Source organism: Rhizobium sp. 05L429, from assembly GCF_056397645.1.
The window spans coordinates 2,501-60,171 of sequence record NZ_JBFTNV010000040.1 but is presented as its reverse complement, the minus strand read 5'-3'; the positions used below and the strand labels follow the sequence as shown (position 1 = coordinate 60,171).

Below are 57,671 nucleotides of genomic sequence, written 5' to 3'. Positions count from 1 at the left end.
AGGTCAGTGACGAGCGTGACGACCGGAATGCCCGCTGCCTCCAGCCGTGCGACGGCAGCGACAACTTCAGGCACATCAGGCGCCTTCAGAACGATACCATGCGTGCCGCGCAGCCGGATACGGTCGAGAAGCTGCACAAGCTCGGCTGCCCGCATCACCTCGGCGAAATGGAAGCGGCAGCGGAAGACGGTCGGCAGGAAAGTCGCAACCTCTGCTTCGAACGCAGCCCGAACCGCATCGCTGAACCGCTCCGGCGTCTCCATGACGATATCGATCGCAAGCTTCCGGCCGGCGACATCGGCGCCTGCCTGCTTTTCGAGTTCGGCCATCGCTGCCCTCACCCGCGTCTCCGTCTGCCGCCGCACACCGGGCCTATCGTTCAGCACCCTATCGACGGTCGCCGTGCTGAGACCTGCCTGGAAAGCGATATCCTTGACGAGAAAGGGATGGGCCATATCAGCTGTTCTGATGGATTTTTGATGGTTTCCTGATCTATATCAGGCTCCCAGCCGGCGTATAGTCCCTTCATCGGAAATGGAGGAGCACCCGATGAAATCAGACAACCAGCAGAAGCTGCGCGCCGATCGCGTCTGGCTGACAGAGGACGCCTGCGATCTCACCGATTTCCGCGCCCTTGCCGAGAAGACCACCTTGCTTGCCGACTATCCGACGGCCTCCGCCGTCGAGAAGAACGTATTGATCTACGACAGCCGCAAGGTCGTCGAGGCGGCTTCGACGCCGGAAGGCCGCCGCGCTGTTCTCGCCGAAATCAGCGAAGCTTTCGGCATCGGCCCCGGCGTCGTGGTCTTCAAGCGCGCCTATGAAGATACCGGCATCATCGACCGGGCGAGCGTGATCTTCGACGAAATCATCGAGGAGCAGCACCGCACCTCGACCGGCGGCGGCGACCATTTTGCCAAGCCTGGCGCCAACGACCGCATCTGGAACTCGCTCGAAAAGCACTGCCTTGCCGATCCCGAGAACTTCGCCTGCTACTACGGCAATGCCATCGTGGCGCTGGCAAGCGAGGCGTGGCTCGGCCCGCATTATCAGATGACGGCGCAGGTCAATCGCGTGAACCCTGGCGGCGCCGCGCAATCAGCCCACCGTGATTATCACCTCGGTTTCCAGTCTTCCAAGGTGATCGAGCAGTTCCCCGCGCATGTCCATCGCCTCTCGCCGGTGCTGACCCTGCAGGGCGCGGTCGCCCATTGCGACATGCCGCTCGAAAGCGGCCCGACGCTTTTCCTGCCGCACAGCCAGACCTATGAGCCGGGCTACCTCGCCCTCAAGCGCCAGGAATTCAAGGACTATTTCGACCAGCACCATATCCAGCTGCCGCTGGAAAAGGGTGACGTCGTCTTCTTCAATCCCGCCCTCTTCCACGCCGCCGGCACAAACCGCTCGAAAGACATCAAGCGCGTGGCGAACCTGCTGCAGGTTTCCTCGGCATTCGGTCGGGCAATGGAGACCGTCAACCGCGAACGCATGAGCGCCGGACTTTTTCCGGCCCTCAAGGCACTGAAGGGCAAGCTCTCTGCCGGCGAGATCGCCAATGCCGTCGCCTCCTGCGCGGAAGGTTATTCCTTTCCAACCAATCTCGACCGCGATCCACCGGTCGGCGGCCTCGCGCCGAAGACCCAGGCGCAACTGATGCATGAGGCGTTGGCCGAGAACTGGAGTGACGAGGCATTCACATCGGCACTTGCCGAACAGGCGGCGAAGAAGCTGAGCTGACGCTTGGCCTTCCACTATAATCATCTCAAAGCCCCTCGCCGCCGGCGAGGGGCCATTCGCATGTCATCAGGAGGAAAAGACATATGAGCACTGATCACACCCGCCTCGACGGCAAGATTGCCATCGTCACCGGCGGCACACAGGGCCTTGGCGCCACTATCGCCCGCCTCTTTGCCGAACGTGGCGCAAGAGGCATCGTCATCTGCGGCCGCAACGAAACCAAGGGCAAGGCGAAGGCCGAAGAGATTTCGTCAAAGACCGGCACCAAGGTCGTCTACGTCAGGGCCGATCTCGGCAAGGTCGAGGATGCGCAGAATGTCGTCCAAGTCTGCGACCAGACGTTCGGCCACGTCGATGCACTGGTCAATGCAGCCGCCATCACCGACCGCGGCACGATCCTCGATACCAGCCCTGAACTCTTCGATGCGATGTTTGCCGTCAATGTCCGCGCACCCTTCTTCCTGATGCAGGAGGCGGTGAAGGTCATGCGCCGCGAAAAGATCGAGGGCACCATCGTCAATATCGGCTCCATGTCCGCCAAGGCCGGTCAGCCCTTCATCGCCGCCTATTGCGCCTCGAAGGGTGCGCTGGAAACGCTGACCAAGAACACCGCCTATGCGCTGTTGCGCAACCGCATCCGTGTCAACGGATTGAACATCGGCTGGATGGCCTCAGAGGGCGAGGACCGCATCCAGAAGGAATTTCACAAGGCCTCGGATGACTGGCTCGCCGAGGCCGCCGCCAGCCAGCCCTTCGGCCGCCTGGTCGATCCGGAAGAGGTGGCCCGCGCCTGCGCCTATCTCTCCTCTGCGGAATCCGGCCTCATGACCGGCTCCGTCATCTGCTTCGATCAGTCGATCTGGGGCGCCTATGACGGTTCGCCGCATCCCGTTGCTGCGCTTTAAACCTCATGAGCAATTCCAGCAAAACTGTGCAGCGGTTTTGCGTTCGGAATTGCGTAGAAACTAAGAAACGGGAATGTCCGCAGCCCGGCGCTTTCTGCAGCCGGGCTCTGGAACGTTCAGCCGTTTGCCGCTACGAAGGTGGAATATCGATCTGGGAGGAATCGGGCATGGCCGGAAACGAGCTTTATGATAACAGAGATGAGCGTTTCGGCGCGTTGATCGCCGGCAGCGCGGTACTGGAAGAGCTTTACACAGGCTGCCGCTGGGCCGAGGGTCCCGTCTGGTTTTCCGATCTGAATTGCCTGATCTGGAGTGATATTCCGAACGAACGCCTGATGCGCTGGGTACCGGATGGAACGGTATCCGTCTTCCGCTCGCCTTCGAACTACGTCAACGGCAACAACCGCGACCGGCAGGGCCGCCTGGTTTCCTGCGAGCACGGCGGCCGTCGTGTCACCCGCACCGAGCCGGACGGCCGCATCACGGTTCTCGCCGACAGCTATGAGGGCAAGCGGCTGAACTCCCCGAACGACGTCGTCGTGAAGTCCGACGGTTCGATCTGGTTCACCGATCCGAGCTACGGCATCATGTCTGACTATGAGGGCCACAAGTCTCCGGAAGAACAGGAGACGCGGAATGTCTACCGCATCGACGCCGCGACCGGCGAGATCGAAGCCGTCGTTACCGACTTCATCCAGCCGAACGGCCTTGCCTTCTCCCCGGATGAGCGCCAACTTTTCATCGCCGATTCCGGCTCCTCCAATCACGAAGTCCCGCGCCATATCCGCGTCTTCGATGTCGTGGACAGCCGCAAGCTGACGAATAGCCGCTATTTCTGCTCGATCGACAGCGGCGTGCCGGATGGCCTTCGTTTCGATGTCTCGGGAAATCTCTGGACGAGCGCGGCTGATGGCGTGCACTGCTTTGCCCCTGATGGGACGCTGATCGGCAAGATCAAGGTGCCGCAGACCGTCTCCAACATCACCTTCGGCGGTCCGAAGAAGAACCGGCTCTTCATCACTGCCACGCGCTCGGTCTATTCGATCTATACGACGACGAACGGCGCGCAGTATCCGTAAAATCCGGCGGACTATTCCTTCCGGACTGCAGCCCGCAAGCCTTGCTGGAAAACCTGCTTCATCTCGGCAAAACCTTCAAAGCCGAGATGATGCGCGAAGCGGATAACGCTGGTCTGCGAGACGTTGCAACGCTCGGCTATCTTCTGACTGCTTTCGAAGGCGAAAACATCAGGTCGCTCGGCGGCCAGCCTCGCCAGCGTATCCAGCCGCCGCGGCAGATCGCGATGGATGGACACCCAGAATGCCTTGCTGAGAAAGGCATCACTGTCAGCCTTCATCGAAACAGTCTGCATTTGTCCCTCCATGCGTTACCGCCCGCGGAGGCCAAAGGCGTCATGACCTCAGCCCCGCGGGCGGAACTGCTTAAGCTTTCACTTTGTCCGGCCGGCCGTGCAACGGCTCCTTGCGATGCCAATTTTCGAGAATGCGGCCATCCGTGTGCTTCTGCTGCGCCCAGCGGATGCCGTTCGAGATGACCTTGTGTACGATCTTGTCATGATAGATCGGATAGGTCTCATGGCCGGGGCTGAAGAAGAAGATACGCCCGCGGCCGCGCTGGAAGGTGCAGCCGCTGCGGAACACTTCGCCGCCGGAATACCAGGAGATGAAGACCAGCTCGTCCGGCTGCGGGATATCGAAGGGCTCGCCATACATTTCCGAGGCGTTGACCTCGAAATAGGGCGGCAGGCCCTCGGCGATCGGATGCGAGGGATTGACCACCCAGACACGCTCCAGATCACCCTCAGGCGTCTCGCGCCAGGAGAGGTTTGCATTGGTGCCCATCAGCCGGCGGAAGAGCTTGGAGTGATGGCCGGAATGCAGGACCAGCAGGCCCATGCCCTTCAGCACCCGCTGCTGCACACGGTCGATCAGCCCGTCGCTGACTTCCTCATGCGCCATGTGCCCCCACCAGAGCAATACGTCGGTATCGTCGAGCACGGAGTCCGGTAGCCCCTCGTCCGGATCGTCGAGCGTACCACGGCGGATCTCGAAATCGGGATGGGCGATACCGGCAGCGATCGCACCGTCTATACGGTCAGGGTAAATGTCCTGAACCTCTTTGTGGACCTGCTCGTGGCGTCCTTCGTTCCAGATAGTGACCTTGATTGTCATGCGAGTCCTCGATGTTTCAAGCTTGGGCCGACCGGACGACCCGGCCGGCAGAATCGAACAGATGGCAGGCGGCGCGCTCCGCCGTCAGCGAAACGCGGTCACCGGGGCGGATGGTCATATCGCCCTCGGTGCGCACGACGATCGGCTGCTGCTGCGAACCGACCGTCAGATAGGTCTCGACGCCGAGCCGCTCGACGATGACGACCTCGGCCGAAAAATCGCCCTGCCCCTGTGGCGCGAGCTTCAGATGTTCCGGTCGGATGCCGAGCTTCGCTTCGCCCTGCGGCACGACGCCATTGGCGTCTGAAAGATCGATGGCAAGGCCGAGCGGGCTTTCCAGATGCACCTTGCCGGCATCCCGGCGCGTCGCCGTCATCGGCAGCACGTTCATCTTCGGCGAACCGATGAAGGTCGCGACGAACTCGTTTTCGGGCTGATGATAGAGCTCCATTGGCCCGCCCTGCTGGGCGACGACACCCTTGTTGAGAACGACGATGCGGTCAGCCATCGTCATCGCCTCGACCTGGTCGTGCGTGACATAGACGACGGTCGCCTTCAGCTCGCGATGCAAGCGCTGCAGCTCGGCGCGCATCTGTACGCGCAGTGCCGAGTCGAGGTTCGACAGCGGCTCATCGAACAGGATCAGTGACGGCTTCTTGATGATGGCGCGGCCGATCGCCACGCGCTGGCGCTGGCCGCCGGAAAGCGCTCCCGGCTTGCGACCGAGGTAGTCCGTCAGCTGCAGGATCTCGGCGACGCCTTCCACCTGCTTCTTGATTTCGGCTTCCGGCACCTTCTTCAGGCTCAGCGAGAAACCGATATTTTCCCCGACCGTCATATGCGGATAGAGCGCATAGGACTGGAACACCATGGCGATACCGCGCTTATCCGGCGGCACGTCGTTGATGCGCTGGCCGTTTAGCACCAGATCGCCCTCGTCGATACCTTCGAGGCCGGCGATCATGCGCAGCAGCGTGGACTTGCCGCAGCCGGACGGGCCGACGAACACGGCGAATTCGCCGTCTTCCACCGTGATATCAACGCCCTTGATGACTTCGAGCGCGCCGTAGAATTTGCGAACGTTTCTGAGATTGATCATTCGTTTCTCTTTCTTGATCTCAGCCCTTCACACCGCCCGAGAAAGTCTGGACGAGGAAGCGCCGCGCAAAGCCGAAGGCGACGACGGCCGGCAGCAGGTAAATGAAGGCGAGAGCCGTCAGCAGGCCGTAGTCGATCTCGTTGATGCGCAGAAAGGCGCGGAAGAGACCGAGCGGCAGCGTCTGCAACTCCGGCGACGAGAGGAAGATCAGCGGCAGCAGGAAATCGCCCCAGGCCGACATGAAGGCGAAGAGCCCGGCAGCGGCCAACCCCGGCATGGCAAGCGGGATCAGCACACGGCGAATGCGCTGCATCATCGTCGCGCCGTCCATGACCGCCGCCTCTTCATAGTCGCGCGGCAAGCCGTCGAAGAAGGTCTTCATGATCCAGAGCCCCAGCGGCAGCTGCATGGTGGCAAGCACCAGCATGATGCCGAGATAGCCATCGATGAACCCGGTCCAGCGCATGATGTCGCGCGCATAGCTGCCGAAGACCGGCCGCAGGATCGCAGCTTCCGCATTGTTCAGCGTCAGCAGGAACTTGTAGAGTGGCACGACGAGTGCGGTCGGCGGCAGCACGCGGATGAGCAGGATCGCATAGAGGAACGGCAGCTTCCACCAGGCTCGCGTGCGTGACAGGGCATAGCCGCCGAGTCCTGCCAGAACCATGACGATAAGCGTCGCGCCGCCGACCACAAAGAGCGAGTTGAACAGCCACTTCGCCCCGTCTTCTTTGGTGAAGACGCGCACGTAATTTGCGAAGGTCCATTGTTCCGGCCAGCGCAGGAAAAGCTGCGCGTTGCCATCGAAGGAGGCGAGCAACACCCAGAAGAAGGGCACGGCGCAGAAGATCGAGATGATCGTCAGTGTTGCGTAGGCAAGCAGGTCGGAGCGGGTCTTGTTGGCCCCTTCACTCGGGGAAATAACGGCCATGTCAGACCTCCACCTTCATGGCTCGAACATAGCCGATACCGAGGATCAGCGAGATGAGGAGCGCGACGACCGCGACCGCAGCGCCGTAACCGAGCTGGAAGGCCGTAAACGACTGGTTATAGATATAGATGCTGACGACCTCCGTTGCCCCGCCCGGCCCACCGCGCGTCAGCGCATAGACAAGGCCGAAGACGGCAATGGTGGAGACGGCCGAGATCAGCATGTAGAGCAGGATCGTCGGCATCATCAGCGGCAGGGTGATGCGGCGGAACATCTGCGAGGGCGTTGCGCCATCCATGCGTGCCGCCTCGTAAATCTCCGAGGGAATGGTGCTGAGGCCCGCCGTCAGCAGGATCATCGCCGTGGCGATGCCGCGCCAGGTATTGACGATGATGATCATCGACAGCGGGAAAGCATTCAGCCAGTCGGCGGGATCGATGCCGAAGAAGGCGACGATGCGCGACAGCGTGGCATGTTCGCCGCCGGCCAGCATCGAGATCCACATAAAGCCGGCAACGACCTCAGGTGCTGCGTTCGGCAACAGAATGATCGCGGAAAAGATCTGCCGGAAGCGGATTGACCGACGCAGCGCCATGGCCGAGATCAGCCCGAGCACGAACTGCCCGATGACGGCCGAACCCATCACGAACACGAAGGTGACGAACAGCGAATTCCAGAACTTCGCATCGTTGAAAAGGCGCACGTAGTTGCGGATGCCGACGAAACGCGGCCGCAGCGCCGCAGCACCCGTCAGCGCCTCATTGGTGAAGCTCAGATAGACGGAATAGAGCGCGGGATAGATCACAAAGGCCAGAAGCAGGATCAGCGATGGCAGCAGAACCAGCAGGAGTTGGCGCTCGGTTCGCTTTTCATGAGAGTTTCGGGCCATTGAAGCTCACAACCTTATCGAATGAAATCGGGAAGACGCGGCAATCGTGCCGCGTCCCCGTCTTGGCGGGAGGAAGATATCAGTGACTTACTTGACCATGTCGTCGCCGAGCGTTTCCTTGACGTAATCGACAAGGATCTTCTGGGCGCCGGCAGCATCGGTTTCCTTGCGCAGCAGGGCTTCGGTGGCGCGCGCCACACCTTCGGCAACCGTGCCGAAACCGGAAGCCTGCTTCAGGAAGACACCGTTTCCAGCAGCAGCATGGATCGGAACGAGTTCCGTCAGTTTCTGGAATTCCGGATCCTTGGCGGCATCCTTGCTGGCCGGAATGTTGCCGATGCGGGCAGCATAGGAGACCTGCGTTTCGACCGAGCCGATTTCCATCAGCGCTTTCTTGGCAAGTTCCACATTGGCGGACTTGGAGCTGACGGCCCACGGAGCAGCAAGGTTGGCAAGCACATACTGGCCGCCGCTCTGGCCCGGAACGGTCCAGGTGCCGACAATCTTGGTCACGTCAGGGATCGGGTTCTTGCTCTCACGGCCCCAGTCGAAGATGTAGCACCAGGAGCCGCAGGTGGTGGCGGCGAGCTTTCCGGCCGGGAACATTTCATACTTCGGCACGACCCAGGGCTCCGGCCCGAGCAGCGGCTGTACCGGCATCAGATCCTTGTCGATGAGCGTCTTGTAGACGTCGAACACATCCTTCACGCCTTCGCCGTTCAAGTCGAGCTTACCGTCGGCACCTACGAGCTGCGGCGTCTTGGAACCGACGATCAGGTGCTGGAAGCCTTCGTCGAACGCGCCGCTGCCCCAGGAAACGCCTGCCGGGAAGAGCAGGCCGTAAGAGCCGGTCTTCTGCTTGACCTCGGCTGCGCGATCGAGCAGCTCCTGCCAGGTCTTCGGCTGTTCCGTGGAAATGCCGGCCTTTTCGAGAACGTCCTTGCGGTAATAGATTTCCTGAATGCCGAGCATGAACGGCATCACATAGGTTTCTCCGTCAGGGCTGACGGCGAGCTGCTTGGCAACATCATAGAGGTTGGCGTAGCCGTCCCAGGCCTTGAATTCGGTGGTGACAGGCGCGAGATAGCCGGCTTCCACCATGTCGGCGACGGCAGCCGTCGTCGGAATGGAGAAGAGATCGGGTGCATTGCCGGCACCCAGTTCGGTCAGAAGCTTTGTAAGATAATCTTTGTCGGGTGCCGGATATTCAATGACCTCGACAGTCACGCCATATTTTTTCTCGATCCGCTCGACAGTCGACTTCATGGCGTCGATGCCGGCCTGACCGTGATTGGCGATACGGATTGTTTCAGCATGGGCCAGCGTCGAAACAGCGCTGAGCAGGATGGCGCACAAACCACCAATAACCGTCTTCTTCAACGGAAGTCCTCCCTTTTTAGAGTTACGGCGCCCTCCAGCACCGGCGACGAAAATGTACACGCATTCTGAATACTGACAAGACGATTTTTAAATCGTTTTCTGGCATCAAATTATCATATTGATTTTACTGTATTATTTATGCCTTGCCTTCGATCTATCGTTTGTGTAATCGTTTGCACAACGATATCAGGGAGGATTTCGATGTCTCAGAAATTACGCCTCGGCGTCATTGGCGCCGGCTTGAAAGCGGCTGAATATGCAGAGAGCTGGGCAAAGATGCCGGAAATTGAATTCGCAGCGCTTGCCGACACCAGCGAAACCTCCCGCAAACGCCTGACTGACGTCTGCACCGCGGCCGGTGCGCCGGAGCCGAAGGGCTTCGCCAATTACCGGGATCTGCTCACAAAATGCCGCAACGAACTCGACATCATCTATGTCTCGACCCCGCACGCTTCCCATGCCGAACAGGCGACCGCCGTCGCCGAAGCCGGCCTCGATCTCTTCCTGGAAAAGCCGATGGTGACCACGGTCGCCGAGGCCGAGACGCTGATCGCGGCACAGAAGAAGAGCGGCGTAACCATTGTCACCGCCTTCCAGGGCGGCCTGTCTCCGTTGGTACTCGACACCCGCAAACGCGCGCTGTCAGGCGAATTCGGCGAACTGATCGCCATTTCCGGCATGATCTGGGAAAGCTGGTCTTCGAACTATGACGGGCACTGGAAGCAGCAGCCGGAAATCTCCGGCGGCGGTTTCATGTTCGATACCGGCGCGCACATGATGAACACCGTCTGCCTGCTCGCCAATTCCGATTTCGACAGCGTCTCCGCCTATATGAACAACCACGGCAAGAAGGTGGATATCGCCACCGCCGTCTCCGCCCGTCTGAAGAACGGCGCGCTGGCGACCCTGACGGCCGCCGGTGAAGGCCCTCCCGGCTGCGCCTCCTACATCACCTTCTTCTATTCGAAGGCGATCGTGCGGATCGACGCCTGGGGCGGCTGGCGCGAAATCAGCGTCGGACGTACCAGCGAACCGCGCGAAGAGGCCGAGATTCTCGGCAATCCAATGAAGAATTTCCTCGCCATCCGCGCCGGAACGATGGAAAACTCTGGCTCCGTTGAAATGGGTCTCAGATTCGCTAGGCTCTGGGATGCAATCAAGCAATCGGCAGCGGCCGACGGCACCCCCGTCAGGATCACCGCATAGGCGCAAGACGATGAGCGGAACGAACAGACGGCGGATCACCTCGAAGGAACTGGCGAAATTGGCCGGGGTATCCTCGGCCACCATTTCCCGGGCCTTTTCGCCGGATTCCAGGATCGGCAGCGCCACGCGTGATCGCATCCTCGCCGTCGCCCGGGAATATGGCTACCAGCCGAATGCGATCGCTCGTTCGCTGAACAACCAGCGTTCGCGCCTCGTCGCGCTCGTCGTCAATGCCATCGGCAACCCCTGCGAGGCCGAGGAGCAGCAGCTTCTCGTCCACCGCCTGCAGGCCCGCCAGCTCCTGCCCATCATTCTCTGCTGCGCCGATCATTCGGACCGGCTGCAGCTCATGCGGCTCGCCTCGACCTATCAGGTCGATCACGTCGTCATCTTCTCCGACATGGTGTCGATGCAGGACGCCGTCGATATCTTCCACACCACGAAGCCGATCATCGTTTCCTTTGAACCGCTGGAAAACGAAGATGTCTCCAACATCCGCATCGACGGAGCCGCCGGCGCCGGCGAAATCATCGACAAGATCGTCGCCGACGGCAAACGGCGCTTTGCCTATCTCTCCGGCACCAAATCGAGCTGGATCGACAAGCTGCGCCGCAAATGGTTTGCCGACGCTCTGGCGCGCCACGGCCTTGCCTTCGAGGCTGAAGCCTTCGGTGACTATTCCTATGATTCCGGCTTCAAGGAAGCGGTCCTCTTGCTGCACCGTTCCAAGGTCGATGCCGTCATCTGCGGCAATGACGTCATGGCGATCGGCGCGCGCGATGCCGCCCGCCGCGTGCTCGGCAAGAATACGCCCAACGACATTGCCATCGTCGGCCAGGATGGCATTGCCATGGCTGGCTGGGATTGCAACGACCTGACGACGCTGAGCCTCGACCACGCCGCCTTCATGGACGCCGTCGTCGAAGTGATCGAACGCCATGAGGCCGGCGATGAAGGCCCGCACAGCATCACGCTTGCCTGCACGCCCCGCTGGGGCTCGACCGCCTGAGGGGGCGGTTCCAGTCATTCGCATCGAGGAGGATTACCGATGACCACCCTTTTCCGCGCCGCCATCCGGCGCCACCTCTCCCTTGCCGCCTGCCAGGGAGAATGAGATGCGCTCTGTCGTTTCCTTGAACGAATCCTGGAGCTTCCACGAAGGCTTCAGCCCGAGCCTGACTGAAGCTTTTGACGGCGTCAGCATGGTCCACCTGCCACACACCGCCGTCGAGCTGCCCTTCAACTATTTCGACGAAAAGCGCTATCAGCGCGCCTTCACCTATCAGAAGGTGCTGCGCTGGCTGCCCGAATTCGAGGGACGCGAAGTCTCCATCCTCTTTGACGGCGCCATGGCCGACAGCGTCGTCTATCTGAACGGCGAAGAGATCATCGCCCATAAGGACGGCTACACGCCTTTCGAGGCTCGCCTCACCGGCAAGCTGATCAAGGGCGACAACCTGATCACCGTCAAGATCGACGGAAGCGAGAACCCGGCCATCCCGCCCTTCGGCGGCCGCATCGATTATCTCACCTATGCCGGCATCTATCGGGACGTCTGGCTGAAGGTCACCGAAAAGGTTTTGATCCGCAATCTCAAGATCGAAACGCAAGACGTTCTCTCAGACACGAAGTCGGCGACAGTGCGTGTCGACATCGCCAACCCGCAATTTCTGACTTATGCGGCAACCGTCACCGGATCGCTGAGAGATGCGCACGGCAACATACTTGCGAGTGCGGCCGGCGAAACGATCGGCACCACCACTACGCTGTCCTTCGGTGGCCTGACCGATATAACGCTCTGGGATCTGTCGAACCCGGCGCTCTATGAAGTCTCGGTCGAACTGAGGACGGAGCATGGCGCGGACAGAACCACCGCTCATTTCGGCTTCCGCACCGCAAAGTTCACGCCCGAAGGTTTCCTTCTGAACGGGCATCCCGTGAAGCTTCAGGGCCTCAACCGCCATCAGGCCTATCCCTATGTCGGCTATGCCGCCGGCCGCTCCGCGCAGGAGCGCGACGCCGACATCATGAAGTCGGTGCTGAAGTGCAATATCGTGCGCACCTCGCACTATCCGCAGTCCAAATGGTTCCTGGACCAGTGCGACCGCATCGGCCTGCTCGTCTTCGAAGAAATCCCCGGCTGGCAGCATATCGGCGATCTCGACTGGCAGAAGGAATCCATCGAGAACGTGCGCCGCATGATCGAGCGCGACTGGAACCATCCCTCGATTATCATTTGGGGCGTGCGCATCAACGAGTCGCTCGACAGCCACGACTTCTATACCGCGACCAACCGGCTGGCCCACGAACTGGATTCCACCCGCCAGACCGGCGGCGTTCGCTATCTGACCGAAAGCGAGTTGCTGGAAGACGTCTATACGATGAACGACTTCATCCTCGGCAACGAGGAACTGCCGGGCGCCAACCGTCCACGCACGGCGCTGCGCAGCCAGCAGGAAAATACGGGCCTCTCCTACAAGGTCCCTTACATCATCACCGAGTTCAACGGCCACATGCATCCGACCAAGATGTATGATGCCGAACAGCGCCAGGCCGAACATGTGCGCCGCCATCTGGAAGTACTGAACGCTGCTTACGGCGACCCGGATATTTCAGGCGCGATCGGCTGGTGCATGTTCGACTACAACACCCACAAGGATTTCGGCTCGGGCGATCGCATCTGCTATCACGGCGTCATGGACATGTTCCGCGAACCGAAATTCGCCGCCTATGTCTATGCCAGCCAGTGCGATCCCTCCGATGAAGTGATCATGAAGCCGGTCACCTTCTGGGCGCGTGGCGAACGCAGCATCGGCGGCGTGCTGCCACTGATCATCCTCACCAATTGCGACGAGGTGGAACTGAAATATGGTTCCCTAACGAAGCGTATCGGCCCGGATCGCGAGAACTATCCGCACCTGCCGCATCCGCCCGTCGTGCTCGACCACCGCCATTTCACCCAGGATGAACTCGGGCGCTGGGGCTTGGAATGGATCGATGGTGAGTTCACCGGCTTCATCAATGGCGAGCCCGCGGCAAGGCTGACGCTGGCAGCCGATCCATTGCCAACCAAGCTGGAAGTCTCTCCCGACAGTACCACGCTGAAAGCCCGCGAACGCGACACGACCCGTGTCATCATCCGCGCGCTCGACCAGCGCGGCCAGCGCCTGCCCTTCCTGAACGACGTCGTCACCCTGACGGTCCGTGGCCCGGCCAAGGTCGTCGGCCCTACAACGGTACCGTTGCAGGGCGGTACGACCGGTTTCTGGCTGGAGGCAACGGGTCTGACGGGCGAAATCACAGTCGAAGCGACGTCGAGCCACTTCGCACCGGTAACGCTCTCGGTGGCGGCCGTCTGACGGCCGCCACAGCACCTGCGCAGCGAAGAGGCTCTAAGCGATCCTGAGCTGACTGGCGGGATCGAAAAACACCGCCTTGTCGAGATTGAAGGCAAGGCGGGTGTTCTGGCCGGGCAGGATGCCGGTATCGGCGCCGAGTCGCGCCACCACCGACTTGCCGCCGAGCTTGGTGACGGCAAACGTATCCGAGCCTGCCGGTTCCACGACTTCGATGGCGCAGTCGCCGTGGACGACCGACTTCGCCTTGCGGTCGGCCCCGTCAGGATCCGTCAATGCTTCGGGACGAATGCCGAAGATCACCTGCTTGCCCGCATAGCCGGTCAGGCTGTTATTGCCCGCATTGACCGGTAGCTTCAGCGGCGCGGCATTGGGCCGCTCCAGCGATACTTGCAGTCCGCCGTCGCCGTTTTCGACGGTGGCGTTAAGCAGGTTCATCGCCGGCGACCCCATGAAATCAGCCACGAACACATTGGCCGGGCTATTGTAGATTTCCGCTGGCGTACCGAACTGCTGCAGCACGCCGTCCTTAAGCACGGCGATCTTCGTCGCCAGCGTCATGGCCTCGATCTGGTCGTGGGTGACGTAAACGATCGTCGTTCCCATGCGTTGGTGCAGGCGCTTGATTTCCGTGCGCATGTCAACGCGCAGCTTCGCATCAAGGTTGGAGAGCGGCTCGTCGAAGAGGAAGACCTGCGGATTGCGCACCAGCGCACGACCCATCGCGACGCGCTGCCGCTGGCCGCCGGAAAGCTGCGAAGGCTTGCGATCGAGCAGATGGCCGATCTGCAGCATGTCGGAGACCTGCTTGATCGCCTTCTCGCGCTCGTCCTTCGGCACGCCGCGAATTTCCATGCCGAAGGCGATATTGCCGGCAACCGTCATGTTCGGATAGAGCGCGTAGCTCTGGAACACCATGGCGATATCACGCTTGGACGGGTGCAAGCCGTTGATGGAGCGGCCATCGATGCGGATCTCGCCCGAGGTGATCGCTTCGAGCCCGGCGATCGTGTTGAGCAGCGTGGACTTGCCGCAGCCGGACGGGCCGACCAGCACCAGGAAGCCGCCTTTTTCGAGTTCCAGGTCGATCCCCTTGAGAATATCGACGGCGCCGAAACGCTTTTTGAGACCGGAAATTTCAAGGAAAGCCATGGATCACCCTTTGACGGCGCCCGCCATCAGACCGCGAACGAAATAGCGGCCGGCGAGGATATAGACGATGAGCGTAGGAACGGCAGCGATCATCGCCGCAGCCATGTTGACATTATATTCGACCACGCCGGTCGAGGTATTGACGACATTGTTCAGCGCCACCGTCATCGGCATGGAGTCGCCTGTACCGGCATAGGCCGAGGCAAAGAGGAAGTCGTTCCAGATATTGGTGAACTGATAGATGACCGTAACGACGATGATCGGCAGCGAGTTCGGCAGCATGATGCGCCGGAAAATCTGGAAGAAGCTCGCGCCATCGACCTGCGCGGCCTTCACCAACTCTGTCGGGAAGGCCTCATAGAAATTGCGGAAGAACAGCGTCGTGAAGCCGAGACCGTAGACGACATGCACGAAGACAAGGTTCACGGTCGGATTGCCGAAGCCGAAGGTGAAGCCCGTGGCATTCTGCAGCGTCGTGCCGAAACGGCCGAGAAAACCGAGAATGGTCGCCATCGGCAGCAGCACGGACTGGAACGGGATGAAGCAGGCAAAGAGCATCAGCCCGAAGACCAGCGTATCGCCGGGAAACCGCCACTTGGTCAGCACATAACCGTTGAGCGCGCCGAGAATGGTGGAGATCGCGACAGCCGGCACGACCATCTTGATCGAATTCCAGAAATAGCCCTTGATGCCGGCGCAGGTAAGACCAACGCAGGTTTCGCCCCAGGCCTTGAACCAGGGATCGAGCGTCGGCGCCTGCGGCAGCGCCAGCATGTTGCCGTTTTGGATCTCATCCATCGTCTTGAACGAGGTCGTCAGCATGACGAAAAGCGGCATCAGATAGAGAACGGCGAAGATCAACAGCAGGCCGTAGATGATGACGCGGCCAATCCAGCGGCCGCCATTGCCACCATGTGTGCGCGCGATATCGGAAGAGGTCACGCTGCTCATCGCGCCTTCTCCTTCAGTTCGGAATAAAGATAGGGAACGATGATCGCCGAGATGGTCATCAGCATGATGATGGCGCTTGCAGAACCGACAGCCATTTCATTCCGCTTGAACGTATATTCGTACATGAAGTTGGACGGCAGCCAGGCCGAGCCACCCGGACCGCCTGACGTCAGTGCCACGACGAGGTCATAGGATTTGATCGCCATATGGGCGAGCACGATGAAGGCGGAGAGGAAGATCGGCCGCAGCAACGGAATGACGATGCGCCGGTAAAGCTGGAACGGTGTAGCGCCATCGATCTGCGCCGCCTTCATGATCTCACCGTCGATGCCCCGCAAACCCGCCAGGAACATCGCCATGACGAAGCCGGAGGCCTGCCAGACACCGGCGATGACGACGGTGTAGATGACGAAGTCCTTGTTCTTGATCCAATCGAAGTGAAAGCTCGTCCAGCCGAGATGATGCAGCGTCTGCTCCAGGCCGAGGCCCGGATCGAGGAACCACTTCCAGGCAACACCTGTTACGATGAAGGACAGCGCCATCGGATAGAGAAAGATCGGCCGCAGCACGCCTTCGCCGCGAATCTTCTGGTCGAGAAGGATCGCCAGCATCAGGCCGAGCCCGAGGCAGATGAAGATGTAGAGGAAACCGAAGATCCCCATATTGGTGATCGACGTGTACCACGAGGACGGCGGATCGCTCTCGAAAGTCCAGCGCCAGAGCCGCTGATAGGCGCGAGGCCCTGTCAGCACATAGGACGGGAATGTCTTGGAATTGGTGAAGGAGAGATAGGCCGTCCAGACGATGAAGCCATAGACGAAAATCACGGTGATCAGGAAACTCGGCGCCAGCACGATCTTCGGCAGCGCATCCTGCAGCCGGCCTCGAATGGACGTGCGGGTTGAAGACTTCGACGTCAGGACCGGATCTGTGGTCGCAACTGTGCTCATGTGATCATCTCCTCCCTGCACCGCAGGGGCTGTGGCTTCCCCGCAAGAGTGCGGGAAAGCCTTGGTCGGTGGAATATTAGCGAGCGTCGTCGATAGCCTGGACGAGCTGAGTCACAGCTTCGTCGGAGGTCTTGATCTGACCATGGACGAACTTCGAGACGACGTCCTTATAGGCGTTGGCGATAGCCGGAGGTGCGCCATAGCCCTGTGCCAGCGAGCCGAACAGCGTGCCGCCTTCGTTGGCGTGCTTCAGGTCGGCAATGCCCTTCTTGCCGCAAGCGTCGAAAGCCGTATCCGGAACGTCGGTACGGGCCGGAACCGAACCCTTGACGACGTTGAAGGCGGACTGGAAGCTCTTCGACAACGTTGCCGTGGCGAGCGCCACCTGAGCGGCCTTGCGGTCGTCAGGAACGTTGAACATGCCGAACATGTCGGAGTTGTAGATCACGCTGCCATCGGTGCCGGGGAAGCGGTAGCACAGGAAGTCGGTATCAGGGGTCTTCTTGGCGGCAACGAATTCGCCCTTCGCCCAGTCGCCCATGACCTGCACGAGCGCATCGCCCTTGATGACCATGGCGGTCGCCAGGTTCCAGTCGCGGCCCGAGAAGTTCGGGTCGACATACTGGATGATCTTGGCGAGGTTATCGAACGACTTCTTCATCGTGTCGGACTTCAGCGAAGCCTCGTCGAGGTCGTTGAAAGCCTTCTTGTAGAATTCCGGACCGCCGGTCGAGAGCACGATGGAGTCGAACATCGTGGCTTCCTGCCAGTTCTGCCCGCCGAGCGCGAGCGGGATGACGCCCGCTGCCTTCGCCTTGTCGAGCAGGGCGATCAGATCGTCAAAGGTCTTCGGCTGCGTGCCGCCGATCTTGTCCATGACGGACTTGTTGATCCACAGCCAGTTGACTGAGTGAACGTTAACAGGAGCTGCAACCCACTTGCCGTCATAGACCGAGAACTTCTGAAGTGCTGCCGGAACGGACTTGTCCCAGCCTTCCTTCTTGGCCGTCTCGGTCAGGTCGCCCATGACGCCTGCCTGGGCGTAATCGAGCACGGTATAGCCAAGCATCTGCGAGGCGGTCGGATAGGTGCCTGCAGCAACCATCGCCTTCAGGGCGGTCATGGCTGCGTCGCCGCCACCGCCTGCCACCGGCACATCCTTCCAGGCAAAACCTTCCTTGGAAAGGTCCTGCTTCAGCACGTTGAGCGCCGCGGCTTCACCGCCTGACGTCCACCAGTGCAGCATCTGAACTTCCTTGACGTCAGCCGCGTGAGCGCTGCCGAAACCAGCCATCATCACGACAGCAAGAGCTGCCGAGCTCAAAAACTTGCGCATGAATATCCTCCCGTTCGTGATTAGGCGGCGAGACCCTCCTCAGCCGCCCAGATGCCTCCCGTCTCAACGGCGGTCAGACACCACACCGCACCTCCCAGCGCGGTTAACAATTTAAAACGTTATAAACACAACGGCGTCAAGTCCTTCTCGACTCCCGAGAAAAATATCCTTAATTCGCATAAACACTGATTTTATTGGATTTTTTTAAGGAGGCTAGGAAACCCCTAAGAATTTAAATCGTTTGCATAGATTGATTGCGCGTCGGTTGCATCGTGTTAAGGTAGCCGCGATCCAGCATGGAATGTCCTCAGTGACCGAATCGCCTCAACTGCAACGCGGTGAAAATCCCGAGAACGCGCAAAGACGCGGCAAGCCGACATTGCGTACCATCGCGACTTTAACGGGCCTTGCGGTGACAACGGTTTCGCGGGCGCTCAGCGACGCCCCGCAGATATCGGTCGAGACGCGTGAGCGCGTCCACCGCATTGCGCGCGAGATCGGCTACCTGCCGGACCGGGCTGCCCAGCGCCTGAAGACTGGCCGCACCAATGTCATCAGCATTCTTCTCGATCCGCATCAGGAAGTCGTCGGTTTCGGCACCGCCATCATGTACGGCATCGCCAAGGTGCTGAAGGAGACGTCCTATCATCTTGTCGTCGCCCCGAACTTTCTGTCGACGACGGATCTCGAAGCGGCGGAATACATCGTTCGCAACAATTTCGCCGACGGCCTGATCTTCACGCGGACGGAGCCCTTCGATGCCAGGGTTCGGATGCTGCAGGAAGTCGGCTTTCCCTTCGTCTGCCACGGCCGCACCGAGTTTTCGACACCACACCCTTACGTCGATTATGACAACTACGCCTTTGCCTATGAGGCCACCCGACGTCTGATCGCCAAGGGAAGAAAGAGGGTCACGGTCGTCATGCCACCGAAGCGGCTGACTTTCAGCCAGCATATCCTTCATGGCTTCATGACCGCAGTGCGCGAGGCGGGCGTCGCCTACGAAATATCGGAGGCCGTCACGCTCGATTCACCAGCCAATGAAATCAGAGATTTCTTTCGCGCGCGTGCCGCCGCAGCCGATGTTCCCGATGGATTCGTCTGTCCGGGCGAGGTCTCGGCGCTGGCGCTTGTGACAGCCATGGGTGATGCCGGGCGGATTCTCGCAGAAGACTATGATATTGTCGCCAAGGAGACCTCGCATCTCCTGACGCATCTTCAACCGAAGATCGACACGATCTACGAAGATCTGGTCAAGGCCGGCGAACATCTGGGACAGATGCTTCTCCAGCGAATCAGCAATCCGGCAGCGGAAAACGAGACCCTGCTCCTGCCGCCTCAGATCAACTTCCCGGTCGCCTAAGCTCGCATCACTTGTCACGAAAGGCAAAGACGTCGACTGGCTCTCCGAGCCCGCGTAGCGGGAAGCTGCCGAGACTGTCCATCTCTTGGCTGCAAGTGGCCATCTCGACGAAAGCGCGGGAGAGAAGGACTGGTCGCTTGACCTCCTTCGTCAGGCTCTCGAGCCGTGAGGCGACATTGACCGCCGGACCGATGACGGTAAAATCCAGCCGCCGGCGCGAGCCGATATTGCCATACATCACATCACCCACGTGCACGCCCACGCCATAACGCAGGGGCTCGCGCCCCAGGCGTTTGTGCTGCTCGTTGAGCTGTGCCATCGCCTCCTGACCTTCCCTGATGGCCGTCAGGAGATCCTCGCAAGCCGAAGGCTTCGACAGGGGGAAGATGGCAAGTAATCCGTCGCCCATGAACTTCAGGATTTCGCCGCCGTGCCGCTCGATCGGGTCGGACATGGCGTCAAAATAGTCGTTAAGCAACTGGATGACGTCATCGCGCGGCCAGAGATCGGAGATCGCCGTGAAATCGCGCAGATCGCAGATCATGATCGCCGCGCCGACGGTCGTACCACTGCCTCGGGTAATGACGCCGGAAAGAATCTGTTCACTCGCATGCGGCCCGACATAGGTCTGCAGCAGCGTGCGCGCCATGATGTTCTTCAGCCGGATCTCGCTGACCAGCGTCAGGGCGGGCAGCAGGTCGCGCAGAAAATCCAGGTGTTCGCCGGTAAAACCGCCCGGTCGATTGGTCGAAAAGGTCACGACGTGGCGCTTGTCAAACGTGTGGTCGATCGGCCAGGCGATATATTCGGAATAGCCTTCGTCGCGCAGCTCCTGGTAGAAGGGATTGTCGTCGCCCTCCCACAAATCCTCCAGGTTCTTCCGCACCTCGTTGGCGCCGTTGTGGATCTCGTTGACCGGGCTATTCAGATACTGCGGCGTATTTTCCACGCCATAGGCAAACGTATTGATCTTTGCCTCCTTCATACCCTCGGCCCAGAGGATACGGGCGCCGATCCATTGCGGATGATTTGTGCGGAAATGCAGGCTGGAGCGTGTCACCGGCACGCCGGCGGCCAGCAGCTTCTCGCACATTTCCATCAGGATATTATCGATGAAGCGCTCGCCGCGCGTCTCGTTCACCAGCCAGTCAAGAATCCGCCTCCGGCGGATCGGCCACACGCCTTCGACGGTTTCGTTGGCCACAGCGGCCTTGTTGACAGAGGACTTCATCGAAAACTCCCGCTACGCCACATTCAACTGAATCTGCTCGCGCTGAATGTGGGCGATGGCGGGCCCGATGATAAGGGGCTTCGTGAAGTTAGGCCTCAGAAATCCCAGTCTTCGTCTTCCGTCGCGACTGCCTTGCCGATGACATAGGAGGAGCCGGAGCCGGAGAAGAAGTCGTGGTTCTCATCGGCATTCGGAGATAGCGCCGACAGGATCGCCGGATTGACCTTGCAGGCTTCAGCCGGGAACAGCGCCTCGTAACCGAGGTTCATCAGCGCCTTGTTGGCATTGTAATGCAGGAATTTCTTGACGTCCTCGGTCAAACCGACGCTGTCATAGAGTGCTTCGGTATATTTCGCCTCGTTATCGTAGAGCTCGAGCAGCAGGTCGAAGGCAAAATCCTTGATCTCCTGCCGGCGCTCTTCGGGAAGGCGCTCCAACCCGCGCTGGAACTTGTAGCCGATATAGTAGCCATGCACGGCTTCGTCTCTGATAATGAGGCGGATCATGTCGGCCGTGTTGGTGAGCTTTGCGCGGCTCGACCAGTACATCGGCAGATAAAAGCCGGAGTAGAAGAGGAAGCTCTCGAGAAAGACGCTCGCGACCTTCTTCTTCAAGGGATCGCCGGAGGCATAATGCTCCATGATCAGCGCCGACTTCTTCTGCAGGAACTCGTTCTCTTCCGACCAGCGATAGGCATCATCGACATCTGGCGTCAGGCAGAGTGTCGAGAAGATCGAGGAATAGGAGCGCGCATGTACCGCTTCCATGAAGGAAATGTTGGAAAGCACCGCCTCCTCATGCTGTGTTGCCGCATCTGCCATCAGCTTGACCGAGCCGACACCGTTCTGGATCGTATCGAGCAGCGTCAACCCGGTGAAGACGCGGATCGTCAGCTGTTGTTCGGCGGTCGTCAGCGTTGCCCAGGAAGGAATGTCGTTTGACAGCGGCACCTTTTCCGGCAGCCAGAAATTGCCGGTGAGGCGGTTCCAGACCTCCAGATCCTTGTCGTCCTCGATGCGGTTCCAGTTGATGGCGCGCACGCGGCTGACCGGCTTTAATTGCATGTTCATGATGTCTCCGGTCGTTAAAGCGTGCAGGAAACGCAGCCCTGCACCTCGGTGCCGGACAACGCCATCTGGCGAAGGCGAACATAGTAGATCGTCTTGATGCCCTTCTTCCAGGCATCGATCTGGGCGCGGTTGATATCGCGCGTGGTTGCCGTATCCCGGAAGAACAGCGTCAGCGACAGGCCCTGATCGACATGCTGGGTCGCCGCCGCATAGGTGTCGATGATCTTCTCAGGGCCGATCTCGTAGGCATCCTGATAGTAATCGAGATTGTCGTTGGTCATGAACGGCGCCGGATAATAGACGCGGCCGATCTTGCCTTCCTTGCGGATCTCGATCTTCGAGACGATCGGATGGATCGAAGAGGTCGAGTGGTTGATGTAGGAGATCGAGCCCGTCGGCGGCACCGCCTGCAGGTTCTGGTTATAGAGGCCGGAGGCCATTACGGCCTTCTTCAGCTCAAGCCAGTCTTCCTGCGTCGGGATATGGATGCCGGCGTCATCAAACAGCGCCTGCACCCTCTCGGTAGCCGGCTTCCATTCCCGGTCGGTATATTTGTCGAAATAGTCGCCGGAGGCATATTTCGAATTCTCGAAGCCCTTGAAGCTCGCACCACGCTCGACCGCAAGGCGGTTGGAGGCGCGGATCGCGTGATAGGTCACCGTGTAGAAATAGATATTGGTGAAATCGACGCCCTCTTCCGAACCGTAATGGATGCGCTCGCGGGCGAGATATCCATGCAGGTTCATCTGTCCCAGGCCGATCGCGTGGCTGTCATCATTGCCCTTCTCGATCGACGGCACCGAGGAGATATGACTCATGTCAGAAACGGCTGTCAGCGCCCGGATCGAGGTCTCGATCGTCTTGCCGAAATCGGACGAATCCATCGCCATGGCGATATTCAACGAGCCGAGATTGCAGGAGATATCCTTGCCCATCACCTTATAGGAAAGGTCGTCGTTGAATTCACTCGCTTCGCTGACCTGCAGGATTTCCGAGCAGAGATTGCTCATGCTGATGCGGCCGGCGATCGGGTTTGCCCGGTTCACCGTGTCTTCGAACATGATGTAGGGATAGCCGCTCTCGAATTGGATCTCCGCAATCACCTGGAAGAATTCGCGCGCCTTGATCTTCTTCTTGGTGATACGGGCATCCGCCACCATCTCGCGGTACTTTTCCGTCACCGATATCTCGGTAAAGGGCACGCCATAGACCCGCTCCACGTCATAGGGCGAGAAGAGGTACATATCCTCATTGTTCTTGGCGAGCTCGAAGGTGATGTCGGGCACGACGACGCCGAGCGACAGCGTCTTGATGCGGATCTTTTCGTCGGCATTTTCGCGCTTGGTATCGAGGAAGCGCATGATGTCGGGATGGTGGGCGTTGAGATAGACGGCACCCGCACCCTGCCGAGCACCGAGCTGGTTGGCATAGGAAAAGCTGTCTTCCAGCAGCTTCATGACCGGGATGATACCGGAAGACTGGTTTTCGATCTGCTTGATCGGCGCGCCGGACTCGCGAATATTGGTCAGCGAAAGCGCTACCCCGCCGCCGCGCTTGGAAAGCTGCAGCGCCGAATTGATGGAGCGGCCGATTGATTCCATATTGTCTTCGACGCGCAGCAGGAAGCAGGAGACGAGCTCGCCGCGCTGCTTCTTGCCGGCGTTGAGGAAGGTCGGCGTTGCCGGCTGGAAACGGCCGGTAATGATCTCCTCGACTAGATCGCGGGCGAGCTGCTCATCGCCTCGGGCAAGCGCCAGTGCCACCATGCAGATACGATCTTCGTAGCGCTCGAGATAGCGCTTTCCGTCGAATGTCTTCAGCGTATAGCTGGTGTAGTATTTGAAGGCGCCGAGGAAAGTCGGGAAACGGAACTTCTTGGCATAGGCTTCGTCGAAGAGGTCGCGGACGAAATTGAAGGAATACTGATCGAGCACTTCCTGCTCGTAATAACCTTCCGTGACCAGATAATCGAGTTTCTCCCGGAGATTATGGAAGAACACCGTGTTCTGGTTCACGTGCTGCAGGAAATACTGCTTGGCCGCCATGCGATCCTTGTCGAGCTGGATCTTGCCCAGCTCGTCATAGAGGTTCAGCATTGCGTTCAGCGCGTGATAATCCAGCACGTCCGCTGCCTTTAGCGGTTTTGCGCCCGCATCCCGCGTCAGATTTGTCCCCGTGTCCAAAATCGTCCCATCCCGTCTTTGACATTGGCGACATCCTCGGCAGTCCCCAGAAGCTCGAACCGGTAGAGGTACGGCACCTGGCACTTCTGCGAGATCACGTCGCCGGCAAGCCCGTAGGTCTCGCCGAAATTGCTGTTGCCCGCAGCAATGACGCCACGGATGTTGGAGCGGTTTTCCGCATCGTTGAGGAAACGGATCACCTGCTTGGGCACGGCCCCCTTTACGACCCCTGGGCCGCCATCCCCGCAATAGGTGGGCGAGATCAGCACATAGGGTTCGCGGATGTGGATGTCTTCAGCGCCTACGGGAATGCGCGCCGCGCGCAGTCCCAGCTTCTCGACGAAACGATGGGTATTTTCGGACCGGCTGGAATAATAGACGATCAGGCCCACCGTTCTTCTCCGATCAGGAGAGCGCGCTGATCATATCAGGGCGGAAGCCCGCCCAATGGTTCTCACCGGCAACGACGACCGGAACCTGCATGTAGCCCATGCCGCGCACGCGATCGAGCGCGTCGGCATCTTCGGAAATGTCGATGATTTCATAGTCTACGCCCAGACGGTCGAGGGCGCGGTAGGTCGCGGTGCACTGAACGCAGGCAGGCTTGCTGTAAACGGTAACGCTCATCATGTTCCTCGTGATGTCAATGGATTCCGGACGCAGAACTAGGGTCGGGCGCCTTACGGCGTCCGGGGCAACGCTTGAGAATGATCTGACAAAGTTGGCGCTCTACACGCCTGGCATTATCCCTCGCAGGATGTGCATCGGCGGCGGTTTTGATGCTCTCAACATGACTTCAACCCCGAAGTGCTCATGCGGACGTTCGGGGCAGCGCAACAGGTGCGGATTTGATCCGCCTGACATGCACACAACCTTCCGGACACCCCGCCCGTGGACGTTTCTCGTTCAAGGCAGGTCTCCTGGCTCGCGGGTCGAAGCACCCTGCCCGCAGCCTTCCCAAAGCATCATGCCTCAGTGACCTGAAATCGGACAGTTGCTCGCCGCTTACAGTTGCGGGGGCAGCTCCGGCCTTGTTTCGCCTTCATGGCAAAACGCACCGTATTCCCGTCTTAGCCCTCAATCCTGACGAATCGAAGGAACCTTGAACACTAGATATAGTACTCGAATCGAAGTTGACGTCAACGGATGGTTTGTGCGTCGCGTTACGGCATGTTTGAAATTGCTACATTCCTGTGAAAAACATGGATAACGGCTGGTTAACAGCAGCAGGCTGTGGAGAAGGCCGCCGAGGCGAGAGCCGACCTATAGCCGGCTCTCCAGGAATCGAACAGGCGCTCAGACGTGAGTCATCACTGCGGCACCACGTAACAGCCGGGCGGCGGCCACCATGTTGACGAGCGCCGGGCGCACTTCTTCCCACTTACGGGTCTTCAATCCGCAATCGGGATTGATCCAGAGCTGTCCATCCGTCAGACGCTCGCGCGCCAGCGTCAGAAGCTCGGCCATTTCCTCGACATCGGGAACGCGCGGCGAATGGATGTCATAAACGCCGGGACCGATCTCGTTCGGATATTTATAGCTGCGGAAGGCTTCCAGCAGTTCCATCTTCGAGCGTGAGGTCTCGATGGAAATCACGTCGGCATCCATGGCCGCAATGGCGTCGATAATCTGATTGAACTCCGAGTAGCACATATGCGTGTGGATCTGGGTTTCGTCGGAAACACCGGATGAGCACAGGCGGAAGCTTTCCACCGCCCAGTCGAGATAGGTCTTCCAGTCCACTTTGCGCAACGGCAGACCTTCGCGAAGGGCCGCCTCGTCGATCTGGATCATCGCCGCACCCGCCTGTTCGAGATCAAACACCTCGTCGCGGATCGCCAGCGCGATCTGCCGGCTGACATCGGCGCGGGAGAGATCGTCGCGAACGAAGGACCAGTTGAGGATCGTCACCGGCCCCGTCAGCATGCCCTTCACCGGCTTCTCCGTCAGCGACTGCGCATAGCGCCACCATTCGACCGTCATCGGTACGGGACGGGAAACGTCGCCGAAGATGATCGGTGGACGGACATAACGGGAACCATAGCTCTGCACCCAGGCATGCTGCGTGAAGGCGAAGCCGGAAAGCTGCTCGCCGAAATACTGCACCATGTCGTTGCGCTCGAATTCGCCATGGACGAGCACATCGAGGCCGATTTCCTCCTGCCAGCGGATCGCCGCTTCGGTCTCCTTCTTCAGGAAGGCATCATAATCCGCCTCGCTGATCGCCCCCTTTGTGAAAGCAGAGCGAGATTTGCGCACATCAGCCGTCTGCGGAAAGGAGCCAATCGTCGTCGTCGGGAAAAGCGGCAGCCGAAGCTTTCGATCCTGCAGGCCGGTGCGCTCCGCAAAGTCACTGCTGCGTGTCTTCATCGCCTCGTCGATTGCGGCAACCCGCTGCCTGACCTTCATGTCATGCACGCGCACTGATGCAGCACGCAAGCCAACGGCTCGCGACGCGGCCGCGATCACCTCTGAAGCCGTGCCGGGGTCGCCTAACGCTACAAGTTCGTCCAGCTTCTGGGTCGCGAAAGCGAGCCATGACCTCAGCTCGTCGTCCAGTCCGGTTTCCAACTCCAGATCGATCGGCACATGTAGCAGGGAGCATGACGGCGCGATCTGCAGCCGGTCAGCACCGAAATGCTGGATCAGCGGCTCGATCCTTTTCAGGATCGCAGCCAGATCCGCCTTCCAGATATTGCGCCCGTCGATGACGCCAAGCGACAGCGTCAGGTCGCCGGGCGCATCGAGAAGGGCTTCGATCTGCCGCGGAGCACGAACGAGATCGACATGCAGGCCCGCGACCGGAAGCGCAAGCACCGTCGGCAGGTTGTCACCTATGTCGCCGAAATAAGTGGCAAGCATGATCTTCAGGTTCGGCACCAGCTCATGCAGCGCGCGATAGGCATGTTTCAGCGCCGCCTGCTCTTCTCCCGTTAGATCCAGCACCAGGCACGGTTCGTCGATCTGCACCCAGTCGGCACCGGCAGCACTCAGCTCCGCCAGCACCCTCGCATAGACCGGCAACAGGCGCTCCAGCAGGCTGATCGGCGCAAAACCGTCATCGGTTCCCTTGGCGAGTTTCAGGAAGGTGACCGGACCGAGGATGACCGGCCGGGTGTGTATGCCAAGGGTCTTGGCTTCGATGAAGGCATCGAGCGGCTTGTTTGCCGTCAGCGCAAAGGACTGATCGGGACCGAGTTCCGGCACCATGTAGTGATAGTTCGTGTCGAACCACTTCGTCATTTCCAGCGCCGGCACGCCATGTCCGTGATGGTGCTGATGGCCGCAATCGGCATGCGCCGCATCGCCGGTCGAGCCGCGCGCCATGGCGAAATAGGTATCGAGCGCAACAGGGCCGCCCTTCCAGCCATAGGTCGAAGGAATGGCGCCGACCATGACGGCCGTGTCGAGCACATGGTCGTAAAGCGAGAAATCGTTCGAGGGAATGACGTCGATCCCCTTCTCTTTCTGCAAGGCCCAGTTTTCGGCCCGCAACCGCTTCGCAACATCGAGAAGCGCGCCGCCATCGGATTTTCCGGCCCAATAGTTTTCCAGTGCGAATTTGAGTTCGCGATGCTTTCCGATCCTGGGAAAGCCGAGATTGGCAGTCTTGATGGTCATTTCCTTACCCCGAAGGTTATGGGCAAGGCTGAGGCGCAACGCATCGACGAGATGCGGACACAGGAGTGCCGTCTCGCGCAAAGCGGCACACCGGGACACCCCGCCCGTGGACGTTATCTATCGCGGCAGGTCTCCTGGCTTGCGGGTCATCGACACCATCCAGTCTTCCCAGGCGTCTTCCCAGTGACGTCGAAGGACGGTGTCTATCCGCTTACAGTTGCGGGGGCAGCTTCGGTCTTGGCGATCGCCGCACCGAATTCCCTCTTAGCTTGGGATTGTCTGATCCCAAGAACCAACGATGCGGCAAGCATGCACCCACCGCATCGCAACGTCAAGATCACATAAAGAAATCTTTATATCTTTATACGAAGAAGGCGAAGCGCATTCATCGTCACCAGCACGGTCGCGCCGGTATCGGCGAGGATCGCCGGCCACAGGCCGGTAATACCGACGATGGTGGTGACAAGGAACACCGCTTTCAGCCCCAGCGCGATGGTGATGTTCTGGAAGATATTACGCATCGTCCGCTTCGAAAGGTCAATCATGCGCGCAACGTCGCCGACACGTCCGTGCAGCACGGCCGCATCCGCGGTTTCCAGCGCCACATCGGTGCCGCCGCCCATGGCGATGCCGACATCGGCAGCGGCAAGCGCCGGCGCATCGTTGATGCCGTCACCGACCTTGGCGACGAACAGCCCTTCCTTCTTCAATTCGCCGACGATCCGCTGCTTGTCCTGCGGCAGCAACTCGCCGCGCCAGTCGATGCCGAGATCACCAGCAACGGCAGCGGCCGTGCGCTTGTTGTCGCCGGTCAGCATAATGGCACGCACGCCTGCCGCCTTCAGCGTCGCAAGGCCGCTCTTTGCGTCCTCACGCGGCTCGTCGCGCATGGCGATGAGGCCGGCAGCGACTCCATCGATCAGCAGCACCGAAACACTTTTGCCCGCGCCGTTCAGGACGGCGACCTGCTCATCCTGCTCCGCACTCAGAGCACCACGCTCTCGCGCAGCCGGTGGCGACAGGAGATCGAGCGTCTCGCCGCCCACCTTACCCGTCACACCCTTGCCCGGCAGCGCCTCAAGTTCGAAAGCCGGCGGCATCGGCACACCATCGGCCTTCGCCCGGTTGAGGATCGCCAGCGCCAGCGGATGGCTGGAGCCCTGCTCCAGTACCGCGGCGCGTGACAGCACCTGCGCCTCGGGACGTCCATAGGCAATGATATCGGTCACCTGCGGCTTACCCGCGGTGAGCGTACCCGTCTTGTCGAAGGCAACGGCCGTCACCTTGCCAAGCGACTCCAGAACCGCTCCGCCCTTCATCAGCAACCCGCGACGCGCACCCGCCGAAAGCGAGGCCGCAATCGCCGCCGGCGTCGAAATGACCAGCGCGCAGGGGCAGCCGATCAGCAGGATCGCAAGACCCTTGTAGATCCACTCGCCCCACGCCGCACCCATCAGAAGCGGCGGCAAGGCCGCGACAAGCGCCGCCACGACAACAACGCCCGGTGTATAATAACGCGAGAAGCGGTCGATGAAGCGTTCTGTCGGCGCCTTGGATTCCTGGGCTTCTTCCACAAGCTTGACGACACGGGCAATCGTATTGTCCTCAGCAGCGGCCGTTACACGAATGCGCAGCGCGGCATCGCCATTGACCGTACCGGCGAAGACAGTCTCGCCCGTTCCCTTGCGCACCGGCGTGCTTTCGCCGGTCACCGGCGCTTCGTCGATAGCGCTTTCACCAGACAGGATCGTACCGTCGGCGGAAATCCGATCGCCCGGCCGTACGAGAATGACGGAGCCCACAGCGAGTGTTTCCGCCGGCACTTCCTTCACCTCGCCACCCGTTTCAAGCAGCGCAATCTTCGGCACCAGTGTTGTCAGCGACTGGATGCTGGCGCGCGCCTTGCCGGCCGCAACGCCTTCCAGCAGCTCACCGACAAGGAACAGGAAGACCACCGTCGCCGCTTCTTCGCCGGCATTGATGATGACTGCGCCGACGGCGGCGATTGTCATCAGCATTTCAATCGAAAAGGGAATGCCGGCAAGCGCCGCCATGATGGCGCGCTTGGCGATCGGAACCAGCCCGACCAGCATGGCAATGATGAAGGCATAGGAAGCAATCGATGGCACCAGATGGCCCACCACATAGGCTGCCACCAGTGCCACGCCGGAAAAGATCGTCAGCCGACCCTTCTTGCTCTGCCACCACGGACCCGTCATCGGTCCATGATCATGGCCATGCAGCCCTTCGACTTCCTCCGCGCCATGCGAATGCCCGTGATCGGAATGGTCATGACCAGCATGATCATGATCGCGATCATGGCCTTCATGGGAATGGTCATGATGCTCATGCTTATGCGCATGGTCATGATCGTGATCATGATGTGCGTGATCATGACTACCCTTCGGTTCCTGAACGGGCGCCTTGCCCTTGAGCGGAGCAACGGAATAACCGAGGCCGGTTACCTTCTTCTCGATCGCCTTCAGGTCGCTGCTTCCGTCATGACGCACGGTCATCGTACCTGCCGTCACCGAGACGGCGACATCTTCGACCCCGTCCATGCGCCTGACGGCCGTGTCGATTTTCGTCGCGCAAGCGGCGCAATCCATGCCGCCAACCCGGTACCGTGCCTGTGCTGCTTCACTCATGATCTAAATCCTTGCTTGTAGGCAGCTTCCTTCCTACATCCTCTAGCGACTAGAGGTGCAAGAGGAAATCATGAAAAAGATCACCATCGGCGAGGCGGCACGCCAAAGCGGCGTCAAGGTGCCGACGATCCGCTATTATGAGGGCATCGGCCTGTTATCGGCACCTAGCCGCAGCGAGGGCAACCAGCGTTCCTACGAGCCAGCCGATCTCAACCGCCTCGCCTTCATCCGTCACGCCCGTGAACTCGGCTTCGAGATCGATGCGATCCGCACGCTGCTGCACCTGCAGGACGACCCGGACCAGTCCTGTGCCTCCGCCGATGCCATCGCCAAGGCGCGCCTTATCGAAGTCGAACAGCGCATCCGCAGTCTGAACGCCCTGAAGGCCGAACTGGAACAAATGGTCGAAGGCTGCGGCCATGGCCGCGTCGACCAGTGCCGGGTCATCGAGGTGCTCGCCGACCACGGCAAGTGTGCCCATCCTCATCACTGAGACTTGCGCCAGATCACCTGCCGCGCCAAGAAGGCGTAATGGAACAGAAGACTATCGCGATCATCGGTGGAGGCCCTACCGGCCTTTCGGCTGCCGAAGTGCTGTCCGAAAGCGGCCATGCCGTTTTCATCTATGATGCCATGCCGACCTTCGCCCGCAAGTTCCTGCTCGCCGGCAAGTCGGGTCTCAACATCACCCACTCCGAAGACTACGACCAGTTCGCCTCCCGCTTCGGCGGTGCCAATTCTCGGCTGCGCGCCGCCCTCGATGCCTTCACGCCAACAGATATCCGCGCCTGGGCGGCAGGCCTCGGCACGGAAACCTTTATAGGCTCCTCGGGCAGAGTCTTCCCTAATGTCATGAAGGCTTCCCCTTTACTACGCGCCTGGCTCGCCCGGCTGGAAGCCCGTGACGTGACCTTTTTTACCCGCCATCGCTGGATCGGCTTTGCCGAGGGTGGACATGCATTCGAAACCCCCGACGGCCGCAAGACCGTTTCCTGCGACGCCACGATGCTCGCGCTCGGCGGCGCCAGCTATCCCCGCCTTGGCTCTGACGCCGGCTGGGTATCGCTGCTTTCCGAACGCGGCACGACAATCGCGCCATTTCAGCCTGCCAATTGCGGCTTCGATGTCGCCTGGAGTGATCTCTTCCGTGACCGCTTCGCCGGAGAGCCGTTGAAATCGGTCATTGCGACATCGCGCGCCGGCACATTTCCCGGCGAATTCGTTATCAGCCGGCACGGCATCGAGGGCAGCCTCATCTATGCACACGCGGCCGCTCTGCGTGATGACCTGCTGCAGCATGGCGAGGCAAGGCTGGCAATCGACCTTTCCCCCGGCCGCACGCTGGAACGCCTATCTCGCGATCTCGTCCGGCAGGACGCCAAGTCGAGCTTTTCGAACCGTCTGCGCAAGGGCGCCGGCATCGATGGCGTGAAGGCAGCACTCTTGCGCGAACTGATGTCGCAGACGGATCGCAACGATCCGAACAAGCTCGCTGCCGCCATCAAGTCCTTGCCGATCCCCCTGTTACGCCCTCGCCCCATCGCCGAAGCCATATCCTCCGCCGGCGGCATCGCCTTCAGCCAAATCAACGAGACCTACATGCTGAAGCATCTCCCCGGCACTTTTGCAGCGGGAGAGATGCTGGATTGGGAGGCGCCGACAGGCGGCTATCTGCTGACAGCCTGTTTCGCTACGGGCCGAGCCGCAGCGAAAGGCATCGACGACTGGCTCAGCCGAAAGTGAAGGCAAAAGCCTGCACGCCGGGATCGAGGAAATGGATCTCGAACGTATGGTCGCCGACCGGCCCCGCCTCGCGCACCAGCTGATAGAGCCGCTGTCCCGTCACCGTACCGTTGCCGTCAGTATCCGTATCGACGCCGTGACCGTCGCCCGGCGCCTTGCCATCCACCGTCACCTGGAAGCGCACCGGCTTGCCATCCGCACCAGGTCCGAGAACCAGGTGCAGATCGCGGGCATGAAAGCGATAGTAGATGCTGCCGCCGGGAGTATTGAGCGTTGCCTGCTCGGACCCAACGGTCCAGTTGCGGGTCAGACCCCATTCGTTGAGCTTCGGCGTCGTGGCAACATAGTCATGGGCTGCATCGTTGACAGTGCCCTTGTCATCGACGAAATTTTGCGAGCGCTGATAGCCGACATAAGTTTCCGGTGACTGCACGTCGGCCGTATCCGAAGCTGCTTCGGCCCCCGTGGCCTTCACATTGACGATGTCGCTTGACACACCGGTCTTCCCGGCTTCGGCCAGCAATTGCTGGATCACCCGCTCGGACTGGTCATAGTCGCCTTCGCCAAAATGGTGATGCCGGATCTCACCCTTCGCATCGATAAAATAATGCGCCGGCCAGTATTCATTTTCGAAGGCACGCCAGATCGCATAATTGTTGTCGACTGCGACCGGATAGGTGATGCCGAGATCGGAAATCGCCTTCTTCACATTGTCGACGTTCTTCTCGAAGGCGAATTCCGGCGAATGCACGCCGATGACGACGAGGCCCTGATCCTTGTATTTCTCGGCCCAGGCTTTGACATAAGGGATGGCGCGCAGGCAGTTGATGCAGGAATAGGTCCAGAAGTCGACGAGCACGACCTTGCCCCTCAGCTGCTCAGCTGTCAGGGGCCCGGAATTCAGCCATTGCACAGCGCCGTCGAGCGGCGGCATCTGGCCTTCGACCGGCAGCTGCTCGGCAACACCCTTCGGCTTCATCGCCATCATCATCGAGTTGCCGCTCATCGTGGCGGGGTTCATCTGATTGTTGGAAGTCATCGCCATCGAGCCGCCCCCATCCGTGAGCGTGACAACGGATTCCATGGCGCCGCCGGCATTGTCAGCCGTTTGCTGTTGCGGATGGAACCGGTCGACCAGTCCCTGTTCCAGAACATTGGTGCTGGCAAGCGAGGCCTGCGTCAGGAAGCCGGTATCGAGGCCGAGCGCGATTGCCCCGACGGCGGCGAGAACCGCCACGCCGACACCTCGCCGCAGCCACTCGCCGACGCCCAGAGATCGCTTCATCGCCTGATAGACCTTGCCGCCGATGAGAAGCGCAAGCGCAAGCGATGTTGCGGCACCAAGCGCATAGGCAAGCAGCAGCAGCGTCGTGCCGACATTTGCACCCTGCAGCGCAGCACCTGTCAGGATGAGACCCAGAACCGGCCCGGCACAGGGAGCCCACAGCAGTCCGGTCGCAACGCCAAGCAGCAGTGAGGCGGCGATGGCCGAGCCACCACCGCGGCTGCTCTGATCGGCCGACTGCGACAGGCGCGCGCCGAGCGAAACGAGCGGCCGCGTCAGATAGTCTGACAGCGCCGGAAAAAGCAGGATGATGCCAAAGATCGCAAGCAGCACGATGGCGGCATAGCGGCCATATTCATTGGCCTGCACCGCCCATCCGCCGCCGACGGCCGCCAATGTCGCGACGCCGGCGAATGTCGCCGCCATGCCGATAAGCATTGGCAGCGTGCTGCGCATGAACGGCTGCCCCGCACGCGCAAAAACAAAGGGCAGTACCGGAAGGATGCAGGGGCTGACGATCGTCAGCACCCCACCGAGATAGGCAAGGACGAAGAGAAGCATCGGAATAATCCGTCAATCAGGCAGAAGCTGGGTGGAATGTCATGGCCACGCCGTTCATGCAGTAGCGCAGGCCGGTCGGTTTCGGTCCATCGTTGAAGACGTGGCCGAGATGCCCGCCGCAGCGGCCGCAATGGACGGCATCGCGCACCATGCCGAAGGAGGTATCGTGCGTCGTACCGACGACCTTACCATCAAGCGGCGCCCAGAAGCTCGGCCAGCCTGTTCCGCTGTCGAATTTCGTGGCCGAGGAAAACGCCTCCTGATCGCAGCCCGCGCAGGCAAAATTGCCCTTGCGCTCTTCGTGCAGCAGCGGGCTGGTGAAAGGATATTCCGTTCCCTCCTGCCGCAGCACCGAATATTGATCCGCCGTCAGGAGCTTGAGCCATTCATCGTCGGTATGGGTCACGGTGAAGGTCTCCTCCGCCATGGCGTGGCTGCCAAAGCCGAAGCGCAGGGCGAAGGCGCCAAGTCCGGCAGTGGTCAGCAGAAATCGTCTGTTCAGCATCGCGTCGCTCTCCTATGTCTACAGCATCTGCGACAGGCACTTTCATTCAGTAGACAACGATCGGCCGGATTTATTCCCGGCATTCAGATCTTTTTAGTCCACACAGGAAACTACGGAGCCATGCGTGTTTTGTTACGCAGGGACCGGCCGAAACACGCAAACGTGAAACGGTAGCTGCCGGCTGGATCGTTATATCCTTTGAAATACGATGCTGTTCCACAAATGCGGGCCGGGCAAGCGGAAGGCCGGTCATATTGTCGCGATCACGATGCCGAGGTGGGCCGGCGCAACTGTCTCAGAAATGCGACACCCGCCATCAGGCAAATTCCATTCACGCAATCCGCCGTCACGTCGGTCTGATTGCAAAGCGGCCGCATTTACATCAGAATATGCGCAAGTTCCGTGGGAGGAGCCTCAATGCATGAACAATCCGCGCATGCGGAACATGTCTATACGAGCGCCCAGCAGAATTCCGCTGCGGCCAGCTCTCCGATCGTGGCTTCCTGGCGCCGCTGCATGACGATGTACCAGCTGGCGCCCGAGGACAAGCGTGCGCCCTTACGCCTCACGGAGCAGGAGTTCCGGCTGGCGCGGGAGCAATCCGAACAATTGATCGCTGACGCCCGTGATGAACTCGACCGCCTCTTTGCGACGGTCGGAAGAGCCGGCTGCTGCCTGCTTCTGACCGACCGCAACGGCATTGCGTTGGAGCGCCGTGGAGCGGTCGGCAATGACAAGGAATTCCACGATCTCGGTCTCTGGACCGGCTCCGTCTGGACCGAAGCCAGCATCGGCACAAACGGCATCGGCACGGCCCTTGCCGACGACCGCTCCGTCGCCGTCTTCCGCGACCAGCATTTCTATTGCTCCAATATCAAGCTCAGTTGCACCACGGCACCCATCCGCGATCATCGCGGCCTGCTGACCGCAGCGCTCGACATCTCCACCTGCCGCGACGACGTCAACGAAATGACGCTCTCCATTCTCTCGCAGGCGGTACGCGATGCTGCGATGCGCATCGAGCTCAACCTGTTCCGCTCCGCCTTTGCGGGCGCCCGCTTCGTGATGGTTCCAGCCGGCCCCAATTCCGCCAATGCGCTGCTTGCCGTGGACCGGCACGATCTCGTTCTCGGCGCCACCCGCGCTGCCCGCCTCGCCCTCAAGCTCGATGATTTGCGCATCGCCGCCGGCCTGCCGGCTTCCGATGCGCTGCATGAAGGCCGTGTTTCGCAGGAAGAGGAAATGGCAGAAGCCGAAAAGGCAGCCCTCTTGCGGGCGCTGTCGCGCACCCACGGCAATGTCTCCCAGGCCGCCGCAGCGCTCGGTATCAGCCGCGCCACGCTGCACCGGAAGATGAAAAAGCTCGACCTCCACTGAGATTGACCGAAAGGTTCAATCACGTTTTCGTGGTGCTGTCGGAACCTGTCGCAACTCTGCGACACTGTGCACTGCGGTATTGGCAAGCCGCCCTGTTCCGTCAGGCGAAAGCAACACAGATTTCCTCCCACTGGTTCGATCCGGAACCCGTTCATCAAGGGAGGATGACATGCTTCATCAAAAAATCGTCGAGTCGCCGTTCAAACTGAAATACGGCAACTATATCGGTGGCGAGTGGCGTGAGCCGATAGGCGGCAGATACTTCGACAACGTCACGCCCGTCACCGGCGGCAAGCTCTGCGAAATCCCGCGCTCCGATGAAAAGGACATCAATGCCGCGCTCGATGCCGCCCACGCCGCAAAGGAAAAGTGGGGCCGCACCTCCACCACCGAGCGCTCCAACATTCTCATGAAGATCGCCCAGCGCATGGAAGACAAGCTGGAGCTCCTGGCCCAGGCCGAAACCTGGGACAACGGCAAGCCGATCCGCGAAACCATGGCAGCCGACATTCCGCTCGCCATCGACCACTTCCGCTATTTTGCTTCCTGCATCCGCGCACAGGAAGGCACGATCGGCGAAATCGATCATGACACTGTCGCCTATCACTTCCATGAGCCGCTCGGCGTCGTCGGCCAGATCATTCCCTGGAATTTCCCGATCCTGATGGCAACCTGGAAGCTGGCCCCGGCTCTCGCCGCCGGCAACTGCGTCGTCATCAAGCCGGCCGAACAGACGCCCGCTTCGCTCCTGCTCTGGGCAGAACTCGTCGGTGATCTGCTGCCCCCCGGCGTGCTCAACATCGTCAATGGCTTTGGCCTCGAAGCCGGCAAGCCGCTCGCTTCCAGCCCGCGCATCGCAAAGATCGCCTTCACCGGCGAGACGACGACAGGTCGCCTCATCATGCAATATGCCAGCCAGAACCTCATTCCGGTCACGCTGGAACTCGGCGGCAAGTCACCCAACATCTTCTTTGCCGATGTGGCAGCCGAGGATGACGACTTCCTCGACAAGGCTCTCGAAGGTTTCGCCATGTTTGCGCTGAACCAGGGCGAAGTCTGCACCTGCCCGAGCCGCGCTCTCATCCAGGAGTCGATCTATGATCGCTTCATGGAAAAGGCCGTCAAACGCGTCGAGGCCATCACCCAGGGCAACCCGCTCGATCCGGCAACGATGATCGGCGCCCAGGCCTCCACCGAGCAAATGGAAAAAATCCTCGCCTACCTCGATATCGGCAAGCAGGAGGGCGCTCAGGTCCTTACCGGTGGCTCTCGCAACGATCTCGGCGGCGAATTGTCCGAGGGCTATTACATCAAGCCAACCATCTTCAAGGGCCACAACAAGATGCGTGTGTTCCAGGAGGAAATCTTCGGCCCGGTCGTCTCGGTCACCACCTTCAAGGATGAGAAGGAAGCGCTCGAGATCGCCAATGACACGCTCTATGGCCTCGGCGCCGGTGTCTGGACCCGCGACGGCAACCGCGCCTATCGCTTCGGCCGGGAAATCCAGGCCGGCCGCGTCTGGACCAATTGCTACCACGCCTATCCGGCCCATGCCGCCTTCGGCGGTTACAAGCAGTCCGGCATCGGCCGTGAAACGCACAAGATGATGCTCGACCACTACCAGCAGACCAAGAACATGCTGGTCAGTTACAGCCCGAAGAAGCTCGGCTTCTTCTGAGAAGCGGTTGATCGTGCTATTATCGCGCCTCCTCCCTTCACGGGGAGGAGGCATTGTCTTGGAGGAGGCAATCATGGAACAGACAATCAATGGCGAACCGCGTGTCCTCGCAACCGATGCGGCGCTCGATCTCATCAAGGAAATCCAGCGCGACTACCCGGAAATCCTCTTCCACCAGTCCGGCGGCTGCTGCGACGGTTCCTCGCCCATGTGTTACCCGACAGACGATTTCATTGTCGGCGATCTGGACGTGAAGCTCGGTGAGATCGGCGGCGTGCCTGTTTATATCAGCGCCAGCCAGTTCGAAGCCTGGAAGCATACGCAGCTCATCATCGACGTCGTGCCCGGCCGCGGTGGCATGTTTTCGCTCGATAACGGCCGCGAGAAACGCTTTCTCACCCGCTCCCGCATCTTCGGCGGCGGCGAGGCCTGCGCCATTCCCGATGTCAGGGCCCGCGAGACGACCTGACCGAAATCCGGCGTAGTATTCCCTTAATACCCGCGTCCGCGATCCTTTGTTAAAGTCCATCTGTTGGTTTTTACGGGAGGAAGACATGCCAGCGAGCAAGATCCTGATGATCACAGGCGATTTCACGGAAGATTACGAAACCATGGTGCCGTTTCAGACGCTGCTTGCCTGCGGCTATACGGTCCACGCCGTCTGCCCCGGCAAGACTGCCGGCCAGACGGTCGCCACCGCCATCCATGATTTCGAGGGCGACCAGACCTATTCGGAAAAGCGCGGTCATAACTTCGCGTTGAATGCCACCTTCGAAAGCGTGCGCGCCGAAGATTACGATGCCCTCGTCATTCCGGGCGGCCGTGCGCCGGAATATCTCCGCCTCAACCCCGAGGTCATCAAGGCTGTCAGGCATTTCTTCGATGCCAACAAGCCCGTCGCCGCAATCTGCCACGGTGCCCAGCTTCTGGCGGCTGCCGGTGTCCTCAAAGGTCGCACCTGCTCGGCCTATCCCGCCTGCCGCACGGAAGTCGAGCTTGCCGGCGGCACCTATGCCGACATCGCCATCACCGATGCGGTTTCCGACGGCAATCTCGTCACCGCACCGGCCTGGCCGGCCCATCCTTCGTGGCTGCGTCAGTTCATGACGGTGCTCGATGCGGTAACGACCCTGGAGACCAACGCCGCCTAAAGCATGTCGCGCAAAAGTGCGCAGCGGTTTTGCGATAGCGACATGCAAAATCGAAACCTAAAGCGTGGCAAGCGAATCCGAAGGATCGCGACACGCTTTAGATGGACCGGCGGGAGGAACGAGATGTGTGAACTGTTCATCAAGGCCGATGCCCTGCTCTGGGAAAGCACCACCCGGTCGCTGCGGATCGACGGCATGGTCACCAGCGTGCGGCTGGAGAATTTCTTCTGGTCGAAGCTGGAAGAAATCGCCCGCCGCGACGGCATGAACGTGGTCCAGCTCATTACTCGGCTGCACCACGAGTCGATCGACGCCGGCCATGATCTCGGCAACTTCACCTCGTTCCTCCGCGTCTGCTGTGCCCGCTATCTGGACCTCCAGCTTGCCGGCGACATCCCTGCAGACCTCTCTAGACCGATCGCTGGCCTCGACGCGCCACAAATTCTGGGGCGGGAGAAGCGGAAGTATCATTGAATTCGCCGGAAACGTGAGGCGATGATTTTTAGATAGCCGGAATGCCCCTCCGCGTGAGACAATCACTCTCGACCCCCGCCAAACCGCACCGCTCGGTTTGCCCGGGCGGGCGAAGGCGGAGAGGAAAATGGCAGCGATCGTGGTCGTGATGCTACGGTATTCCGTGGCCGGCAGTAGTTCCGATGACTGACAGCGCCGCATTTCGCACTACCAGCATGGCGGGTGCCATACGTGAGGAATGGTTCCTCGGCGTCAGCGTCGCGACCGGCCTGGTTTTCTTCGTCTTCTCCGGGCCAATCTTCGCGCGGCTTTCCGAGCCCCTCTGGTTTACCGTCATTTTTCTTTGGCTTTTTGCCGTTGTGCTGGGCTCCGCCATGTCGGTCGTTCGTCATGCCGATCATCTGGCCGAGCAGCTTCGGGAGCCCTACGGGACCCTCATCCTGACCCTCGCCATCACCTCGATCGAAGTGATGGCGATCTCAGCTGTCATGCTTCATGGGGAAAATAATCCGACGCTCGCACGCGACACACTGTTTGCCGTGGTGATGATCATCCTGAACGGCATGGTAGGATTGTCGCTGCTGTCAGGCGCATGGCGCAGAGAGGATCAGCAGCACAATCTGCACGGTGCCAATACCTATCTTGGCGTCATCGTGCCGCTGGCGACCCTCAGCCTCGTCATGCCGACTTTTCTGACCGGTCCGGATGGTCCCCACCCATCGACCCCGCGGCAGATGTTTCTCGGCATCGTCTCGATCGGCCTCTACAGTATATTTCTGCTCCTCCAGGCCGGCCGTCATCAGCGCTACTTCGCCGATGATGACCATCATGAGCACCATATAGTCGGCATACGGCACCATCGATCCGTGTGGCATCATGCTGTCCTGCTCCTCGTTTACATGGGGCCGGTTGTTTTCCTGGTCGAACAACTCGCCCGGCCGATCGACTACGTGATCGAAACCCTGCACGCACCGGCAGCACTCGGAGGTGTGGTCATGGCGGTGCTTGTCGCGACACCAGAGGCGATCAGTGCCGTGCGCGCCTCGATCGCGAACCACCTGCAGCGGGCCATCAACATCTTCCTCGGCTCGGTCCTGTCGACGATCGGCCTCACCGTGCCGGCCATGCTGGCAATAAGCCACCTTTACGGGCACCCGGTCACGCTAGGGCTTCAGGGTCCCGATCTTGTCATGTTCGTGCTGACGCTCGCTGTCAGCATCATCACCTTTTCAAGTGGCCGCACCAATCTCATGCAGGGCGCAGTTCACCTGATGCTGTTCGTGGCTTACGTGCTGCTCATTACTCAGCAGTGAGCACAAAATCTGCGAACTAAGCCGTTACCGGGATTACGCGGCCACCAATCATTTAGGCACAGCTAAATTGCGTGCCGGGAACTATTGCAATTCCGAACAATCCCGCGACATAGTATCACATGCCTGATATCTGGCGACTTATGGGGGTCGCCGCCAAGGCACGCATGAGACCGGGGCACACAGATCGTCGGGGCAGCAGCAATGCATGAGGGATTGCATCGGGGCCTGCAAATTTTCGTATCACTCATCGGCATGGGAGCACTCGCTGCCTGCGATGGCAGCAGCAATACGTATGTTCCGCCGCCGCCGCCCGCCGTCCGCGTTGCGCAGCCAGTCCAGCAGCCGATCACCCTCTATTTCGAACTGACGGGCAATACTGCGGCGCTGAATTCGGTTGATATCGAAGCGCGCGTCCAGGGCTACCTTCAATCGATCGACTATCAGGACGGTACGACGGTGACGAAGGGCACCAAGCTCTTCGGCATCGAGCGCGATACCTACCAGGCGCAGCTCGATCAGGCGAAAGCATCGCTCGCCTCGCAACAGGCGTCCCAGGTCGGGGCCAAGCAGGAATATGACCGACAGCTCAACCTTCTGAAGCAGCAGGTCACCACGCAAACCGCCGTCGACAGCGCCAAGGCCACGCTCGACGAAGCAAACGCTTCCATCCTCAATGCCCAGGCCAATCTCGAGCTTGCGACAATCAATCTCGGCTATACCGAAGTGCTTGCGCCCTTCGACGGCACTGTGACCAATCACCTCGTCGATATCGGCACGCTCGTCGGCGTCTCGGGTCCGACCAAGCTTGCCAGCATCGTTCAGACAGACCCGATCTATGCCTATTTCAACGTCAGCGAAACACAGGTGCTGATGATCAAGGATATGCTGAGAAAGCAGGGACGCACGTTCAAGCAGACGGATCTACCCAGCATCCCTGCCGAGCTCGGCTTGCAATCCGAGGAAGGGTATCCCCACAAAGGGCATCTCGATTACGTCTCGCCCCAGCTCGATGCGTCCACCGGCACGCTTCAGGTGCGGGCTTTGTTCGACAATAAGGACAAAGTCATGCTCCCCGGCCTCTTCGTTCGCGTTCGCGTGCCCGTCGAGCAGAACAATAAAGCACTGCTCGTGCGCGACGACGCGATCGCCACCAACCAGCTCGGCAGCTACCTGCTCGTCCTCGGCAAGGAGGATATGATCGAGCAGAAACAGGTCAAGACGGGCCAGCGCGAAGGCGCCCTCCGCGTCATCGAGTCCGGTATTCAGCCAGCTGACTGGGTTGTGATCCAGGGCATCCAGCAGGCCATCCCCGGCAGCAAGGTTGCGCCTGAGAAAATCGATATGAACGCACAGCCGGCGGAAGCCAGCACCGATGCAAAGGCCATGACGACGCAGTAAATCCGCCACCACGCTTCATCTGAACGTCCAAGGACAACAGCATGATCTCGCGCTTCTTCATCGAACGGCCGGTGCTCGCCAATGTTCTGGCATTGGTCTTTGTTCTCATCGGCGCGGTGGCTCTCTTCCAACTGCCGGTGGCGCAATATCCGAATGTCGTTCCGCCGACCGTGCAGGTCACGACGCGGTTTCCGGGCGCCAGCGCCAAGACGCTTGTCGACACGGTCGCGCTGCCGATCGAGCAGCAGGTCAACGGCGTCCAGGATATGCTCTATATGCAGTCCACGAGCGCAAGTGACGGGACCTATTCGCTGACGGTCACCTTCGCCATCGGCACCGATCCCGACCAGGCGCAGGTCCTTGTGCAGAACCGTGTCGCCATCGCCATGTCGTCGCTGCCGCAATCGGTGCAGGTCCAGGGCGTCACCACTCAGAAGAAATCGACGTCAATCCTCGGCTTCGTCACCCTGACGTCGTCCGAAACCCTATATGACAGCCTCTACCTCTCAAACTATGCCGTCATCAACCTGCAGAATGAACTTGCCCGTCTGCCGGGAGTCGGCAACGTCACGGTTTTCGGCGCAGGCCAATATGCCATGCGCATCTGGATGGATCCGAACTTGCTGCAGGCGCGTGGCCTGACGCCGCAGGATGTCGTCAACGTCGTGCAGCAGCAGAGCCAGGAGGTCACGGCCGGTCAGCTCGGCATTCCTCCAGTCCCTCAGGGGCAGACCTTTCAGTACACGCTCAACGTCAACGGCCGCCTGAATGACGCTGTCGACTATGAGAATATCATCGTCAAGGTGGATGGCGCAGATGGCGGCCGGGTGACGCGGATTCGCGATATCGGCCGGGTCGAGCTCGGCGCCCAGACTTATAGCCAGTCCTTCATGCAGAATGGCCGCCCGGCCGCCGGCATTGGTATCTTCCAGTTGCCCGAGGCAAACGCCATTGCGGTCGCGCAGGCGGTCAGAACGAAAATGGAGGAATTGTCGAAGAGCTTCCCGCAAGGGCTCCAATATCAGATGCCCTTTGATACGACGAAGTTCGTCAATGCCTCGATCGACGAAGTCTATGTGACGCTGATCGAGGCCGGCGTTCTCGTTCTCATCGTCATCCTTCTGTTCCTGCAGGACTGGCGGGCGATGCTCGTACCGGCAACGACGGTTCCCGTCACCATCATCGGCGCTTTTGCCGCGATGGCGGCGATGGGCTTCACGGTCAATCTGTCCACGCTGTTTGCGATCGTTCTTGCCATCGGCATCGTCGTCGATGACGCGATCGTCATTGTCGAAGGGGTCGCCCGACACATCGAGGCCGGCATGTCCGGCCGCAAGGCAGCCGAGAAGGCAATGGATGAGCTGCTGGGCCCGGTCATCGGCATTACCCTGGTATTGATGGCCGTGTTCATTCCGGCTGCTTTCCTGCCGGGGCTTACGGGTCAACTCTACCGGCAGTTCGCGCTCGTCATTGCCGCTACGGCACTGATCAGCGCCATCAACGCCGTGACGCTGAAACCGACGCAATGCGCCCTTTGGCTGCGCACGCCTGTACCTCCCGAGAAAAGAAACTTCATCTATCGTGGCTTCAACAGGGGCTACGATTGGGGCGAACGCGGCTATGTCAGGCTGATCGGCGCCATGACGCGCCACGCCGCCATCATGGTCCTTCTGGCGCTAGCACTGATGGGAGGCGCCATCTGGGGGCTGACCCGCATACCGACCGCGTTTCTGCCGATCGAAGATCAAGGCTATGTGCTGATCGGTGCCCAACTGCCCGATGGCGCATCCAAGGAACGGACCGACGCCGTCATCGCCGAGGTCGGCAAGATCGCTCAACAGACGCCTGGCGTCGATCAGGTCCTGACAATCAGCGGCGTATCGGTTCTGGATAACAATGCCAGCCTCCAGAATGCCGGCGTTGCCTATGTCGTGCTGAAGGACTGGGACGAGAGACTGAAGGTGAAGGGACAGGATCTCCTGTCGATCTACGAACATCTGAATGGCGCCCTGGAGAGTGTCCTGGTTGCCAAGACCCTGGTCATCGTACCGCCTCCGATCCAGGGCGTCGGCAATGCCAGCGGCTTCACGATGCAGGTGGAGCTCAAGAACGGTATTTCTGATTACGCTCTGCTGCAGTCGCTGGCCGATACGATCGTGAAAAACGGTGAAGCCCAATCATCGCTGCAAAGACTCAGTACGCCGTTCCGTTCCAACGTGCCGCAACTTGAGGTCTCCGTGGACCGAATCAAGGCGGAGACGCTGGGTATCACGGTCGGCCAGGTCTTCTCCGCTTTGTCAGGCTATGTCGGATCGAGCTATGTCACCCAGTTCAACAAGTTTGGCCGCACCTTCCAGGTCTATGCCCAGGCATCCTCCGAATTCCGCGTCAGCCAGGACGATATCCGCAATCTGAAGGTCAAAGCCGGCGATGGCACCATGGTGCCGCTCGGAACCGTCGTCGATATCAAGGCCATGCAAGGCCCATCGTTGATCAGCCTCTACAATCTGTACCCGACCGCAACGATCGTTGGCGGGCCTGCTGCCGGCTTCAGCTCGGGTCAGGCGCTCGACGTCATGCAACAGGTCGCCGACAGCACTTTGCCGCCCGGCACCGGCTATGAATGGACGGCACTCTCCTACCAGGAGAAAATTGTCGGCGGGCAGATCTACTACATCTTCGCGCTTGCCATGCTGCTCGTCTATTTCGTGCTTGCGGGACAGTATGAAAGCTGGATCCTGCCCTTTGCGGTGCTGCTCGCCGTGCCGCTTGCCCTGCTCGGCACCGTCGGGGCGTTAACGGCAGCGGGCGTCGCCAACAACCTCTACACCCAGATCGGCCTGATCCTGCTGATCGCGCTCGCATCGAAGAATGCCATTCTGATCGTCGAATATGCGCGGGAAAAGCGGGCGGAAGGCATGGAGATAATGGATGCGGCAGTCGAAGCGGCGCGCTTGCGTTTCCGCCCGATCCTCATGACATCCTTCGCCTTCATCCTCGGCGTTTTGCCGCTCGTTCTGGCGACGGGTGCCGGCGCATCCGCCCGCAAATCGATCGGCATATCGGTCTTCAGCGGCATGATCGCATCGACCTGCCTTGCCGTGCTGTTCGTCCCGTCCTTCTACGTCGTGCTGCAGCGCCTCGAAGAGTTCAGAAGGCGCCGCAGCACCAAAGACCCGGCGGTCGTAGATGCGGAGATGAAGGTGCAATAGGATTGCATTAAGAGCCTATTGCACGATTACCTGCACATAAACGCCGCCGCTCTTGGCATAGTACAGGCCACCGCAGCGGTAATAATAGCCACCATAGTAGGGACCATAAAGGCAGCCGGGCGGCAGAACCGCGATCGTTGTTGCCGTTCGCCGGACAACCCGGCGCGTCGTCCGGCGGGCAACGCCGGCATAGGATAGCGGTGTCAAGGGACGGCCGATGACAGCCCCCGCCGGTGTGGCGAAGCCGATCGAAAACGGCAGCGGACCTTCTCCCTCTACGCGAAAATCGGCAAAAATCATCCCGCCGGCAAGGCAAAAGGCGAAAAAGAGCTTACTGAAGGTCATTTCATCTCTCCTGTAACTGCAGGCGCCGGAAGCTCATCGATCGATTGGAGTTCGCTCAGATCGACGGTCTTGGCATTGGCCGGGATCTCGATGTTGTAGGAAGTGGCGGCAACCTCTGCCCCGGTTTTGAAGTCGCTGATCTCAAGCGTGTATTGCGGCGCCTGGACGACGTGTTTGCTGGTGATCACATAGCGTCGCGGTATCGGCTGCGACCCCGTCTGTATCCAGATTTGCCAGTCGAGTTCCGGCGTGCGAAAGGTGAGATATTCGCATTCCACGCCATCGACGAAGGCGCTGGAAATGTGCTTTGACTCGGTCACATCGGACATCAATATGTCGTTGACATGAGATGACAAAAGATCGGCGCCAGGCGCTTCGACGCCTGCATCGGCAAGCCGGTCGATCAGATCATCGAGCGAACCCTTGCCGTCGATCTTCGCATAGGCATCGAGATTCTTGCCATGCACGGTCAGTACCGAACCGTCAAAGCTGACGTCGATATCGGCAAAGCCCCCGGTTCTTGTGACGCGCAGTTTGTCAGGCCGGGTGATATTGGCCGTACCCGAACTGACGAACTGTAGCTTCTCGAAATCCGGTGTCACGGCTTCGAGCGATGATTGATAGCTGAAAGATATCGTTTTCTGCGCCGCGAGGAAATCGGACATGGCCTTAAGAAGATCTTTGGCATCATCCGCCCACGCATGGGTCGGCAGGACGAGGCCGGCAGCAACGGTGGAATAGGTCAGTATTCGTTTCAATCGCGATAGATGAGAAGTCGATGACATGGCAATTGCCTTTCGCTTGTGTCGTCATTGAATTCATCGAATGCGGGGATTTCGGATCGCGCTGCAACGATCGCAGAATGGTGGTGCGGACCTGTCAGCGGAATGCCTGACGGTTCAGGCATTCCCAGCGAACCCGTATGCGTATTGGAAAGCCGCTACAGTCCCGAGGTCAGCACCCTGTGACAGGCTGGCGATACACGCTGCAGATTGTCCCGCAGGCACGAGATGACCCGCCCTCCGCCGACCGGCACCATCCGGCAAAATGCCCGAAAGTCCGGTCCGCAGGTCTCGCGCACGATCATCACTTCCTCACGCGGAGAGAAGACGGGCATGGCCGCCGGTCGCGTCGCCGGCGGTGCGGCAGCTGTGGCAGCACCTGCACCGGCTGCGGGCGCACCCGCTGCATTAATGGCCGCGACCGCCTGCTGGCAGGGCGCCGACAGACGGGCACTATGCTGCTGCAGGCAGGAGAGCGCCGCCGCACCGCCGGGGGTCACGCCGGAGCATTGCGCCATGAAATCGGAGCGGCAGGCCGACTTGACGGCATCGCGCTGCGCCTCGGTTGGTTGAACCGCCGTCTGAGTGCCGGCTGCCGGGGCCGGCGTCGCCGCACCTGTCGTGACAGGCGCAGTTTGAGATGGCTCTGCGGATGTCGATTTCGGTTTGGTGCCAATCGCCGACACCGCCTTACGACAGGCAGCGGAGAGGGTGGAATCGTGTTGCTGCAGGCAATTCAGTGCCTCCATGCCCCCCGGCTGCACGCCAGAGCATTGTGCGATGAAATCGGATCGGCAGGCTGATCTGATCGCGCTTTTCTGCTCGTCGGTGGGCGCCTGCGCGACGGCGATCCCTGCGAAAAGACTGGCCGCGCAGACGACACTGAGCGTCGATAATTCGAAGATCAGATGACGCCTCCAGCGTCGCTCCGCTCTTAGAGAAGATGCACATTCTCGCATTGTTCCCCTCCCTGGAAAGCTCATCGATTTACGGCATGAAAACAAATACCCCAGCTGAATGAGACAGCAGGACCTCGAAAGGTCGATGAAGGTCGCTAAACGGAAATTGTGGAACGTCCACTCGCCTTTAAATTTAGCACATTCGAATTTTATAGACTAGGCTCGAATATCCCGACAAGGATTGGCGCACTATGCTTATGGCTTAGCGGTGGGATGCATTCTTCACAGCTGGCAGGCGACAAGAACATCAGCTATCTATGCTTGTAGAAGCTTGGCTGTGTTTGAAGTAACCTCCAGCTCACTGGAAACGCCACCAGAATCTCATGGCCCATTGCTGCCTAGGCATCCGGAAATTTTGCAAAAGCAGCCGCGCGCCTCTGCGCCGGGTGCTAAATCATCGCTCTGCTGCCAACAAAGAAGTCCGCTTTGGCCGGCCTACCTTTTGGCTTCTAATGCGGGCTTTGCGCTATTCGCTGGCGAAGATACGCCAGCGGAACTGGCGGCCGCTTCCTCGGCCGGCAAAATGCAACTTCTATCGTGACCACCGCGCTATGATTTGGTCGGTATTTGCCAGCACCTTACGGACTGCGTTGCGCGCCATGTTAGGTCGCTGCAATCGGATGCTTTTCTCAATATTTTCATGAAGTTTCAGCGCATATTGCAAATTGTCTTCCTCCCGGGTGACATGGGCGAAGAGCTGGTTCAGAGCCGATTCGATCAAGACGCCGAGCGGCACCAACAGATCATTTCCGGAGGCGCGCAAGATTGCGATGTGAAATCGCGCATCGGATTCTGTGCGCTGCTGGAGTGATGTCGCCTGATCCATGTCATGCAGGGCCTGACTGATCGCGCTCATCTGCTCCTCCGTTCGGCGCTCGGCAGCAAGTGCTGTCGCCTCCGGCTCGATCATATGCCTGAGTTCCTGCACGGCCCTCAGAAACGATTCACGATCGGGAGATGCGGCATACCAGCCCAATACATCCCGATCCAGCAGGTTCCAACGTTCCTTGGGTTCGACCCAACTACCGATTTTCGGGCGGGAAGACAGCAGGCCTTTTGCCATCAGCATCTTGATCGCTTCGCGCACCGCCGATCGGCTGACTTCGAAGACTTCCGACCACTTTGCCTCATTCGGCAGGATCGTGCCCGGCGGATAGTCGCCGCGCACGATTCGCAGGCCGATCTCGCCTGCCAAAGACACATGAACACTCGCCCCGGTCATGCGGGGAGCATTTGGGCGCCTTGCGGTGGCCGAACGGTCAACCGTCACCACCTCGGCCGGAGCCGTCAGCTTTCCCGATTTTTTGTCAGGCATCTTTTCTACTGCCTCAGCATTCTTCGATTGTCTGCACGTACCATCAAAACAATCGTAATAACGAGGAAGTCGCCTGCGATTGACCCCGCCAGAAAGCGCGGAATCTAGGTCGCGTCAAGCCCTGCAGATCTTTCGATCCGTCTCGTGGAGGCAGTCGGCGCACCCTTGTATCAGGTGCGCCAAACCGCGAGCCTACTTTTGAATGCAGGTATCGACTGTGTCCTTCGTGCACTCATCGAGCCCGGTGAAAACAGGATCTTCAACCGGCTTGCCGGCAATCAGATCCATCATCACCGAAGGTGCCTTGTAGCCCATCTCGAATGGCCGTTGGCCGACGAGCGCAGTCACCAGGCCTTCCTTCGCAATAGCGACCTCGTCGCCGATCGTGTCGGCGGCACCAATGACGAAATCGTTGCTGGCGATCTTGTCGGCCATCGGCTTGAACAGATCGCGATAGGGTTGCGGCGCGCCGAACAAAGGCCAGCCACCCATAATGCCGAATGCATCCAGGTCGGTATTGGCCGCAAGGATATCGGTCATTGCCTGCACGCCCTTGGCACCGTCGTCATTGGTAAATACCGGGCAGCCTGCGACTTCCGTCCAGCCGCCCTCGCCTTTCAGCGCGGTCAGACCTTTCTGGCCGGTGAGCGTGTCTCGCATACCCTGCGCGCGGCGCAGAATATTGTCCGCTCCCGGATTGCCTTCGATAGTGCAGATCTTACCGCCACTCGGCTTGGCCTTCTTGATGTATTCGCCGATGCGTGCGCCCATCAGATAGTTGTCGGTCCCGAGATAGGTCTTGCGCAGCGCGGCATCCTCGGCTGCAAGATCGGCATCGAGCGTCATCACCGGAACCGTCGGATTGGCTGTCTTCAGGGTCTGGGCGATGAGCTTTGCATTCGACGGCGAAATTGCGATTGCCGCCGTGTCTGCCTTGCCCAACATATCCTGAACAATCTGTGCTTCGCCGGCTTCATCGGATGTCGATGCCGGACCGGTGTAGAAGCACTCGTATTCCGCAGTGGGGTTCTCCTTGTTCCATTTCTGGCAACCCTGGTTGATTGCTTCGAAGAACGGATTGTCGAGGCCCTTGACGACGATGACGAGTTGCTTCTTGGCCAGGGCCTGCCCGGCGGTTAGTGCTAAGACTGCGGCTGTAAGTAATAATGCCTTCCTCATAGTTTCCTCCCTTGAAACAGACGGGCACCACGTGCCCGCCACACGACATCAACCCGGATACCAAACGATACGAGGCTCCTCCTCCGAACGCTCGTATTGCCATGCCGAGTCGATAAGCATTTCGAGATTATAGTTTGGCCGCCAACCCAGAAGGTATTTCGCCTTGCTGTTGTCCATCCAATTGGAATGGAACCGGCTTGGTATCTCGACAGAGCCGAGATTGCGCGTGCGCGACAGGTAGGCGGCAACTTCAGCATAATCGACGGGTCGATCCATGCAGATATTGAAGAGTTGGCGCTCGGCCCGGGGGTTGTCGATTGCCGCCAATATTGCAGACACCAGGTCATCGACATGCACGAAATTGCGTTTCAGCGGACGCCCGTCGGCATCGAGCAACAGCGGCACCGTCCCCATGGCCGCATAACGCCGCGCCGCTTCCTCCGGAACGAGTGTCTTCCAGTCTGGACCGCCAAACACGTCGTCACCAAAAGAAAGCGTATATTTAAAATCATCCTTTTCCATGATCCAGGGCGCGCGCAGACAACAACCATTGAGGCCGTACTGAATGCCGAACTGCTCCAGCATGACCTCTTCCAGGACCTTGGAGAGCGCGTAGCTTCCTGGATAGGCACAATGAGGAGCGTTCTCGGTGATCGGCCCATTGTGGCGATAGTGGAAATGCCCTATGCCCGCATCGCCGCCGATCAGGATGAACTGGCGTGCCGTGACGCTCGCGCGGAACTCCTCAAGCAGCCAAAAGAGACCTTTGACGGTAACGTCCATGATGTCTTCAGGCGTTTCCTTGCATGTGGCGAGATGCACGACATGGGTGACGTCATGGAGCGCCGCTGCCACAACATCGCGGTCGGCGATCGAGCCGCGGATGACGGCGACACGGTCGGTTTCATCGCACAAACGATTATGACAAAGCGCGCGAATACGGGCTTTGGAAAACCTCGGATCGTCAAGCAGCCCAGCAATGAAGTGCCGCCCGACCTTGCCCGTCGCACCGGTAACAAGGATTAGCATGCTCTCTCTCCCCCACTGAAAGCTAATATTCAGGCGCTGCCCGCGTCAAATGATATTTGTCTGACAAAACAGATTTTTGCGACAATAGACCCAATACCTCGGACAATCTGTTGACGCTGTCGCAGGGTTTTGCGTAAATGCTCACAATCGCTTTTCCTGGGAGGACGTTGGAAAAGCGAATTCGCTGGAGCCGCGCGTCGAAAACAAGCCGGGTTCGGAGCGACGGATAGCTGCAGGTTTTGGGAGGCCGGAGGCTGGTGGCGGTTCTTGAACTCACCAATATTTCCAAACATTTCGGCGCCATCCAGGCCGTCAACGATGTTTCGTTTTCACTCGAAGCTGGGCAAGTGGTCGGCCTCATGGGCGATAACGGCGCTGGCAAATCCACATTGGTGAAGATGATCGCCGGCAACTTTCGACCGAGCCATGGAACCATGCGCCTCGACGGCGCCGATCTCGTGCTTCATCGGCCGAAGGAGGCACGCCAGCATGGCATCGAGATCGTTCATCAGGATCTGGCGCTCTGCAACAATCTTACGGCGGCAGCAAATGTGTTCCTCGGACGAGAATTGCGCCGCGGCATATGGCCTCTTCGCATCCTCGACTACAAGACCATGTACAAGCGCGCCGGAGAGATTTTCCGCGAACTCAAATCCGAAACGCGACCGCGCGATCTCGTCAAGCAAATGTCAGGGGGCCAGCGGCAAGCGGTAGCGATCGCCCGCACCATGCTGTCGGAAGCGAAAATCGTCTTGATGGACGAGCCGACGGCAGCCATTTCCGTGCGTCAGGTCGCTGAGGTTCTCAATCTGATCCGTCAGTTGCGTGACCGCGGTATCGTCGTTGTCCTGATCAGCCACCGCATGCCCGACGTCTTTTCGGTTGCCGACCGCGTGATCGTGATGCGGCGGGGCAGGAAGGTCGCTGACAAGCAGATTGCGGCAAGTTCGCCGGAGGAAGTGACGGGGCTTATTACCGGCGCCATCGAACAGGTGTGATCGATGCTATCCGTTGCAACAAAAACGAAGAAGGTCGACGATGGCGATTACACTTGACCAGACGATCGGACAGAAGCAACGGAGCTGGCTTGCAGCAGTCTTGGGCGGCCAGACATTCTGGGTTCTGATTGCGGTCATTCTCGCCTGCATTTTTCTGTCGATGGCGACGGACTCCTTTGCGACAGCGAAGAACATCTACAACATCACCCGCAACGTCACCTTCGTCGCAATTATCGCGCTGGGCATGACGCTGGTCATTATCACCGGCGGCATCGACCTGTCCGTTGGCTCCGTGCTGTGCCTGTGCAGCATGGTGCTGGCGGTCGTCATGCACGCGGGATACAGCATTGAAGTCGGTATCGCCGCTTCGATCGGTACTGCTCTCTTGGTCGGAGCTTTCAACGGCGTATTGATTGCCTATCTTGGCTTCCCGCCTTTCGTCGTCACGCTCGGGATGCTGTCGATTGCGCGTAGCCTTGCGATGGTCGCATCCAACAACACCGTCGTTTTCGAGTTCGGGCCCGATCACGACAAGCTACTAGCGCTGGGCGGTGGCGCCTGGTTTTTTGGCATCGCCAACCCAGTGCTTTACATGGTCGTGTTGGCACTCATTACTGGTTTCGTGCTGCGCTGGACCAAGTTCGGCCGCTATGTCTTTGCCATCGGCGGCAATGAGCACGCCGCGACTCTCACGGGCGTTCCCGTGCCGAGGATCAAGGTTATCGTATATATGATTTCTGCCCTGTCGGCGGGGGTTGCCGGTATCATTCAAACCGGCTGGCTCGGCGCTGTCACCACAAATATCGGCGCCGGGATGGAACTTCAGGTCATTGCCGCCGCGGTTATCGGCGGCGCCAACCTGGCTGGCGGTGTCGGCACCGCCTTTGGTGCGTTGATCGGCGCCGCACTCATCGAGATTATCCGGAACAGTCTTGGTTTGCTCGGCATCAACGCGTTCTGGCAAGGTAGTTTTATCGGTGGCGCAATTGTGCTTGCCGTCCTCTTCGACCGAATTCGCAACCTGCGACGCGATGAGTAGGCAACCCTGTCCCACACCCTCGAGCCTCACGAGACCGGCATGATGAACTATGTGCGGGCCGCCTCAATGAAGCCTGCCGGACGAACGCAGCTGGCCGTCGTTACCGCATAGAGGCGAGTGGAACACACTTGCTTTGGCGCTTGGGCCGCTTTTGTTACTGCAGGCTCCCGTCGCCGCCGCGGTCGGCAGCCTTGAAGTCCGCCATCACCCTATTCAGGAACTCGCTCTGGCTGACCTTGCCGTCACCGTTGGCGTCGGTGGCGGAGAATTGTTGGACAGTCAGAACTTGGGCAACTTCGTCAGAGTTCAGGCTGCCGTCCTTGTTCTTGTCCAGACCAGCGAAGGCCGACGTCATGAAGGCTTGATATTCAGATCGGTCGACCGCTCCATTCTTGTCACGATCGAGCCGGTCCATTTGGCCCTGGTTCATAGCTATCGGTTGATTCTGCGCATCGGCCGCAATGGCGGTAAAGAAAACGAACCCCGTCAGCAGGACTACTCTTTTCATAATTCCGACCTTTCGCGTCAATGACATGTCAACGCACTGCCACCCGCAGCGCCCAGCGTGGCGCCGCCGCCAACAGCCCAGAGCTGTCCGGTCCCTGAGCCAATGGTCGCGCCAAGCAATCCGCCGACGACCGCGCCGCCGACCGTACCGGCGATGCAGCCGAACTCGTTACTGCGTCCTCCTTGGGACGTCGAAGCAGATTGGCAGCCAGACAAGGCAAGGCAGCCTAAGAGAGTGAGACTTATCGTGTACGTGTTCATTTTTCCCTCCAGTATATCCGTGCACGTTTGAGACAAACAGGCGGAGGCACCGTTGAGCGGCGGTGGTTGAAAGCAAGCTTCTGAGTAAGTCTCTCACGCGCGAGAGATTCTCTGCTGATCAGAGGCAACTCACAGACGAAACATACAAAGCGCGCGCCAAAGCTGCAACGATACTACAGAATACTACCACCGCGACCGATTGAAGACAACACCTGCACTTATCTCCACCGCTGATGTCCTGCCGAGGCGAAAATAGATCGCTCGTTCAGCGCATCCCGGACCGGATACGGTCCCCTCCTTTAAGCGATCGTCGGTCCGCCCTAATCGTGAGGCCGGCGCAACGGCTCGCCAAACCGATCTACGCTCGGTTAGGCTTTTAGTTCGGTCACCGGTTTTTACGGCAGATCGACCTTTTGCCCGCTCCTTATGTCGGTGGCGAGCATCTGTCCCGATTCGTCGGGTTTTGCCTTTTTACCGGCCGCTGACGATGCGTTTTGCCCTGCGCTAGAACGTCGAAAGGCCCGCAGGTTTTACCATGCGGGCTTTTTGATTGTTAGGTCGATATGGAAGATTGGTTGCGGGGGCAGGATTTGAACCTGCGGCCTTCAGGTTATGAGCCTGACGAGCTACCGGGCTGCTCCACCCCGCGTTATCCAGTCGACGCTAGCGTCGTCCGTCCAGGTTTTTGCCTGAGGCAAAATACCGATTTGCGCAAATCCCTTTGGGATTTGTCGCGTCTACGCAAAGCGCAAGCGCTTTGCGGATCACTGCCGAGCAAATTGCAGAGCAATTTGTCTCGTGTCATATGGCACCAAGCCACCAAACACGAAAGGCCGCTTTGAGAGCGGCCCTTTGTGACGGCATGGGCCGTATAATAAATGCAAAGAGAAGATTTTAGTTGCGTTTTGCAGACCTGGCAGCGACCGACTCTCCCGCGTCTTAAGACGAAGTACCATAGGCGCTGGGGCGTTTCACGGCCGTGTTCGGAAAGGGAACGGGTGCAGCCACCCCGCCATGACCACCAGGTCAGCGAAGCGCAACTTTGAGAAGCTGGCGGATGTTTTCACATCCATTTTATTTGAACACGTCTTTAGCATCATCATCCGGACGAACGCTTTGGCGTTCGCCGGGGATGAGCATTGTCAATGAGAACGATCAAGCCAATCGAGCTATTAGTACCGGTAAGCTTCATGCGTTGCCGCACTTCCACACCCGGCCTATCAACGTGGTCGTCTTCCACGGCTCTGATAGGGAATACTCGTTTCCAGGTGGGTTTCCCGCTTAGATGCCTTCAGCGGTTATCCCGTCCATATGTAGCTACCCTGCTATGCCCTTGGCAGGACAACAGGTCCACCAGAGATATGTCCATCCCGGTCCTCTCGTACTAGGGACAGATCCTGTCAATATTCCTACACCCACGGCAGATAGGGACCGAACTGTCTCACGACGTTCTGAACCCAGCTCACGTACCGCTTTAATTGGCGAACAGCCAAACCCTTGGGACCTGCTCCAGCCCCAGGATGCGATGAGCCGACATCGAGGTGCCAAACAACCCCGTCGATATGGACTCTTGGGGGTCATCAGCCTGTTATCCCCGGCGTACCTTTTATCCGTTGAGCGATGGCCCTTCCACGCGGGACCACCGGATCACTATGACCGACTTTCGTCTCTGCTCGACTTGTCAGTCTCGCAGTCAGGCGGGCTTATGCCATTGCACTCGACGACCGATTTCCGACCGGTCTGAGCCCACCATCGCGCGCCTCCGTTACTCTTTCGGAGGCGACCGCCCCAGTCAAACTACCCACCATACACTGTCCCGGACCCGGATAACGGGCCGCGGTTAGACATCCATGACGATAAGGGTGGTATTTCAAGGATGGCTCCACGGAAACTGGCGTCCCCGCTTCAAAGCCTACCACCTATCCTACACATGCCGACACGAATGCCAGTGTAAAGCTATAGTAAAGGTGCACGGGGTCTTTCCGTCTGACCGCAGGAACCCCGCATCTTCACGGGGAATTCAATTTCACTGAGTCTATGTTGGAGACAGCGGGGAAGTCGTTACGCCATTCGTGCAGGTCGGAACTTACCCGACAAGGAATTTCGCTACCTTAGGACCGTTATAGTTACGGCCGCCGTTTACTGGGGCTTCGATTCAAAGCTTGCACCTCTCCTCTTAACCTTCCAGCACCGGGCAGGCGTCAGACCCTATACGTCGTCTTGCGACTTCGCAGAGCCCTGTGTTTTTGATAAACAGTCGCTACCCCCTGGTCTGTGCCACCCCACAATAGTTGCCTACTATGGGGTCACGCTTCTTCCGAAGTTACGCGTGCAATTTGCCGAGTTCCTTCAACATAGTTCTCTCAAGCGCCTTGGTATACTCTACCTGACCACCTGTGTCGGTTTCGGGTACGGTCTATACGGTGGAGCTATTTCCTGGAACCGCTCCGCTGCCCATCCAATCCAATAAGAATGAACAACTTGTGCGATCCGTCACTTCCACCAGGCCCACGAATATTAACGTGGTTCCCATCGACTACGCGTGTCCGCCTCGTCTTAGGGGCCGGCTAACCCTGCTCAGATTAACTTTAAGCAGGAACCCTTGGTCTTTCGGCGAGAGGGTCTCTCACCCTCTTTATCGTTACTCATGTCAACATTCGCACTTCCGATACCTCCAGGACCCCTCACAGGTATCCCTTCACAGGCTTACGGAACGCTCCGCTACCACTTGCATTACTGCAAATCCTCAGCTTCGGTGCATGGCTTTAGCCCCGTTACATTTTCGGCGCAAAGACCCTTATTTAGACCAGTGAGCTGTTACGCTTTCTTTAAATGATGGCTGCTTCTAAGCCAACATCCTGGTTGTTTTGGGATCCTCACATCCTTTCCCACTTAGCCATGACTTGGGGACCTTAGCTGGAGGTTAGGGTTGTTGCCCTTTTCACGACGGACGTTAGCACCCGCCGTGTGTCTGCCTGGTAGTACTTCCCGGTATTCGGAGTTTGGTTAGGATCAGTAAGACGGTGAGTCCCCATAGCCCATCCAGTGCTCTACCCCCGGGAGTATTCGCCAGACGCTCTACCTAAATAGATTTCGCGGAGAACCAGCTATTTCCGAGTTTGATTGGCCTTTCACCCCTAGCCACAAGTCATCCCAATCTATTGCAACAGATGCGGGTTCGGTCCTCCAGTTGGTGTTACCCAACCTTCAACCTGCTCATGGCTAGATCACTCGGTTTCGGGTCTAATGCAACAAACTATATCGCCCTATTCAGACTCGCTTTCGCTGCGCCTACACCTACCGGCTTAAGCTTGCTTGTTACACTAAGTCGTTGACCCATTATACAAAAGGTACGCCGTCAGGGTTGCCCCCTCCGACTGTTTGTAGGCATCCGGTTTCAGGTACTATTTCACTCCCCTTGTCGGGGTGCTTTTCACCTTTCCCTCACGGTACTTGTTCGCTATCGGTCATGCACGAGTACTTAGGCTTGGAGAGTGGTCTCCCCATGTTCAGACAGGATTTCACGTGTCCCGCCCTACTCTAGGACATTAATGATATCTACGCGTACGGGGCTGTCACCCGCTACGGCCACACTTTCCAGAGCGTTCCGCTTTAATCACTAATGCCACTGGCCTGGTCCGCGTTCGCTCGCCACTACTTGCGGAGTCTCGGTTGATGTCCTTTCCTGCAGGTACTTAGATGTTTCAGTTCCCTGCGTTCGCTTCTTACCCCTATGTATTCGAAAGTAAGATACCTTATCACAATGCTTGGAAACCTCTCCCGTTTGGCCCCTGGCCTTGCGAAGCTTGCGCTTCGATCAACCAAAAGCCAACAGAACAGATTTCCCAAGCATTTAAGGTGGGTTTCCCCATTCGGATATCCATGGATCAAAGCTCATTCGCAGCTCCCCACGGCTTTTCGCAGCGTATCACGTCCTTCATCGCCTGTGCATGCCAAGGCATCCACCAAATGCCCTTACGACACTTAATCGTTCTCATTGCCAATGCTCATCATCTCGTTGCCCGCTCCCCGAAGGAAACGGCAACAGACCGGGTTACCTTTTACAACCCAGTCAATCCAACAATGCCATCGACGTGTTCGACAGGTCTGCTTTATTGGAGCTACGCCGAGCAGCCCACTTGCAGCCTGTCTTAAGACCAGCTTCTCGAGATTTGATCCGATACCGCGCGGTCAGGCAACGGCAATCAAGTCGTCCGTCAGATGCTCATCCCTAAAGATGACCAAACAACAACGACCCAGAGCGACAAGCTTCCTTCCTACCTCCAGTCCCTCCACCATATCCAGCCGGCTAGGCCATCCATGGGTTCACAGGAACTGGGCTCGGACGTCATGAGTAAAA

47 protein-coding genes, 1 tRNA gene, 2 rRNA genes and 2 riboswitches (1 of these 52 cut by a window edge) are annotated in these 57,671 nt (G+C 59.4%); of the genes, 19 read left to right on the top strand and 31 right to left on the bottom strand.

Annotated elements, in window-relative coordinates:
* Positions 1-455, bottom strand: the 5' end (the start) of a protein-coding gene (locus tag AC1DNW_RS30830) for a LacI family DNA-binding transcriptional regulator (RefSeq protein ID WP_113308281.1). The gene continues 568 nt to the left of window position 1, outside the view; 455 of the gene's 1,023 nt are visible here — the first part of the coding sequence; the start codon lies at positions 453-455; the stop codon falls past the left edge of the window.
* A gap of 94 nt (positions 456-549) precedes the next feature.
* Between AC1DNW_RS30830 and AC1DNW_RS30825 the strand changes: the two genes are divergently transcribed.
* From AC1DNW_RS30825 to AC1DNW_RS30815, 3 genes are all read left to right on the top strand, one after another.
* Entirely contained in the window at positions 550-1,737 is a 1,188-nt protein-coding gene (locus tag AC1DNW_RS30825; protein WP_113308282.1) for a phytanoyl-CoA dioxygenase family protein, read from the top strand.
* A gap of 83 nt (positions 1,738-1,820) precedes the next feature.
* On the top strand, positions 1,821-2,642 hold the full coding sequence (locus AC1DNW_RS30820; RefSeq protein WP_113308283.1) for an SDR family oxidoreductase: 822 nt from the start codon (positions 1,821-1,823) through the stop codon (positions 2,640-2,642).
* A 167-nt stretch (positions 2,643-2,809) separates the two neighbouring features.
* Positions 2,810-3,721, top strand: a complete 912-nt coding sequence (locus AC1DNW_RS30815; protein WP_477855322.1) for an SMP-30/gluconolactonase/LRE family protein — start codon at positions 2,810-2,812, stop codon at positions 3,719-3,721.
* An 11-nt stretch (positions 3,722-3,732) separates the two neighbouring features.
* On the opposite strand, the gene AC1DNW_RS30810 is transcribed toward AC1DNW_RS30815, so the two are convergent.
* From AC1DNW_RS30810 to AC1DNW_RS30785, 6 genes are all read right to left on the bottom strand, one after another.
* Positions 3,733-4,014: a MurR/RpiR family transcriptional regulator gene (locus AC1DNW_RS30810; protein WP_162748453.1), complete on the bottom strand. Its 282-nt coding sequence runs from the start codon at positions 4,012-4,014 to the stop codon at positions 3,733-3,735.
* 70 nt (positions 4,015-4,084) lie between these two features.
* Positions 4,085-4,834 (bottom strand): ThuA domain-containing protein, encoded by a 750-nt coding sequence (locus tag AC1DNW_RS30805; protein WP_113308286.1) that lies wholly within the window; start codon positions 4,832-4,834, stop codon positions 4,085-4,087.
* A gap of 16 nt (positions 4,835-4,850) precedes the next feature.
* Positions 4,851-5,933 (bottom strand): sn-glycerol-3-phosphate ABC transporter ATP-binding protein UgpC, encoded by a 1,083-nt coding sequence (locus AC1DNW_RS30800; RefSeq protein WP_113308287.1) that lies wholly within the window; start codon positions 5,931-5,933, stop codon positions 4,851-4,853.
* 19 nt (positions 5,934-5,952) lie between these two features.
* Positions 5,953-6,864: a carbohydrate ABC transporter permease gene (locus AC1DNW_RS30795; RefSeq protein WP_113308288.1), complete on the bottom strand. Its 912-nt coding sequence runs from the start codon at positions 6,862-6,864 to the stop codon at positions 5,953-5,955.
* 1 nt (position 6,865) lies between these two features.
* Positions 6,866-7,753, bottom strand: coding sequence for a carbohydrate ABC transporter permease (locus AC1DNW_RS30790; protein WP_113308289.1), 888 nt, complete (start codon positions 7,751-7,753; stop codon positions 6,866-6,868).
* 87 nt (positions 7,754-7,840) lie between these two features.
* Complete coding sequence (locus AC1DNW_RS30785; RefSeq protein WP_113308290.1) at positions 7,841-9,133, bottom strand: extracellular solute-binding protein; 1,293 nt, start codon at positions 9,131-9,133, stop codon at positions 7,841-7,843.
* A 201-nt stretch (positions 9,134-9,334) separates the two neighbouring features.
* Here AC1DNW_RS30785 and AC1DNW_RS30780 point away from each other — a divergent pair, with 201 nt between their 5' ends.
* From AC1DNW_RS30780 to AC1DNW_RS30770, 3 genes are all read left to right on the top strand, one after another.
* Complete coding sequence (locus AC1DNW_RS30780; RefSeq protein WP_113308291.1) at positions 9,335-10,339, top strand: Gfo/Idh/MocA family protein; 1,005 nt, start codon at positions 9,335-9,337, stop codon at positions 10,337-10,339.
* Positions 10,340-10,349: 10 nt separating this feature from the next.
* Complete coding sequence (locus AC1DNW_RS30775; RefSeq protein WP_113296778.1) at positions 10,350-11,348, top strand: LacI family DNA-binding transcriptional regulator; 999 nt, start codon at positions 10,350-10,352, stop codon at positions 11,346-11,348.
* A gap of 106 nt (positions 11,349-11,454) precedes the next feature.
* Positions 11,455-13,698: a glycoside hydrolase family 2 protein gene (locus tag AC1DNW_RS30770; protein WP_113308292.1), complete on the top strand. Its 2,244-nt coding sequence runs from the start codon at positions 11,455-11,457 to the stop codon at positions 13,696-13,698.
* Positions 13,699-13,731: 33 nt separating this feature from the next.
* Here AC1DNW_RS30770 and AC1DNW_RS30765 read toward each other — a convergent pair whose 3' ends face one another.
* From AC1DNW_RS30765 to AC1DNW_RS30750, 4 genes are all read right to left on the bottom strand, one after another.
* Positions 13,732-14,847 (bottom strand): ABC transporter ATP-binding protein, encoded by a 1,116-nt coding sequence (locus AC1DNW_RS30765; RefSeq protein ID WP_113308293.1) that lies wholly within the window; start codon positions 14,845-14,847, stop codon positions 13,732-13,734.
* A 3-nt stretch (positions 14,848-14,850) separates the two neighbouring features.
* Positions 14,851-15,798: a carbohydrate ABC transporter permease gene (locus tag AC1DNW_RS30760; protein ID WP_113308294.1), complete on the bottom strand. Its 948-nt coding sequence runs from the start codon at positions 15,796-15,798 to the stop codon at positions 14,851-14,853.
* Positions 15,795-16,748 (bottom strand): carbohydrate ABC transporter permease, encoded by a 954-nt coding sequence (locus tag AC1DNW_RS30755; RefSeq protein ID WP_113308295.1) that lies wholly within the window; start codon positions 16,746-16,748, stop codon positions 15,795-15,797. The genes AC1DNW_RS30760 and AC1DNW_RS30755 overlap by 4 nt, the downstream gene beginning before the upstream one ends.
* 76 nt (positions 16,749-16,824) lie before the next feature.
* Entirely contained in the window at positions 16,825-18,084 is a 1,260-nt protein-coding gene (locus tag AC1DNW_RS30750) for an ABC transporter substrate-binding protein (RefSeq protein WP_113308296.1), read from the bottom strand.
* Between the two features lie 301 nt (positions 18,085-18,385).
* Between AC1DNW_RS30750 and AC1DNW_RS30745 the strand changes: the two genes are divergently transcribed.
* Entirely contained in the window at positions 18,386-19,447 is a 1,062-nt protein-coding gene (locus AC1DNW_RS30745) for a LacI family transcriptional regulator (protein WP_477836915.1), read from the top strand.
* A gap of 7 nt (positions 19,448-19,454) precedes the next feature.
* Here AC1DNW_RS30745 and AC1DNW_RS30740 read toward each other — a convergent pair whose 3' ends face one another.
* The 7 genes from AC1DNW_RS30740 to AC1DNW_RS30710 all read right to left on the bottom strand — a co-directional run bounded on the left by AC1DNW_RS30740 (position 19,455) and on the right by AC1DNW_RS30710 (position 30,200).
* Positions 19,455-20,678, bottom strand: a complete 1,224-nt coding sequence (locus AC1DNW_RS30740) for an adenylate/guanylate cyclase domain-containing protein (protein WP_113308297.1) — start codon at positions 20,676-20,678, stop codon at positions 19,455-19,457.
* 95 nt (positions 20,679-20,773) lie between these two features.
* Positions 20,774-21,748 (bottom strand): class 1b ribonucleoside-diphosphate reductase subunit beta, encoded by a 975-nt coding sequence (gene nrdF / locus AC1DNW_RS30735; protein WP_113308298.1) that lies wholly within the window; start codon positions 21,746-21,748, stop codon positions 20,774-20,776.
* 14 nt (positions 21,749-21,762) lie between these two features.
* Positions 21,763-23,931, bottom strand: coding sequence for a class 1b ribonucleoside-diphosphate reductase subunit alpha (nrdE, locus tag AC1DNW_RS30730; protein WP_113308299.1), 2,169 nt, complete (start codon positions 23,929-23,931; stop codon positions 21,763-21,765).
* A complete protein-coding gene (gene nrdI, locus AC1DNW_RS30725; protein WP_112544454.1) occupies positions 23,910-24,323 on the bottom strand; it encodes a class Ib ribonucleoside-diphosphate reductase assembly flavoprotein NrdI in 414 nt (137 codons plus the stop codon). The genes nrdE and nrdI overlap by 22 nt, the downstream gene beginning before the upstream one ends.
* Before the next feature lie 13 nt (positions 24,324-24,336).
* Entirely contained in the window at positions 24,337-24,558 is a 222-nt protein-coding gene (gene nrdH / locus AC1DNW_RS30720; RefSeq protein ID WP_113296768.1) for a glutaredoxin-like protein NrdH, read from the bottom strand.
* Positions 24,559-24,824: 266 nt separating this feature from the next.
* A riboswitch (cobalamin riboswitch) is annotated at positions 24,825-25,051 on the bottom strand.
* A gap of 176 nt (positions 25,052-25,227) precedes the next feature.
* Entirely contained in the window at positions 25,228-27,552 is a 2,325-nt protein-coding gene (gene metE, locus AC1DNW_RS30715; protein WP_113308315.1) for a 5-methyltetrahydropteroyltriglutamate--homocysteine S-methyltransferase, read from the bottom strand.
* 107 nt (positions 27,553-27,659) lie between these two features.
* Positions 27,660-27,865: riboswitch (cobalamin riboswitch) on the bottom strand.
* A 40-nt stretch (positions 27,866-27,905) separates the two neighbouring features.
* Entirely contained in the window at positions 27,906-30,200 is a 2,295-nt protein-coding gene (locus AC1DNW_RS30710; protein ID WP_113308300.1) for a heavy metal translocating P-type ATPase, read from the bottom strand.
* Between the two features lie 70 nt (positions 30,201-30,270).
* Between AC1DNW_RS30710 and AC1DNW_RS30705 the strand changes: the two genes are divergently transcribed.
* Positions 30,271-30,693 (top strand): MerR family transcriptional regulator, encoded by a 423-nt coding sequence (locus AC1DNW_RS30705; RefSeq protein ID WP_113296765.1) that lies wholly within the window; start codon positions 30,271-30,273, stop codon positions 30,691-30,693.
* 38 nt (positions 30,694-30,731) lie between these two features.
* The gene (locus tag AC1DNW_RS30700) at positions 30,732-31,943 is read left to right on the top strand and encodes a TIGR03862 family flavoprotein (protein ID WP_113308301.1); all 1,212 of its coding nucleotides are present in this window, start codon (positions 30,732-30,734) and stop codon (positions 31,941-31,943) included.
* On the opposite strand, the gene AC1DNW_RS30695 is transcribed toward AC1DNW_RS30700, so the two are convergent.
* Together AC1DNW_RS30695 and msrB are read right to left on the bottom strand one after the other, a co-directional pair.
* Positions 31,930-33,789, bottom strand: coding sequence for a cytochrome c biogenesis protein DipZ (locus AC1DNW_RS30695; RefSeq protein WP_477855321.1), 1,860 nt, complete (start codon positions 33,787-33,789; stop codon positions 31,930-31,932). The genes AC1DNW_RS30700 and AC1DNW_RS30695 overlap by 14 nt on opposite strands.
* A gap of 16 nt (positions 33,790-33,805) precedes the next feature.
* Entirely contained in the window at positions 33,806-34,294 is a 489-nt protein-coding gene (gene msrB / locus AC1DNW_RS30690; RefSeq protein ID WP_113308303.1) for a peptide-methionine (R)-S-oxide reductase MsrB, read from the bottom strand.
* A 417-nt stretch (positions 34,295-34,711) separates the two neighbouring features.
* Here msrB and AC1DNW_RS30685 point away from each other — a divergent pair, with 417 nt between their 5' ends.
* The 8 genes from AC1DNW_RS30685 to AC1DNW_RS30650 all read left to right on the top strand — a co-directional run bounded on the left by AC1DNW_RS30685 (position 34,712) and on the right by AC1DNW_RS30650 (position 44,897).
* Positions 34,712-35,671 carry a sigma-54-dependent Fis family transcriptional regulator gene (locus tag AC1DNW_RS30685; RefSeq protein ID WP_113296761.1) on the top strand — a complete coding sequence of 320 codons (960 nt, stop codon included), beginning with the start codon at positions 34,712-34,714 and terminating at the stop codon, positions 35,669-35,671.
* Between the two features lie 169 nt (positions 35,672-35,840).
* The gene (gene adh / locus AC1DNW_RS30680) at positions 35,841-37,349 is read left to right on the top strand and encodes an aldehyde dehydrogenase (RefSeq protein WP_113296760.1); all 1,509 of its coding nucleotides are present in this window, start codon (positions 35,841-35,843) and stop codon (positions 37,347-37,349) included.
* A gap of 73 nt (positions 37,350-37,422) precedes the next feature.
* Positions 37,423-37,818, top strand: coding sequence for a DUF779 domain-containing protein (locus tag AC1DNW_RS30675; protein WP_113308304.1), 396 nt, complete (start codon positions 37,423-37,425; stop codon positions 37,816-37,818).
* An 85-nt stretch (positions 37,819-37,903) separates the two neighbouring features.
* The gene (locus tag AC1DNW_RS30670; protein ID WP_113308305.1) at positions 37,904-38,500 is read left to right on the top strand and encodes a DJ-1/PfpI family protein; all 597 of its coding nucleotides are present in this window, start codon (positions 37,904-37,906) and stop codon (positions 38,498-38,500) included.
* Positions 38,501-38,623: 123 nt separating this feature from the next.
* Positions 38,624-38,974: a ribbon-helix-helix domain-containing protein gene (locus tag AC1DNW_RS30665; RefSeq protein ID WP_113308306.1), complete on the top strand. Its 351-nt coding sequence runs from the start codon at positions 38,624-38,626 to the stop codon at positions 38,972-38,974.
* A gap of 182 nt (positions 38,975-39,156) precedes the next feature.
* Positions 39,157-40,287, top strand: a complete 1,131-nt coding sequence (locus tag AC1DNW_RS30660) for a calcium:cation antiporter (protein WP_113308307.1) — start codon at positions 39,157-39,159, stop codon at positions 40,285-40,287.
* 201 nt (positions 40,288-40,488) lie between these two features.
* On the top strand, positions 40,489-41,685 hold the full coding sequence (locus AC1DNW_RS30655) for an efflux RND transporter periplasmic adaptor subunit (protein WP_113308308.1): 1,197 nt from the start codon (positions 40,489-40,491) through the stop codon (positions 41,683-41,685).
* A 41-nt stretch (positions 41,686-41,726) separates the two neighbouring features.
* Complete coding sequence (locus tag AC1DNW_RS30650; protein WP_113308309.1) at positions 41,727-44,897, top strand: multidrug efflux RND transporter permease subunit; 3,171 nt, start codon at positions 41,727-41,729, stop codon at positions 44,895-44,897.
* A 15-nt stretch (positions 44,898-44,912) separates the two neighbouring features.
* On the opposite strand, the gene AC1DNW_RS30645 is transcribed toward AC1DNW_RS30650, so the two are convergent.
* The 6 genes from AC1DNW_RS30645 to AC1DNW_RS30620 all read right to left on the bottom strand — a co-directional run bounded on the left by AC1DNW_RS30645 (position 44,913) and on the right by AC1DNW_RS30620 (position 50,506).
* Positions 44,913-45,242: a hypothetical protein gene (locus tag AC1DNW_RS30645; RefSeq protein ID WP_113296753.1), complete on the bottom strand. Its 330-nt coding sequence runs from the start codon at positions 45,240-45,242 to the stop codon at positions 44,913-44,915.
* Positions 45,239-46,027, bottom strand: coding sequence for a DUF2092 domain-containing protein (locus AC1DNW_RS30640; RefSeq protein ID WP_113308310.1), 789 nt, complete (start codon positions 46,025-46,027; stop codon positions 45,239-45,241). The genes AC1DNW_RS30645 and AC1DNW_RS30640 overlap by 4 nt, the downstream gene beginning before the upstream one ends.
* Positions 46,028-46,182: 155 nt before the next feature.
* Positions 46,183-46,983, bottom strand: coding sequence for a hypothetical protein (locus tag AC1DNW_RS30635; RefSeq protein WP_113308311.1), 801 nt, complete (start codon positions 46,981-46,983; stop codon positions 46,183-46,185).
* 532 nt (positions 46,984-47,515) lie between these two features.
* A complete protein-coding gene (locus AC1DNW_RS30630) occupies positions 47,516-48,298 on the bottom strand; it encodes a FadR/GntR family transcriptional regulator (RefSeq protein WP_113296750.1) in 783 nt (260 codons plus the stop codon).
* A gap of 192 nt (positions 48,299-48,490) precedes the next feature.
* Positions 48,491-49,477, bottom strand: a complete 987-nt coding sequence (locus AC1DNW_RS30625) for a substrate-binding domain-containing protein (RefSeq protein ID WP_113296749.1) — start codon at positions 49,475-49,477, stop codon at positions 48,491-48,493.
* Positions 49,478-49,525: 48 nt separating this feature from the next.
* Entirely contained in the window at positions 49,526-50,506 is a 981-nt protein-coding gene (locus AC1DNW_RS30620) for an NAD-dependent epimerase/dehydratase family protein (RefSeq protein WP_113308312.1), read from the bottom strand.
* Between the two features lie 257 nt (positions 50,507-50,763).
* Here AC1DNW_RS30620 and AC1DNW_RS30615 point away from each other — a divergent pair, with 257 nt between their 5' ends.
* A complete protein-coding gene (locus AC1DNW_RS30615) occupies positions 50,764-51,504 on the top strand; it encodes a sugar ABC transporter ATP-binding protein (protein WP_113308313.1) in 741 nt (246 codons plus the stop codon).
* Between the two features lie 40 nt (positions 51,505-51,544).
* A complete protein-coding gene (locus tag AC1DNW_RS30610) occupies positions 51,545-52,543 on the top strand; it encodes an ABC transporter permease (protein ID WP_113308314.1) in 999 nt (332 codons plus the stop codon).
* Positions 52,544-52,697: 154 nt separating this feature from the next.
* Here AC1DNW_RS30610 and AC1DNW_RS30605 read toward each other — a convergent pair whose 3' ends face one another.
* The 5 genes from AC1DNW_RS30605 to AC1DNW_RS30585 form a co-directional block, all read right to left on the bottom strand.
* Positions 52,698-53,051, bottom strand: coding sequence for an EF-hand domain-containing protein (locus tag AC1DNW_RS30605; RefSeq protein ID WP_113296745.1), 354 nt, complete (start codon positions 53,049-53,051; stop codon positions 52,698-52,700).
* Between the two features lie 17 nt (positions 53,052-53,068).
* Positions 53,069-53,311: a glycine zipper 2TM domain-containing protein gene (locus tag AC1DNW_RS30600; RefSeq protein ID WP_113296744.1), complete on the bottom strand. Its 243-nt coding sequence runs from the start codon at positions 53,309-53,311 to the stop codon at positions 53,069-53,071.
* A gap of 572 nt (positions 53,312-53,883) precedes the next feature.
* Positions 53,884-53,960: transfer RNA gene (locus AC1DNW_RS30595), tRNA-Met, on the bottom strand.
* A gap of 262 nt (positions 53,961-54,222) precedes the next feature.
* Positions 54,223-54,337, bottom strand: a 5S ribosomal RNA gene (gene rrf / locus AC1DNW_RS30590).
* A 125-nt stretch (positions 54,338-54,462) separates the two neighbouring features.
* Positions 54,463-57,301, bottom strand: a 23S ribosomal RNA gene (locus AC1DNW_RS30585).
* Between the last annotated feature and the right edge of the window lie 370 nt (positions 57,302-57,671).

Bases quoted from the DNA above. Each gene is read 5' to 3' on its own strand.
- AC1DNW_RS30710 (WP_113308300.1), bottom strand. From the start codon at position 30,200: ATGAGTGAAGCAGCACAGGCACGGTACCGGGTTGGCGGCATGGATTGC.
- AC1DNW_RS30605 (WP_113296745.1), bottom strand. From the start codon at position 53,051: ATGAAAAGAGTAGTCCTGCTGACGGGGTTCGTTTTCTTTACCGCCATT.
- AC1DNW_RS30820 (WP_113308283.1), top strand. From the start codon at position 1,821: ATGAGCACTGATCACACCCGCCTCGACGGCAAGATTGCCATCGTCACC.
- AC1DNW_RS30750 (WP_113308296.1), bottom strand. From the start codon at position 18,084: ATGCGCAAGTTTTTGAGCTCGGCAGCTCTTGCTGTCGTGATGATGGCT.
- AC1DNW_RS30650 (WP_113308309.1), top strand. From the start codon at position 41,727: ATGATCTCGCGCTTCTTCATCGAACGGCCGGTGCTCGCCAATGTTCTG.
- AC1DNW_RS30665 (WP_113308306.1), top strand. From the start codon at position 38,624: ATGTGTGAACTGTTCATCAAGGCCGATGCCCTGCTCTGGGAAAGCACC.
- AC1DNW_RS30815 (WP_477855322.1), top strand. From the start codon at position 2,810: ATGGCCGGAAACGAGCTTTATGATAACAGAGATGAGCGTTTCGGCGCG.
- AC1DNW_RS30695 (WP_477855321.1), bottom strand. From the start codon at position 33,789: ATGCTTCTCTTCGTCCTTGCCTATCTCGGTGGGGTGCTGACGATCGTC.
- AC1DNW_RS30795 (WP_113308288.1), bottom strand. From the start codon at position 6,864: ATGGCCGTTATTTCCCCGAGTGAAGGGGCCAACAAGACCCGCTCCGAC.
- AC1DNW_RS30800 (WP_113308287.1), bottom strand. From the start codon at position 5,933: ATGATCAATCTCAGAAACGTTCGCAAATTCTACGGCGCGCTCGAAGTC.
- AC1DNW_RS30675 (WP_113308304.1), top strand. From the start codon at position 37,423: ATGGAACAGACAATCAATGGCGAACCGCGTGTCCTCGCAACCGATGCG.
- AC1DNW_RS30625 (WP_113296749.1), bottom strand. From the start codon at position 49,477: ATGAGGAAGGCATTATTACTTACAGCCGCAGTCTTAGCACTAACCGCC.
- AC1DNW_RS30620 (WP_113308312.1), bottom strand. From the start codon at position 50,506: ATGCTAATCCTTGTTACCGGTGCGACGGGCAAGGTCGGGCGGCACTTC.
- AC1DNW_RS30790 (WP_113308289.1), bottom strand. From the start codon at position 7,753: ATGGCCCGAAACTCTCATGAAAAGCGAACCGAGCGCCAACTCCTGCTG.
- msrB (WP_113308303.1), bottom strand. From the start codon at position 34,294: ATGCTGAACAGACGATTTCTGCTGACCACTGCCGGACTTGGCGCCTTC.
- AC1DNW_RS30755 (WP_113308295.1), bottom strand. From the start codon at position 16,748: ATGAGCACAGTTGCGACCACAGATCCGGTCCTGACGTCGAAGTCTTCA.
- AC1DNW_RS30740 (WP_113308297.1), bottom strand. From the start codon at position 20,678: ATGAAGTCCTCTGTCAACAAGGCCGCTGTGGCCAACGAAACCGTCGAA.
- AC1DNW_RS30780 (WP_113308291.1), top strand. From the start codon at position 9,335: ATGTCTCAGAAATTACGCCTCGGCGTCATTGGCGCCGGCTTGAAAGCG.
- AC1DNW_RS30765 (WP_113308293.1), bottom strand. From the start codon at position 14,847: ATGGCTTTCCTTGAAATTTCCGGTCTCAAAAAGCGTTTCGGCGCCGTC.
- AC1DNW_RS30760 (WP_113308294.1), bottom strand. From the start codon at position 15,798: ATGAGCAGCGTGACCTCTTCCGATATCGCGCGCACACATGGTGGCAAT.
- AC1DNW_RS30705 (WP_113296765.1), top strand. From the start codon at position 30,271: ATGAAAAAGATCACCATCGGCGAGGCGGCACGCCAAAGCGGCGTCAAG.
- metE (WP_113308315.1), bottom strand. From the start codon at position 27,552: ATGACCATCAAGACTGCCAATCTCGGCTTTCCCAGGATCGGAAAGCAT.
- AC1DNW_RS30645 (WP_113296753.1), bottom strand. From the start codon at position 45,242: ATGACCTTCAGTAAGCTCTTTTTCGCCTTTTGCCTTGCCGGCGGGATG.
- nrdH (WP_113296768.1), bottom strand. From the start codon at position 24,558: ATGAGCGTTACCGTTTACAGCAAGCCTGCCTGCGTTCAGTGCACCGCG.
- AC1DNW_RS30805 (WP_113308286.1), bottom strand. From the start codon at position 4,834: ATGACAATCAAGGTCACTATCTGGAACGAAGGACGCCACGAGCAGGTC.
- AC1DNW_RS30770 (WP_113308292.1), top strand. From the start codon at position 11,455: ATGCGCTCTGTCGTTTCCTTGAACGAATCCTGGAGCTTCCACGAAGGC.
- AC1DNW_RS30670 (WP_113308305.1), top strand. From the start codon at position 37,904: ATGCCAGCGAGCAAGATCCTGATGATCACAGGCGATTTCACGGAAGAT.
- AC1DNW_RS30600 (WP_113296744.1), bottom strand. From the start codon at position 53,311: ATGAACACGTACACGATAAGTCTCACTCTCTTAGGCTGCCTTGCCTTG.
- nrdF (WP_113308298.1), bottom strand. From the start codon at position 21,748: ATGAACATGCAATTAAAGCCGGTCAGCCGCGTGCGCGCCATCAACTGG.
- AC1DNW_RS30685 (WP_113296761.1), top strand. From the start codon at position 34,712: ATGCATGAACAATCCGCGCATGCGGAACATGTCTATACGAGCGCCCAG.
- AC1DNW_RS30610 (WP_113308314.1), top strand. From the start codon at position 51,545: ATGGCGATTACACTTGACCAGACGATCGGACAGAAGCAACGGAGCTGG.
- AC1DNW_RS30745 (WP_477836915.1), top strand. From the start codon at position 18,386: ATGTCCTCAGTGACCGAATCGCCTCAACTGCAACGCGGTGAAAATCCC.
- AC1DNW_RS30635 (WP_113308311.1), bottom strand. From the start codon at position 46,983: ATGCGAGAATGTGCATCTTCTCTAAGAGCGGAGCGACGCTGGAGGCGT.
- AC1DNW_RS30630 (WP_113296750.1), bottom strand. From the start codon at position 48,298: ATGCCTGACAAAAAATCGGGAAAGCTGACGGCTCCGGCCGAGGTGGTG.
- AC1DNW_RS30825 (WP_113308282.1), top strand. From the start codon at position 550: ATGAAATCAGACAACCAGCAGAAGCTGCGCGCCGATCGCGTCTGGCTG.
- AC1DNW_RS30655 (WP_113308308.1), top strand. From the start codon at position 40,489: ATGCATGAGGGATTGCATCGGGGCCTGCAAATTTTCGTATCACTCATC.
- AC1DNW_RS30660 (WP_113308307.1), top strand. From the start codon at position 39,157: ATGACTGACAGCGCCGCATTTCGCACTACCAGCATGGCGGGTGCCATA.
- AC1DNW_RS30810 (WP_162748453.1), bottom strand. From the start codon at position 4,014: ATGCAGACTGTTTCGATGAAGGCTGACAGTGATGCCTTTCTCAGCAAG.
- AC1DNW_RS30700 (WP_113308301.1), top strand. From the start codon at position 30,732: ATGGAACAGAAGACTATCGCGATCATCGGTGGAGGCCCTACCGGCCTT.
- AC1DNW_RS30640 (WP_113308310.1), bottom strand. From the start codon at position 46,027: ATGTCATCGACTTCTCATCTATCGCGATTGAAACGAATACTGACCTAT.
- adh (WP_113296760.1), top strand. From the start codon at position 35,841: ATGCTTCATCAAAAAATCGTCGAGTCGCCGTTCAAACTGAAATACGGC.
- AC1DNW_RS30775 (WP_113296778.1), top strand. From the start codon at position 10,350: ATGAGCGGAACGAACAGACGGCGGATCACCTCGAAGGAACTGGCGAAA.